This is a genomic window from Curtobacterium guangdongense (assembly GCF_049341845.1).
Taxonomy (GTDB): Bacteria; Actinomycetota; Actinomycetes; order Actinomycetales; family Microbacteriaceae; genus Curtobacterium; species Curtobacterium guangdongense.
In genome coordinates this window covers 1-55,799 of the sequence record NZ_JBMPIT010000014.1, presented here as the reverse complement: position 1 = coordinate 55,799, position 55,799 = coordinate 1, and the positions used below count along the sequence as shown (strand labels likewise).

Below are 55,799 nucleotides of genomic sequence, written 5' to 3'. Positions count from 1 at the left end.
GGTGGTGGTGCTCGGGGTGTGGATCGCGACGCGGTTGGGCACGATCGAGGCCGTCCTCGGCACCGTCTACCCCGGACGACGCATCGAGTTCGCCGGCGCGCTCGACTACAAGGGCATCGTCTCGGTGTTCGGCGCACCCTTCGCCGGTGCGCTGCAGAACGGCGTCGCCGATGGTCTCGGACCGAACCAGTCCGAGGCGGCCGCGCCGTTCATGACGATCGTGTTCCTCGTCCCGCTGCTCGTCTGGCTCCTCGTCCGCTCGGTCACGGCAGCCCGTGCCGCCGGGTCGCTCCGTCGCCTCGACTGGACCGTCCTCTCCGTGCTCGTGGTCCTGACGGTGCTCTGGTTCTTCCTGCTCATCCCCGGGTGGACCCCGATCGCGAACCTGCTCGGGCTGACCCGATCGACCGACGGGCGGCTCCGGCTGGCCTTCGACCTGCTCGCCGTCATCGGGATCGGCGTCGCGGTCTCGCGGATGGACCGCGACCGGATCCGCGCCAAGTGGTGGGTCGCCCTGTCCGGCGGGGCCGTCGCCGCCGCGTCGATCGTGTGCACCTGGTACGCGCTCCGGCACGCGCAGGCTCCGGTCCTCGCCTCCGCCGCGCACTGGAAGGTCGTGTCGGTGCTCGTCGTGGTCGCGGTCGTGCTCATCGCGTTCCGCCTGGTGCTCCCGGGCGTCACCCTGTTGCTGGTCGGCACGCTGTTGGTCGGCCTCGGCATCAACCCGCTCTACCGCGGCGTGTTCGAGCTGCCGGAGGACACGAAGGCCGGACGCGCGATCGAGGCCATCGAGGCGAAGCACCCCGACGCGAAGTGGGTCGGCGTCGGGACGACCATGCAGACGTCCATGCTCGTCGAGTCGGGCGTGCACGCGTTCAACGGCATGCAGACGTACCCGCCGAAGGAGATGTGGGACGAGATCGACCCGTCCGGCAAGTACCGGAACCAGGCGAACCGTCTCGGCAACGTGAACTGGACGGTCGGGACGGGCGAGCCGAAGGTGACGAACCCGGTCCGCGACCAGGTGCTCATCACGTTCGACGCGTGCAGTCGCTTCGCGCAGCGGAACGTCGACTACGTCCTGTCGGACTCGCCCATCGACTCGTCCTGCCTCGCGCAGACCGGCGACTACGACCAGGGCGCGCTCGACATGCACATCTACCGGGTGGTGCGCTGACCGCGCGTCGTCCGCACCGGACGGACGGGAGGCTCGTGGCGGCGTCGCCACGAGCCTCCCGTCCGTCCGTGGGTGCGTCCGTCGGTCGGTGCGGAGCGCACCGACCGGTCAGACGATCTCGGCGACCGCTTCCTCCGCGCCCTCGCGCTTGTCGGTGAAGACCCACTTGCCGTAGGCGAAGTAGCGGAACACGGTCGCGACGCCCTGGCCGATGAGCGTGCCGGAGACGTTGTCGGCCAGCGGCGAGTCGAGGTGCAGCACGTACCGTGAGAAGCCGAGGCACCCGAGCTGCAGCAGGATCGCGATGACGTTGAGGAGCGCGAACACCATGAAGCTCTTGAACGTCTGCGCGTTCGCACGGTCGCGGTAGGTCCACAGCCGGCTGCCGAAGTAGGTGACGACACTGGCGACGGCGATCGCGATGATCTTCCCGACCAGGGGGAGCGCGAACAGCGGCCCGTGACCGCCCCAGAACACCAGGGCATTGTAGACGACTGCGTCGACGACGAAGCCGATCCCGCCGACGACGAGGAACGAGCCTCCTCGCCGCAGGTGCCCGAGGAACCACTCCGATGCGTTCGCCACGTTGTCCTTTCCCGCCCCGGGGTGCGGCGCCAGCCGAATCTCCGGGGAACTGTTAGCCTCTCGCAGGGGTTTCGTGATCACGATCCCGCCGCTCGACATGATCCGTGACCACTGAAGGACCCTATCCCGTGACACCCGACGACCTCGTCATCGCAGCCATCGTGCCCTGCCACAACGAGGCACCGGCCATCCACAAGGTCGTCACCGACCTCAAGGCCGCGGTGCCGGGCATCCACGTGTACGTGTACGACAACAACAGCACCGACGGCACGGACGAGGTCGCGCGTCGCGCAGGTGCCGAGGTGCGGTACGAGCACACCAAGGGCAAGGGCAACGTGATCCGCCGTGCCTTCGGGGACATCGACGCCGACGTCTACCTGATGATCGACGGCGACGACACGTACGACGCGGCCGCTGCACCCGAGATGATCCGGACCCTGCTCGAGGGCCCGTACGACCACATCCTCGGCGTCCGGCAGGACGACCCGACGTCGACGGCGTACCGACCGGGACACGAAGCCGGCAACCGGATGTTCAACCGGGTCGTCGGTCGGATGTTCGGCACTCCGGTGTCCGACATGCTGAGCGGGTACCGCGTGATGTCGCGCCGGTTCGTGAAGTCGTTCCCGGCGCTGTCACGGGAGTTCGAGACCGAGACCGAGCTCACGGTGCACGTGATGAACCTCCGGGTGCCGCACGCCGAGGTCCCGATCGCGTTCAAGGACCGCGCCGAGGGCACCGAGTCCAAGCTCAACACCTACAGCGACGGGTTCAAGATCCTCTCGCTCATCGCGCACCTGGTCCGGTTCGAGCGTCCGGTGCTCTTCCACGGCCTGATCGGTGCGGTGTTCGCGATCATCGCGCTCGTCCTCGCGATCCCGCTCTTCATCGAGTTCGGTCGGACCGGGCTGGTGCCGCGGTTCCCGACGGCGTTCCTCGCGGCCTCCCTGATGGTCATCGCGTTCCTGACGTGGATCCTCGGGTTCATCCTCGAAGGCGTGACCCGGCTGCGCCGCGAGACCAGCCGGCTGAACTACCTGACGTACTCCGCGCCGGGGACGTCCGAACGCCGACTGCCGATCAGCCACTCCGCCCCGGAACAGCAGACGCCGTCGGAGATCGCCCGCAAGGCGATGCCCGGCTCGTCGGACCGCGGGGACAGCGCCGCCCGATGACGGAACCGACCGCGCTCGTCGTCATCCCGACGTACGACGAGGCCGAGAACGTCCGCGCGATCGTCGACGTCGTGCTGAGCGCCGTCCCGAGTGCCCACGTGCTCGTCGTCGACGACGGCAGCCCCGACGGCACCGGTGACATCGTGGCGTCGATCGCCGAGACCGACGACCGGGTGCACCTCGTGCGGCGCACCGGCAAGCTCGGGCTCGGCAGCGCCTACGTCGCCGGTTTCCGCTGGGGGCTCGAGCGCGGGTACGGCCTGCTCGTCGAGATGGACGCGGACGGCTCGCACCCCGCCGACCGGCTGCCGGCGCTCATCGACGCCGTCACGAGCACCGACGACGTGATGCTGTCGATCGGCTCGCGCTGGACGCCCGGCGGGTCCGTCGTGGACTGGCCGTGGCACCGGCAGGCCCTCAGCCGCGGCGGGAACGCCTACGCGCGCATCATGCTGGGCATCGACGTGCAGGACATCACGGCCGGCTTCCGGGTCTACCGCGCCGAGACGATCGCGGCGATGGACCTCGATTCGATCGACTCGAAGGGCTACTGCTTCCAGGTCGACATGACGCTGCGGGTGAACGACCTCGGCGGCCGGATCGTCGAGGTGCCCATCCAGTTCCGGGACCGACTCCTCGGGGTCTCCAAGATGAGCCAGGCGATCGTCGTCGAGGCGATGCTGCGGGTCACGCAGTGGGGTCTGCAGCGACGGTTCGGGCGGGCGCCGGCGACTCGACGCTGACCTCGGCCGGGCCCGTTGCCCCGGACTCGGCCCCGGGCTCGGTCGTGGTGCCGGTCGTGGTGTCGATGACGGTCTCCGCGGTGCGGCGCACCGCCGGGGTCCTGAGGAACACGACCACCAGGACGACGAGCAACGCGGCGCGCATCCACATCGCTGCCGTCATCATCTGCGACGCCCACGTGTCGCCGGTCACCCCGAGGGCCTGGTAGTACCCGCTCCGGAAGAAGCCAACGGTCAGGCAGACATCGGTGACGAGGTAGGCCGCGATCCACCACCCGCCGAGCCGCAGCACGACGAAGAACGGCAGCAGCCAGAGCACGTACTGCGGCGAGTCGACCTTGTTGCAGACCATGTAGACGCAGAGCATCGCGGCGGACGCCTGGATCCACGGCGTCCGACCGGTCCGCGCGCCCACGACGACGGTGACCACGAGCACCGCGAGGATGCCGAGCGCGGTGGACACGGTCGCGAGCATCGACATCGTGTCCTGGATCGGCGACGACAGGTCGGCTGACCGGGGGAGCAGCCCGTAGTACCAGACCGAGAGGGTCGACGCCCCGATGGGTCGCTGGGCCTGGAACTGGAACACCGAGAACCAGCCCTCGAAGTTGACGACCATGAACGGCACGTTCGCGGCGAGGACCACCCCGACGCCGGAGCCCAGTGCGGTGAGGGCCCGCCGGAACCGCCCGGACAGGTCGAGGTCCCGGTCGAGCAGCGCGGCGAGCACCAGCGCCGCGAGGAACATCAGCGGGTAGAGCTTGAACGCGCCGCCGACCCCGAAGGCGGCCCCGGCGAGTGCCCAGCGGAGCAGCGGCGGCCACGTCCGTGGTGCCGAGGTCGCGACGAGGAGCCCCGCGACCGTGCACAGCACCGGCAGCAGGTCCCAATTGTAGGCGGAGTACAGCGCGAGCGGGGGTGTCGCGGCGAACACCCACGCGCGACGACCGGCGATCCGCGCGAGCATCAGCGTCACGAGCACCGCGATCACCACGGCGACGGCGGCCGTCACGACGAGGAACTGCTTCGCCGAGTCCGCGGGCAGCGCGGTGATCCACACCCAGATCCCGGTGAGCGTCGGGTACTCGACGGTGCCGCCCCCGAGCCGGGGCGGATCGCCGCGCCACGTCCCGAACACGTACGGGAAGACGTGTGCGCCGAGCTCCCGCTGGTTCCAGAGCGACACGACGTCGGACCAGCACCCGTACTGGTTGACGTACGCGCTCCGCGAAACGTCGGCCGGGCGCGGGACGGTGCAGAGGAGCTTCTGGCCGAGGTTCAGGACGCAGAACAGCGCTGCGACGACGCACATCGCGATGCGTTCGGGGAGACGGGGGTGCACCCGCCAAACCTACCGAACGGTGTCGTCAGCCATGGTGCTCCACGCGCGGCAGCAACCGTCGCCACGACCGGCGCCGCGCCGCGACGACGAGCACCGTCGTGAACACCATCAGCCCCGCGCCGTGCAGCAGGTAGCTCTCGGCCGTGCTCGTGACCGCGAGGAGCACGAGGATCGCCGCCGGCCAGACGTAGGCGACACCGGGGAACGTCGTCGCCGTCACCCAGGCGCGTGCGAACGCGAGGCCCGCGGCCACGAGGAGGATGAGCATCCCGGCGAGGCCGATCTGCAGCCAGGCGTCGACGAATGCGTTGAGCCCCGAGGTGTACCGGACCCCTGCCGGGTCGACCAGGACGGCGAACGGGACGACCTCCTCCCGCGGCCAGGTCCCGACCCAGCCCCAGCCCTGGATCGGGTACTGCGCGATCAGCTGACGGATCTGCGACCAGAGCGCCAGACGGGTGGCGCTGCCCCCTGCTGCACCGATCTCGGCGAGCAGCCTGCCGCGGACGAGGAACGCGAGGACCGCCACGACGAGGACGAAGACCCCGAGGACGGTGTTGACGATCGGCCGGGTGGTGGGCCGTGCGTGTCGGAGGGACCAGAGCGCGAGTGCGGTCACCGAGAGGGCGATCATCGCGAGCCCGGTGATCGGCGACTGGACGAGCATGAGCGCGATCACCGCCATGGCGACGGACCCGATGGCCCGCCACCTGGTCACGGAACGGGTGAGGAACTCCACCACGAAGGTGACGAGCGCGGTCGCGGCGACGAACCCCATGAAGTTGCGGGTGCCGCCGATGCCCTGGATCGGACCGCCGTACGCGATGTCGCCGTGGATGCCGAAGGCGGGGAAGGGCACGTCGAGCACCAGTCCGGAGAGGACCTCGAGCCCGAGTGCGACGACGAGCAGGATGCGGAAGGCGTCGCCGGCCGCACGGATGACCTGCACGAGGTCGCGGCCGAGGGCCAGGTAGAGCCCGAGTCCGACGAAGCAGACCGTCGCGACGAAGCCACGGAGGGCGACCCACGAGTACTCGCTCCACAGCACGCTGAGCGCGCAGTACCCGACGAACGCCAGGAGCGACAGGGGGAGCACGCCGTGCCACTCGATCCGGTAGCGCTGTCCGAGGAGACTCAACCCGGCGAGGACCACGAGCGTCACGAGGACCGCCCACGTGCCGGCGGTGCCCACGAGCGCGGACACGGCCGACTGCCCGAAGGCGAAGAGCAGGACGACGGTCGCGAGCGCCTGGCTGAATCGACCGCCGGCGGAGAACCCGATCCAGGCGGAGAGGTACCGACGCGCGAGCGCTCGCCTGGTCACCCTGCCGTCCGTCACGTCCCCATCCTCTCGCACCCGGCGGGGTGCGGCGCCGTCCTCATCGCGGTGCGTCGATATCGCGCCACGCGATACTGCCGGTAGGTTTGCTGGTCGATGAGACCCGACCCCAGGCAGCGCACCATCGGACGTGCGGCCGCGCTGCTGCTCGGCGCGGTGCTCGTCGGGCTCGGCGCCGCCGCGCTCGCGTGGTACCGGCTCGGACCGATCGCCCGTGGGACCGCGTGGGCCGAGGACGGTGGGCTCTTCCTCCGCGAGCGACTGCAGTACGGCGTCGACGGCACGCTGCTGCGACCGTACGCCGGGTACCTGCACCTCCTCCCGCGCCTCGTCGTCGACCTCGCCGTGCACCGGCCGATCGAGCAGTATGCGCTCACGGTGTCCGCGTCCTCGTGCGCGATCGTCGGTGTGGTCGCGGGCGCGGTCTTCCTGCTCGCCAGGGACCTCGTGCCGGCCTGGCCCCTCCGGCTCGTGCTCGCCGCGGTCCCCGTCGTGTTCCCGCTCGCACCGTTCGAGATCAGCGGGACGGCGGCGAACCTGCACTGGTACATGCTCGTCCTCGTCCCCTGGCTGTTCGCGTACCGTGCCCGGACCTGGGCCGGGTCCGCCGTCGTGGCGGTGCTCGCACTGCTCGCGGTGCTCACCGAGCTGCAGACGGTCGTCTTCGTGCCCCTGCTGCTGCTCGCCTGGCTGCCGTTCCGCTCCGGGGATGCGCGGCTCCAGGGGCTCCGCGCGCTCCCCGTCACGGTGGTGGCGCTCGCAGCGGGGGCCGCGCAGGTCACCGTGTCGCTGACGACCCCGCGGGCGTCACGTCCCGGGGACCCGACGCTCGCCGACGTCACCCACGGCTACCTGCTGCAGCCGGTCGCCGCGATGGCCGACCGGGACATCGCTGCCGTCGGCCGCCTCGTGGCCGCGAACGGCTGGTGGGTGCTGCTCGTGCCGGCCGCCGCCGTCGCGGTCCTGCTCGTCGTCGCACTCGTGGTCGCCGCATGGCGGGCCCGCGTGCTCATCGTCGCGCTCGCCGGTGGGTCGGCGGTCGTGTGGACCGCTGCCCTCGTCGCCAACGCCTCGGCGAACGCCGGCTGGGGGACGCTCGACGCGGCCGGGCTCGGTGCGCTGGTGCCCACCCGGTACGCCGCAGCCTCCGGCATGCTGCTGCTGTCCGCCGTGGTGCTCGCCGCGGCCGTGCTGGCTGATCGACGGTCGTGGTCGCGGCCGGTGGACGCGCTCGCCGGCCGGACGGGAGGCGCGGTGCGCGTCACCGGGGCGATCGTCGGCTGGTGCGTGGTCGCCGTGGTCGTCGCGGCAGCCGTCGCGAACTTGGCCCCCGGTCCGTCGCAGCGTGCGGACGGCCCGCTGTGGGCACCGCAGGTCGCGTCGTCGGTCGCGGGGTGCCGGGCCGACCCGGACGCGTCCGTGTCGGTCAAGACGGCCCCGTGGGGCGCGCAGGTGCCGTGCACGCTGGTGCTGCTCGACCGCTGAGCACCCGGCGTCGTCCGGGCACCGGGCGGTTCAGCGCGTGGCGGCCCAGCGGAACTCGCGCCTCGCCGGCGGCGTGCGCGGGCCGTCGCCGACGGAGACGGGCTCTTCCCCCACCAGGACGATCCTCGACTTGATCGCGATGAGGGCGAAGAGGACCCAGTTGCCCTGGTAGAGCAGGCGCGACTCGGCGAAGGACTGCACCAGCAGCGCGACGACGACGAGCAGCGGGAAGAGCGACACCGGGTCGAAGGGACGGGGCAGCTGGTCGGCGCCGTACCCGATCCGCGTGGCGCAGGACCACGACCGGCTGAGCGTCGTGAGGACGTAGAGCGCGAAGAGGAGCAGCCCGATCAGCCCGGTCTGCATCCAGACGTCGAGGAACGCGTCGTGCGCCTGCAGGTAGGTCACGCCCTTCCGCGGTGCCAGGTCGGCGAGCTGGTGGATGCTCGGCCACCAGTACCCGATCCAGCCCCAGCCGACGACGGGGTGCTGGTCGATCATGCCGAGCACGGCCGACCAGATGTCGCTCCGACCGGTGAAGTCGGAGCTCTTGCCGAGGAACCCCGCGATCGTGCCCCGCGCCAGCACACCGACCACGACGACGACCACGGTGACGGCGGCGATCAGCAGGTACCGCGGTGTGCGGCGCTCGGTGGGGACCCGGCGGACGAGCACGGCGAGCGCGAACGCGACCGCAACCACCGCCGAGGCGACGATCACGGTCGACGAGCGCGTCAGGACGAACACCGCGGCGGCGACCACGAGCCAGCCGATCGCACGGTTCCGGCCCATCCGCCCCTCGGCGAACTGCACGGCGACGGCGACGGCGGCGAGGAGCGCCACCATCGCGAGCAGGTTGGCGTTGCCGGGGAAGCCCTGGATGCGCCCGCCCGTGAAGAGCTCCGCGCGGGAGAAGTAGAAGGCGTCCGGGATCTTCCGGTCGCCGTAGTGCGTCCAGATCGGCGCGATGGGGTGCCTGACGACCACGGCGACCACGGCCTCGAAGACCAGGGACAGGCCGAGGACCCAGCGGAGCGCCGCGCTGACGGCGTCGAGGATGCGTCGCCACGTCAGGGTGGAGGCGATCGCGAAGGCGACCAGCGCGCAGAGCAGCTGTGCGGCCATGCTCGCCAGGGTCGCAGCACGCCAGTGCGACCAGACCACCGACACCAGGCACCAGCCGAGGAACAGCCACAGCGGCGCAGGGGTCCGTGCCAGCGGGGGCTTCGCCCTGACCACGATCGTCACGCCCCATGCGGCCTCGAGGGCCCACACGACGGCAGCGCCGTACCAGGTCAGCATGTTCGGCACGGCGTCGCCGGCGAACATCGTGAACAGGACGGCGGTGGCGAAGGCGAAGGCCTCGCGCTCGGGAACGGTGCCGCGCGCCAGGGGCCAGGTGTTCGTCACTCGGACAGGGTAGCGCCGCTCACCGGTCGAGGGAGCGGAGCGCCTTCGCGATGTCCGCACCGAGGTAGGGCGCGAGCGTCGTCGCGAACGTGGCCGTCAGGTGCGTCGGGTCGCGGTGGACCAGCACGCCGCCGATCACCGCCGGGCACGACGTCGCGGTGCAGTAGAGGTCCGTCAGGTCGACGAACCGTGCCCGGTCGCCGATCGCCGCGACCGCCTGTTCCGAGCCGTCGAAGGACGCAAGCGCCTCCGCGCGCGGGACGTCGCACGCCGTGGTCGTCGGCCCGCTCATCTGACCCATGCACGTCATCACGTCGAGCCGGGCGACCGGATTGTCGCGGATCGCGATCACCGGGACGCCCTCGTCGGTCGCGGTCCGCCACGCGCCGACCATGCCGTCGACCGTCGCCTGCTCGGTCGACGTCCCTGCTGGTGCGAGCACGGTCGACTTCGTGGTGGCATGCGTCACCACGAGCGCGTCGAGGTCTCGGTGGTCGCGGATCCAGGCCAGCGCCGCCTGCTTCCAGCCGTTGCACGAGTCGGTGTACGCCTGCGACGGGGCGTCCTGCACAGCGGTCGTCAGGTAGCAGCCGATGTGCCCGGCGACGTCGATCCGCCAGTTCCGCTGCTTCGCGATCGCGGCGTACGCACTCAGCAGGGCGTTGTTGTGCGAGTCGCCGAGGGCCGCGATGTGCTTCGTGTACCCGGTCTTCGGACCGAGGGTGCACACGTTGAAGTCCGCCGTCACGTTCGACCAGCACGCCCCGCTGTTCACGTCGTCCTTCCCGGCCGCGGCGGGCGTGGGCACGCGGACGTCGGCGAGCTTCGGGTTCACGCACGGATGGGCGGAGCCGATCTCCGACGCCGCGCCGAAGCACGCGACGTCCCCGGTCTCGAGCGACTTCTGGAACGCCGCCGCCTGACTCTGCTGGACCTGGAGGGCGCCGAGCGTCGACGCGCCCAGTGCCACGACGAGCACCGTGCTGAGTGCGCCGTAGAGGGCGACCCGACGCGGGCGGAGGGCCCTGACCCACGACGAGAACCGCAGCGGCTCCTCGACGAGGAGCGTCGTCACGGACGCCACCACGAGCGTGGCGACGAGGATCGCGACCTTGTCGCGGGTGCCGAGCGGGTGGCCGGTCGCGATCGGCAGCAGGACGACGGCCGGCCAGTGCCAGAGGTACACGGCGTAGGAGATCCGGCCGACGAACGCGACGGGCGCGAAGCGACCGATCACCTGCAACCCGGACCGGGCGCCGAGCAGGACGACCAGCGTCGCGCCCGCGACGGGCAGCAGCGCCGCGATGCCGGGGAACGCGGTCGCCGGGGTGATCACGACGAGCGACGCGAGCAGGAGTGCGACACCCAGCCACGAGCCTCCCGTCCGGACCGCCCTGGCCACCTGCGTCCGGGGAGCCGCGAGCGTGACGGTGGACGCGAGCCCGCCGAGCGCGAACTCCCATGCCCGCGTCGCCGTGGAGAAGTACGCGATGCCGGGGGCCGTGCGGGTCTCCACGACGCACCACACGAGCGAGCCCACGACGACCACGCCGAGCAGCACCCGGGCGGTTCGCACGGGGGAGTGGCCCTTCGTCCGGCGCAGCACCAGCGCGAGCAGGACGAGCAGGATCGGCAGCGCGATGTAGAACTGCTCCTCGACCGACAGCGACCAGAAGTGCTGGAACGGCGACGGCTGGTTGTCCGACGCCAGGTAGTTCACCGAGTCGGACGCGAGCTGCCAGTTCTGCACGTAGATCGTCGACGCGATGAGCTCGCGACCGTACTGCCCCCAGAGGGTGCTCGGGACCAGCGCGAGGACGGCAGCGCCCGTCGCGAGCAGGGTCAGGAACGCCCCGGGGAGCAGACGCTTCGCCCGCCGCGACCAGAACCGGCCGAGCGCGATCCGCCCGGTCGCGGTCTGCTCGCGCAGCAGGTGTCCGGTGATGAGGAAGCCGGAGATGACGAAGAACACGTCGACGCCGACGAACCCGCCGGGGAGCCGGTTCGGCCAGAGGTGGTAGAGCACCACGGCGAGCACGGCGAAGGCGCGGAGCCCCTGGATGTCCCACCGTGTGGTGTCAGGCCGTCTGGTGTCGGGCCGTGTGGTGTCGGGACGGCGGCGAGTGGCGGCGGGCTGATCGGACATCGCGGAAAGTCTATGTATCGCGGATCGTGCCAGCGCGCAGGAGGCGGCCTGACGGTCGTGCCCGATACGCTTCGGGGCATGTTCCTCGGCATCACCAACACGGCGCGCGACTACGCGTGGGGATCGGTCACCGCGATCCCAGAACTCCTCGGCCGCACCGTCACCGGCGCCCCGCAGGCCGAACTCTGGCTCGGCGCGCACCCCGGCAGCCCGAGCGTCGTCGTGAACCCGGCGATGGTCGGTGGCGCGGACACCGTCCTCGACTGGATCGCCGCGGAACCGGAGAGCGCGCTCGGCGCCGGGCGCACCGGGCTGCCGTTCCTGCTGAAGCTCCTCGCCGCCGCCGCACCGCTGTCCCTGCAGGCGCACCCCACACCGGAGCAGGCACGAGCGGGGTACGAGCGCGAGAACGCGGCCGGCGTCCCGCTCGACGACCCCGCCAGGAACTACAAGGACCCGTTCCCGAAGCCCGAGCTCGTGGTCGCGCTGAGCGAGCGGTTCGAGGCCCTGAGCGGCTTCCGCCCGATCGAGTCGACGCTCGCCGACGTCGAGGTGCTCGACGCGGGCAGCGGGCGCCTCGGCCCGCTCGTCGCACACCTGCAGCAGGGGCTCGAGGACACCGTCCGCTGGCTCGAGACCGCCGACCCGTCCGCCCGGGCGATCGTCGACGCCGTGAGCCACCTCGCCACCGACGCGGTCGCAGCGGGGGACGTCAGCCCGAACCTGGCCACCGCCGCGTCGCTCGCCGAGCGCTACCCGGGCGACCCCGGTGTGGTGGTGTCGCTGCTCATGCACCGCGTGACGCTCGCCCACGGCGAGGCGATGTACCTGCCGGCCGGCAACATCCACGCGTACCTCGACGGCCTCGGCATCGAGCTCATGGCACCGTCCGACAACGTCCTGCGCGGGGGACTCACGCCGAAGCACGTCGACGTGCAGGAGCTCCTGCACGTGCTCGACTTCACCGCCTACCCGGCGCCGGTCCTCGTGCCGGAGTCGCTGGCCCCGGGCGTCGACCGGTTCGCGCCGGACGGCGTCGGCTACGCGCTCGTCCGGGTGACCGGCGACGGCAGGCCCGTCGGGCTCGGCACCGGCGGGGTCGCGCCGCTGTCCGGCCCGTCGATCGCGATCTGCACGGAGGGCGTCGTGACGCTCGTGGGCGCGCAGTCCGCGACGCTCCTGCGGCAGGGGGAGTCCTGCTTCATCACGCCGGACGAGGGCGACGTGACCGTCGAGGCCGACTCGACCAGCGGGCTCACGTCGACCGTCTTCATCGCGACGGGAACCAGCGACTAGCGGGGAGCGACGAGCGGGTTCGCGCACCGGGTGCGCGGGAGTCCGCGTCGCGCGGTCCGCTAGCGTGGCGGGCATGAGTTGGCTGGTCACCGGCGGCGCCGGGTACATCGGATCCCACGTCGTCCGCGCGTTGCGTGCTGACGGCATCGACACCGTCGCGTTGGACGACCTCTCGAGCGGCTTCCGCGCGTTCGTCCCGTCGGACGTGCCCTTCGTCGAGGGCACGATCCTCGACGCCGACCTGCTCGCGCGGACGATCCGGGAGCACGACGTCACGGGCGTCGTGCACGTCGCCGGCTTCAAGTACGCGGGCGTCTCGGTCGAGCGTCCGCTGCACACCTACGAGCAGAACGTCACCGGCATGGCGACGCTCCTGCGGGCGATGGCCGACGCGGACGTCGACAAGGTCGTGTTCTCGTCGAGCGCCGCGGTGTACGGCACGCCGGACGTCGAGACGGTCGTCGAGTCCACCGCGAAGAACCCGGAGTCGCCCTACGGCGAGTCGAAGCTCATCGGCGAGTGGCTGCTCCGGGACATGGAGGTCGCCCGCGGGTTCACCACCACGTCGCTCCGCTACTTCAACGTCGTCGGGTCGGGGGAGCCGGACCTCTACGACGCGAGCCCCCACAACCTCTTCCCGCTGGTGTTCGACGCACTGCTCGCCGGCCGGACCCCTCGCATCAACGGCGACGACTACGCCACGCCGGACGGCACCTGCGTCCGGGACTACGTGCACGTCGCCGACCTGGCACACTCGCACGCCGTCGCGGCACGGAAGCTCGAGGCCGGGGAGCCGCTCGAGCGGGCGTACAACCTCGGCAGCGGCGACGGCGTCAGCGTCCGGCAGATCATGGACGCCATGGCCAGGGGCACCGGCATCGCCTTCGAGCCGGAGGTCGCCCCGCGCCGGCCCGGCGACCCGGCACGCATCGTCGCGACCGGCGAGGCGGCATCCCGCGACCTCGAGTGGGCGATGCGCCACACCCTCGACGAGATGGTCACGAGCGCCTGGGAGGCCCGCCGCCGCGTGGCGTAGGGCCCCGGCCGCGCTTGGCCGCCTCGACGCAGTCCGCACAACCGAAAGCAACTCACGCCGCGTCCTCGCATGGCGGAAGCTGCTTTCGGTTGTGCGCCGTGCCGGCGCGTCGGGCCCGCCGCTGTCCCCCGAGAGGCCGACAGAACCGGCGCGACACGCCCGAATGGGGGACATGACACGCCGGAACGGTCAGTGCCTTCTATGATCCGCGACTTGACTCCTGCGAATCACACCGCTGTAATTACAGGCAACGACACGCTGCGGCAGGCGGCGACAGCGAGACGAACCAAGGGGTGATCAGGGTGAGCGGTTCCGACTTCCACGCCGGAGTTCCGGAAGACTGGCACGTCGACCCCGTGGCGCTCGGCGTCCCGGGTGTCCGCCGAGCCACTGGCGACGACGAGGAGAACCCGCTCGCCTGGCAGGTCGACTCCCTCTGCGCGCAGACCGACCCCGAGGCGTTCTTCCCCGAGAAGGGCGGCTCGACGCGGGAGGCGAAGAAGATCTGCACCTCGTGCGAGGTCCGGGCGCAGTGCCTCGAGTACGCCCTCGAGAACGACGAACGCTTCGGCATCTGGGGCGGCCTCTCCGAGCGCGAGCGTCGCAAACTCCGCAAGCGGGCGTAGCCGCGTAGCCACCCCGGAGGCTGGACGAACGTCCGCCCCGCACCATGCGTTGATCGTCCCCACAGGTTCACGGCGCGCCGTCCCGTCGGGCTGTGGCCGGGCCTCCAGACCGTAGAGTGACGCCCGTCATGCAGCCCAGTTCCGCTCAGCCCCGTGTCACCGCGATCCTCGTCTGCGCGAACGGTGCCGACCACCTCGACCGGACGCTGGCCGCCCTCGCGAACCAGACCCGCCACCCCGAGAACCTGGTCGTCGTCGACGTCGGGTCCACCGACGGGTCGACCGCCGAGCTGGAGTTCGGCGGCTCCGCCCAGCTCACCCGCATCCCCGCCGGACGCTCCTTCGGTGACGCGGTCGCCGCGGGCGAGAAGACTGCGCCGCGCCCCGAGTCCGACGAAGCGGTCGACGAGTGGCTCTGGCTGGTCGGGCACGACAACGCCCCGGCACCGACGGCCCTGGCCGAGATGCTCGCGGCCGTCGAGATCGCCCCCTCCGTGGCGGTCGCCGGCCCGAAGCTCGTGGACGACGAAGACCCCTCCCGCATCCGCGCGTTCGGCGAGAGCATGACCCGGTTCGGTCGCTCGCTGGTGCTCGTGCAGGACGAACTCGACCAGGGCCAGCACGACCGGAACACCGACGTCCTCGCGGTCGCCGCCGGCGGCATGCTCGTGCGCCGCTCCGTGTGGGTCGCGCTCGGCGGCTTCGACCCGGCGCTGCCCGACGTCGACGCCGCGCTCGACTTCTGCGTGCGCGTCCGCCTGGCGGGCCACCGCGTCGCGGTCGTCCCCGATGCGCGGATGACGAGCGCCGGTCCGATCGAGGAGTTCGGACGGAAGCGCGTCTCCGAGGGCCGTCGTGTGCGCCTGCACCGGCAGGCGCAACTGCACCGCCGCATGACGTACGCATCGGCCGGGGTGCTCTGGATCCACTGGCTCACGCTCGTGCCGTTCGCGCTCGGCCGTGCGATCGGGCACCTCGTCGCGAAGCACCCGGCAGCGGTCTCCGGCGAACTGGCCGCGGCGTTCGCGGTGGCCTTCGGCGGCGGGGCCGGTCGGTCCCGCACGGCGCTCGCGCGCACGAAGAAGCTCGGGTGGGCGGCCGTCGAGCCCTTGCGGGTCAGCTGGCGCCGCGTCCACGAACGGCGCACGACCTCCCGCGACGTCGAGCTCGCGCGGGTGGAGGACGCACCGATCGCCCGGGCGTCGTTCCTCGGCGACGGCGGCATCTGGGTCGTCCTCGCCGCTGCCGTCCTCAGCGTCGTCACGCTCTTCCCGCTGCTCGGCTCCCCGGCACTGACCGGTGGCGGGCTGCTGCCGCTCTCGACGACGGTCGGGCAGCTCTGGCAGAACGTCGGCTACGGCTGGCACACCCTCGGCACCGGGTTCACCGGACCGAGCGACCCCTTCGCCGCGGTGCTCGCCGTGCTCGGGTCGATCGTCTTCTGGTCGCCGTCCACAGCGGTCGTCGTCGTGATGCTGCTCGCCTTCCCGGTGTCGGCGCTCGGTGCGTGGTTCGTCGTCCGCAAGGTGACGACCCGCACGTGGGTGCCCGTGATCGGTGCGGCGCTGTACACGATCGCGCCGTCGCTCGTCGGAGCCGTCACGACCGGTCACCTCGGCGCCGTGATCGCCCACGTGCTCCTGCCGTGGCTCTTCCTCACCGTGCTCGAGGCGCACCGCTCGTGGGCGTCGGCGTCCGGCGCGGCCCTGCTCTTCGCCGGCGTCGCCGCGTCAGCGCCGTCGCTCCTGCCCGTGCTGCTCATCGGGTGGCTCGTGGCGCTCGGCATCGGCTGGCGCCACGCGCACCGCCGGGTCTTCATCGCGGTCCCCGCCGCGGTGCTCTTCCTGCCGCTCGTGCTGACCCAGCTCGCCCGCGGCAACGTGCTCGGGATCTTCGCCGACCCCGGCGTGCCGTCAGCGACCAGGGCGCCCTCCGCGCTGCAGCTCGCGATCGGGCAGCCGCTGCCGGACTGGAACGGGTGGCTGCCGGTCAGCGCGCCGCTGTCCCTGGTCCTCGCTGCGCTGCCGATCGCGCTGGCGATCCTGGCGCTGCCGATCGCGGTGACCGCACTCGGCTCGATGCTCGGGCACCGCTGGTCCGTGGCGGGCGCCGCGCTCATCGCAGCGCTCCTCGGCTTCGCCACCGCGTTCGCCGCCACCCACGTCACCGTGACGGGCGTCGGCTCGACGACCACCATCGTGTGGCCGGGCAGCGGGCTGACCGTGTACTGGCTGGCGATCGTCATCGCCGCCTGCATCGGCATCGACACCGTCCCGCGGCAGGCTCCGGTCATCGGGCTCGTCGCGACGGTGTTCGCCGGAGTCGCCGTGGCACCGGCGTTCGCAGCGTTCTACCTCGGCAACGCGGTGATCCAGCCGACCACCGGCCGGGTGCTGAGCGCCTACGTGAACGCCGAGGCACAGGCGAACCCCGACGTCGGCACGCTCGTCGTCGACCCGCAGACCGACGGCTCGCTCGCGGTCTCGCTCGAGCGCGGACAGGGTTCCACGCTCGACGACCAGTCCACGCTCGACGCCACGGCGCTGTCGCTGTCGCCGTCCGGGTCGCGCCTGGCCACCCTCGCGGGGAACCTCGCCAGCCGGAGCGGCTACGACCCGCGTCCCGCGCTCAAGGAGCTCGGCGTCAGCTTCGTGCTGCTCGACGACGCCCCGGCGGACGACCAGGCGAAGGCCGTGCACGACCGCGCCGCCGGTGCGATCGGGCAGAACGCACTCTTCACCAGCATCGGTGAGACCACGAGCGGTCAGCTGTTCCACTACGAGGGCGACGTCGACCGCACCGGGACCGGGTCGGCCGCCGCGAAGACCACCCACGTGCTGTACCTCGTGGTCCTCGGGGTGGTGTTCGGCGCGGCAGCACTCCTCGCCGTCCCGACCGCCCCGCGTCGGCGCCGTGCCACCTCGAACGTCATCGAGGCCGAGGAACCCGCCACCACCTTCGACGAGGAGCGCGACGAATGAGCACCACCCCCGCGCGCCGCTGGATCGTCCGCGGCACGGCGACCGCCATCGCGGTGGTCGTCGCCGTCGGCACGATCGGAGCCGCCCACGCGTTCGGGACCACCGAGGCCCCCGGCAGACCAGCCGGACGCACGGTGACCCCGGTGCCGGCCGACGCCGAGCGCGTGTGCGCGGGCAGCGCCCTCCGGCTCTCCGACGACGCCGGCAACGACGCGACGAAGGCGACGACGGTCGGGACGGCCACGGTGGCGACGGCGACGACGGGGAAGTCCGTCGAGCGATCCGACCTGGCGTCGAGCACGAACGGCAGCAGCGACCCGACCCTGCTCACCGCACCGGCTGGGGACACCACCCCGCAGGTCGCCGGTTCGAGCTACCAGAGCGTGTCCAACGGCGACCTCGTCGGCGTGGCAGCCGCGTCGTGCGACGACCCGTCGCAGTCGACGTGGCTCGTCGGCGGCTCGACCGAGACCGGCCGCACCAGCCTCATCACCCTGTCGAACCCGACCGACGTGAACGCCACCGTCGACCTGTCGATCTACGACGGTTCGGGGACGGTCAGCGCCCCCGGCACGACCGGGATCGTCGTCGCGCCGAACTCGCAGAAGGTCGTGCCGCTGTCCGGGTTCGTCTCGGACCAGGGCTCGACGGTCGTGCACGTGACCTCCTCCGGCGGGCAGATCGTCGCGCACATGCAGGAGACCGTCGTCCGCACGCTGACCCCCGGCGGGTTCGACATCGTCTCCGGCGGTGCGGCCCCGTCGCGCAGCCAGGTCATCCCGGGTGTCGTGCTCCGCGGCGCCCAGGAAGCGCAGCGCGGTGACGACACCGCCGATGCGGCCCCGATCGTCCGGCTGTTCGTCCCCGGGGACACGGCCGCGCGCGTCACGCTCGGGATCACCACGGCGGACGGTGGCGGCACCACGGTGAACACCACCGCCGAGCCGGGCGTGGTCACCGACGTCTCGCTCGACGACTTCCCCGATGGCCGCTACTCGTTCACGGTGAGCTCGACGCAGCCCGTCGTGGCCGGTGCCAGGACGACGACGCCGACCGACCGGGGCCGGACCGACCTCGGCTGGTTCGCCTCGGCCGAGCCCCTCGGCGCGACGGCGATCACGTCGGTCGCCCCTGGTGACGGCGCTCGCCTGAACATCGTCAACCCGACCACGCAGGACGCGACCGTCGTCGTCCGCTCCGGCGACGACCGGAAGTCCGTCCGCGTGCCGTCCGGTTCCACGCAGACGGTCGGCGTGGACACCGCCAAGCAGCTCACGATCACCGGGGCGGAGGGCCTCGTCGCCGGGGTCACCTACCAGGGTGACGACGGCGTGGCCGGCTTCCCGATCCGCCCGTCGACGGATGTCTCGACCCCGGTCCGCGTCTACCCCTGACCCGCGCGGGTCGCGCCCCGCGGCGCGCGCCGCGCCCCGCGCCCCGCGCCCCGCGCCCGCGCCCCGCGCCCCGCGCCCCATCGAGGGAACAGAAATCGTCGAGTCGGCCCGCGCCACTCGACGATTTCTGTTCCCTCGATCGCCGCGGCGGGTGCGCGGGCGCGGCGGGGCGCGGCTCGCTGCGCGCCCGCGGGGTCACCAGTGGCGGTAGCGATCCGGCGCCAGGTCCCACGGGTCCTTGTCGATGAGTTCGGCCACCGCACGGAACACCGCGGTCTCCACGATGATCCGTCGGTCGACGTCGTCCTTCTCCGGGGAGCGGGTCACGCGTTCGACGGGGATCCGGAAGACGGTCACCCGGCGCTCGGCGTGGTCCACCCGCCAGCGCGGCATGCTGTCGGGCAGCGACGCGTCCGTGGGCATGTCCGCCACCTGGAACACGACGCCGTGCAGCTCGTCCGGCCACAGCCCGAGCAGGTAGTGCGCGGTGTCGCCGACGATGCGGTCGAACGCCTCTGCCCTGGTGATGATCGGAGCGAGGTCCGGTCCGGTCACGCTCGACCGGTACCCCCGACCGTGGCGGGAGCGCCCTCGGCCACGGTCGACCGGGGTGACGAGACGGGGCTTGCGGCGCATCCCCACATCGTACGCGGCGGGCCGTCCACCGCCTGGTTCGGTATGGTCGTCGACGGTATGGACGTACGGATCTGCAGCAAGGTCGCCTGTGGCGCGAGCGCATCGTCGACCCTGACGTACGACTACGGCGACTCGATGGTCGTCGTCGGCCCGCTGTCCACCCGCGTCGAGCCGCACGGCTACGACCTCTGCGCGCGGCACGCCGCGCGCCTGCGGGTCCCGCAGGGCTGGCACGTCATCCGCCGCGAGCCGCTCCGCGAGGAGCGCGCCGCGGACTGACCCGGCCACCACCGGACAGGAGGCTCGGTGCGGCCCGCCACGAGCCTTCAGGCCACCGTGGGAGACTGGAGCACATGCCCACCGAAACCCAGGCCGCAGCTCCGTTCCGCGTCGCCGACCTCGGCCTCGCCGAGGCCGGTCGTCACCAGATCCGCCTCGCCGAGAACGAGATGCCGGGGCTCATGGCGCTCCGCGAGGAGTTCGGCGCGTCGCAGCCGCTCGCCGGCGCGCGCATCGCCGGGTCGCTGCACATGACCGTGCAGACCGCCGTCCTCATCGAGACCCTGACCGCGCTCGGCGCCCAGGTCCGCTGGGCGAGCTGCAACATCTTCTCCACCCAGGACGAAGCGGCCGCCGCGATCGCGGTCGGCCCCACCGGCACGCCGGACGCACCAGCCGGCGTCCCGGTGTTCGCGTGGAAGGGCGAGACGCTCGAGGAGTACTGGTGGTGCACCAACCGGATCTTCGACTGGAGCGCCGAGGCCGCTGCGGCCGGTGCCGACTGGGCTGGTCCGAACCTGATCCTCGACGACGGCGGTGACGCGACGATGCTCGTGCACACCGGCGCCGACGCCGAGGCCGCCGGTGTCGTGCCCGCGGCGGGTGACGACGCCAGCGCCGAGTACCGCATCGTGCTCGACACGGTCGCCGCCTCCCTCGCCGAGTCCTCGGACCGCTGGACCCGCATCGCCGCGGACATCCAGGGCGTGACCGAGGAGACCACCACGGGCGTCCACCGGCTGTACGAGCTGGCACGCACCGGCGAGCTGAAGTTCCCGGCGATCAACGTCAACGACTCGGTCACCAAGTCGAAGTTCGACAACAAGTACGGCATCCGGCACTCGCTGCCCGACGGCCTGAACCGTGCGACCGACGTGCTCATCGGCGGCAAGGTCGTGTTCGTCGTGGGCTACGGCGACGTCGGAAAGGGAGCGGCGGAAGCGCTCCGCGGCCAGGGCGCCCGCGTCATCGTGTCCGAGGTCGACCCGATCTGCGCGCTGCAGGCATCGATGGACGGCTACCAGGTGGCTCGCCTGTCGGACGTCATCGACCAGGTGGACATCGTCGTGACGTGCACCGGCAACCTCGGTGTCGTGGGCGTCGACGACATGCTCGGCCTGAAGCACCTGGCGATCGTGGCGAACGTCGGACACTTCGACAACGAGATCGACATGGCCGGCCTCGAGGCGCTGCCCGGTGCCGAGAAGATCGAGATCAAGCCGCAGGTGCACGAGTGGCGGCTGCCGACCGGACGCTCGATCCTGGTGCTCAGCGAGGGCCGTCTGATGAACCTCGGGAATGCCACCGGGCACCCGTCGTTCGTGATGAGCAACTCGTTCACGAACCAGGTCCTCGCCCAGATCGAGCTCCACACCCGGCGCTCGGAGTACCCGACCGGCGTGTACGTCCTGCCGAAGCACCTCGACGAGAAGGTCGCGCGCCTGCACCTCGACGCGCTCGGGGTCCAGCTGACGACGCTCCGCCCGGAGCAGGCGTCGTACATCGGCGTCCCGGTCGAGGGCCCCTACAAGCCGGACCACTACCGCTACTGACGCGGTCGGCGGCGGGCGCGCGGCGGCGCCGCCGAACCGCGAAACGGACACAGCACCGCGTGCATTCGCGGTGCTGTGTCCGTTTCGCAGTTCTTCGGCGGGCGAGTGCCTGCCGCGTCAGCGCGGGAAGCCCGGCGGGCGCGCCCCAGCGGTCGCCGCTGCCGCGTCGAGCGTCGCCGCGCGGGCCCCGAACGCCCGCAGGTCCCGCGCACGACGGAGCGCGACGACCCCGGCGAGGAACTCCTCTGCCGGGACCGGCGGCACGGGGTGCGCGTACGCGGCGACCTCGGCCGCCAACGCCGTCGCCGTCGCGAGCCGCAGGGGGGGCTGCACCGAAGCCGCACCCCGGAAGAACGCGCCGAGCCGGTTCTCGAGGCGCTGGGGGAGCGCCCGGACGTCGGCGACCGCGGCCCATGCCTGCAGCGACGGGGGCAGGAGCACGACCGGGTCGGCGGAGCGCGCGAGGCGCTCGTGCTGCACGACCGTGCCCGCAAGGAGGTCACCGAGACGCCGTGGCCGCGAGCCGAAGAGTGCGACGAGCAGCGCCAGGGACCCGAGCGTCCCCCAGAGTTCGAGCAGCCCGACGAGTGCCCTGGCGAACGCGTGCCGGAACGTCACGGCACCCCCGTCGAGCCGCACCACGCGGGTCCCGAGGGCGTAGCGGCCGACGCTCTTCCCGCGCGTGACCGTCTCGACCGCGGCGGTCACGAGCACGAGCACGACGACCAGGACGGCGATCTGCGCGGCGGCCAGCCACGCGTCGTCGACACCAGACGGCCACACCCTGGCGATCCCGATCAGCAGCATCACGTACAGCGCGACGAGGCAGAGCCCGTCGAGGAGCGCTGCCGCCAGCCGCGCGACGATGCCGGCCGGCACGACGTCCAGCGCAACGGCCTCGCCCACGACCAGCTCGTCGGTGGTCTCGTCGAGCGCCCGCACGAAGCGGCGGTCGGCGAGGTCCCTGGGCGTGGCGCGCGTCGGCATGGGAACATTCTGTCGGACACACCGGAGCGGCACGAGGGGGACACCGCATGGACCTGGACGCGTACGCCGACGTCCACCGGCAGCAGTGGCAGGAGCTCGACCGGCTGGCGCGCCGTCGGCCGTCGAGCGGCGAGGACATCGACCGTCTGGTGACCGGCTACCAGTCCGCTGCGACCGACCTCGCCCGGATCCGTGGTGTCGCGCCGCGCTCCGCCACCGGAGACCGACTCTCCCTGACGCTCTTCCGCGCACGGCTCCGCTTCACCGGCGCGCCGACCGACCCGCTGACGATGCTCACGTCGTTCTTCGTCCTGCAGCTCCCGGCGGCGCTGTACCGGATCCGGTGGGTGACGATCTGGGTGGCCGTCGCGACGGCGGTGATCGCGCTCGTCTCGGGCGTGTGGATCACGACGACGCCCGGCGCGGTCGCGACGTTCGGCACCCAGGAGTCCCTCCGGCAGTACGCCACGCAGGACTTCGTGGACTACTACTCCGACCACGGCCTCGGCGCGTTCACGGCGCAGGTGTGGACGAACAACGCGTACATCGCCGCGAGCATGGTGGCGTTCGGCATCACCGGGCTCTTCGTGCCCTACTCGATCGGCCAGAACGCGTTGAACCTCGGTGTCTCGGGCGCGATCATGCACTCGCAGGGACGTCTCGGCGACTTCTTCCTCTACATCGCCCCGCACGGGCAGCTCGAGCTCTACTCGATCTTCCTCGCGGGCGGCGCCGGCCTGATGATCTTCTGGTCCTGGGTGGCACCGGGACAGCGCACCCGTGCGCAGGCCCTTGCCGAGGACGGACGCGCCCTGATCGCCGTCGCGATCGGACTCGTGCTGACCCTGCTGCTGTCCGGGATCGTCGAGGGGACGGTGACGCGCCAGGACTGGCCGTGGCCCCTGAAGATCGGCATCGGGACCGTGGCGCTGGCGGTCGTCCTGTACTACCAGTGGGTGATCGGTCGGCGCGCGGCTCTCGCGGGGGAGCGGGGCGACGTCGAGGAGTTCGACCGAGGCGCCTCCGCCATCGTCGCCGGCTGACCGGTCCGCATCGGGGCGCTCGCGCACACGGGCGAGTGCGCAGACATGGTGAGCCGAGCCGACGCCGGGCCGCGACCCGGACGGCGGAGGTGCTCAGAGCCTCCCGGCCGCCTTCGCACGCAGGTAGGCGTCCGCGACCAGCGGCGGCACCTGTTCCGGCGTGCCTCGCACGACCTCGACGCCAGCACGCCGCGCGACGTCCGCCACGCCCTCGGCATCGAGCAACGAGCGTTCTGCCGCGGCACGCCGGTAGACGTCCCGACCGGCGGACGGGAGGCCCGGTGCTCGTCCGTCCCGCTCGTCGCCCCCTGGACCGCGAGCCATCAGGGCCACCGCCGGGTCGTCGACGGCCGTCACGACCACCGCGTGCCGTCGCGCCAGCGCCGGCAGCACCGTGAGCAGGTCCCCGGACGCACCGACCGAGTCGAGGCTGGTCGCGAGCACCACCAGCGACCGCTGCGTCGTGACCGAGTCGACCAGCGCCGGCACCGTTGCCCAGTCGGTCGCGGCGAGCCCCGGCTCCGCGAGCGCGAGCGTCTCCCCGAACCGCTGCACCACGTCGGTTCGCGTGGCGCCGTGCACGCGCCCCCGGACACCGTCGTCGACCACAGCGAGGTCCACCCGGTCGCCGGCCGCGGCAGCGAGGGCGCCGATGAGGAGCGCCGCCTCGATGAAGGTGTCCAGACGTGGTTCGTCGCCGACCCGTCCGGCCCCTGCCCGACCGGCGTCGACGACGACGATCACCCGCCGGTCCCGCTCGGGGCGCCAGGTCCGCACGACGAGGTCCTGCCGCCTGGCCGTCGCCCGCCAGTCGATCGATCGCACGTCGTCGCCGCGGACGTAGTCACGGAGCGAGTCGAACTCGGTGCCGTGCCCGCGGAGCTGCAGAGTGGTCTCGCCGTCGAGCTCCCGGAGCCGGGCGAGGCGCGACGGCAGGTGTCGGCGGGAGCGGAACGGCGGCGTCACGACGAGCTCTGCCGGTGCCACGAGGACACGCTGCCGTGCGGCGAGCCCGAGGGGCCCGAACGACCGCACCGCCACGCCGGAAGTCCGGCGACGGCCCCGACGGAACGGCGTGAACCGCATCCGCGCGGTCCGACGCTCACCGCCCGGCACCGTCATCGTGATGCGGCGGGGTGCCTGGCCGGCGGACGGCTCCCACATGTCGCGCACGACTGCTCGGAGCAACCTCGTGCCGTCGTTCGCGAGCACCAGGGTGCCGTCGGCGGTGGTGTCCCGGCGGGCGAGCCGCGGCATCCGCCGGTCGACGCGCACGGTGCGGAGGTCGGCGGCGAGCAGCAGGTCGAGCCCGGCCCCGAGCACGACGACGAGCACCCACGCCAGACCGCCCCACCCGCTGCCGAGCAGCACGGTGGGGACGATCGCGACGGCGAGGAGCGCGACGAACCGGCCGGAGATCGCCACTAGATCGGCACCCGAACCTGTTCAAGCACCTGCTGCAGGACCCCGTCGGCGCCGACGCCCTCGAGCTCGGCGTCGGCGGCGACCCGGAGCCGGTGCCGCCACACCGGTAGCAGCATCGCCTGCACGTGGTCGGGGGTGATCGCGTCGTAGCCGGTGATCCAGGCCCAGGCCTTCGCGGCGGCGAGGAGTGCCGTGGCGCCACGCGGGCTCACGCCGACCCGAACGGACGGTGCCTGCCGGGTCGCCCGGGCGAGGTCGACGATGTACGCCAGGACGTCGTCGCGGGCGCCGACACCGCGGACGGCACGCTGTGCGGCGGTGACCTCGGCAGCGCCCACCACGGGGACGATGCCGGCGGACCGGACGTCGCGCGGCACGAACCCGTCCGCGTGCCGGCGGAGCACCTGCCACTCGACGTCACGGGGCGGCACGTCGAGCGTGAGCTTCATGAGGAAGCGGTCGAGCTGGGCCTCCGGCAGCGTGTAGGTGCCCTCGAACTCGATCGGGTTCATCGTCGCGGCGACGAAGAAGGGGTCGGGGAGGGGCTTCGCCGTGCCGTCGACGCTGACCTGACGTTCCTCCATGGCCTCGAGGAGCGCCGACTGCGTCTTCGGCGGGGTGCGGTTGACCTCGTCGGCGAGGAGCACGTTCGTGAACACCGGGCCCTCACGGAACGGGAAGGTGCCCGTCGAGGCGTCGTAGACGAGCGAGCCGGTGACGTCACCGGGCATCAGGTCCGGGCTGAACTGGATCCGCTTCGTGTCGAGCGCCATCGCCGCGGCGAGGCTCCGCACGAGCAGGGTCTTCGCGACGCCGGGGACGCCCTCGAGCAGGACGTGCCCCTGGGCGAGCAGGCCGACGATCATGCCGGAGACCGCGCCCTCTTGTCCGACGACGGCCTTGCCGACCTCGGCGCGGACCCGGCCGAAGGCGTCGCGGAGCGGATCCGCCGTCACGGTGGGTGCGCTGGTCGCGCTGGTGGGGTGGTCGGTCACGGTCGTCCTCCTGGTCGGGGATCGGTGGCAGGTGCGGTTGCTGACGGGGCCGGGCCGGCCGGACGGGAGGCCCGTGGTGCGTCCCCGGAGACGGCTCGGCTCACGGCGCGCTCGAGCTGGTCGAGCGCATCGGCTCCGTCGACCAGCGCGCGGTCGTCGGTGGTCGGTCCGCCGACGAGCACCGCGCCGACGTGCTGCGCGGGCAGGCCCGTCGCGGTCGCCGCGCGGTGGACGACGTCGTCGACGTGCGCCGAGCGGGGGAGCCCGAGCCTCCGGCCGATGCGGCGGATCGCGGCGAGCCGGAGCGTGTCCAGGGTGTACGTGCGGTCGCGGGTCCTGCCGTACAGGCGTGCACGGCCCTCGGTGGTCTCGGAGGCGCGGACGACGACGGGGAGCTGCTCGACGACGAGCGGGCCGAGCCGACGCCCCCGCCAGATCGCGGCCGCCACCGCGACGAGCGCCAGGATCGCGATCGCACTCGGCAGCCACGGCGGTGCGAGTTCGCCGAGGGTCGGCGCTGCGTCGGCGCTCCCGGCGGTCGGCACGTACCAGGCGAGGTGGTCCTCCCCGCCGAGCAGCCCGAGCGCGAGCGCCGCGTTGCCGGCCGTGGTGATCGTGTCGTTGCGGAACGCGGCGGTCGTGCCGACGAGGGTGACGGTGCCCGAGGCGGTCTGCGACTCGACGAGGCCCCACGTGCGGTCGGCTCCGGTCCCGGTCGGCGCGCAGCGGACCCCGGCGGACGCGGGCACCGTGTAGCCGGTGCCCGTCGTGCTCACCCGGCCGGCGGTCCGGGCGGCGGCGATGTCGCACGACGTGGTCGACACCGTGTCGGTCGTGTCGATCGACGCGGCGGGTTCGGCGTCGAGCCCGAACGCCTCGAGCACGGCCGGGTCGCTCGTCACGAGGACCACGTCGGGGACGGTCCGGGCGATGCGTCGTGCGACGGCCGGTGCGAGGACCCCGGCGGAGTCGTCGACGAACACCGTTCCGCTGCCGAGCCGGTCGGCGTCGTGCACCACGTCCACGTCCGTGCCCTGCTGCTCGAGCACCCGCACGAGCGCCTTCGAGCCGCTCGCGGTCGCCGAGGACGGGTCGAGCGGGGCGTTCGACGGGCCGTTGTCGGTACCGATGATCGCGGTCAGTGCCGCGAGCAGCACCCCGACGAGGGCCACGAGGGTCCAGATCGCGAAGCGGACGCGCCGCCCCTCAGCGCGGACAGGGACGGCGTCGATGGTGGCGGCCGTCATGCCGGGACCGCCGGTGTGGCAGACCTGGCGGGACGAGCGGTCCTGATCTCGTGTTCGGTGTCCAGCACCTGCCGCGCGGCCCGCTCGTCGGCGTCGACGCCGAGGTACCTGGTCGCGTCGAACGTCGTCGCCGAGGTGTGCAGGGCCGACTCCGACGCCGGGAACACCGTCGCGGCCCGCACCGCGATCGCCCGAGCGGTCGCACCGGGGACGTCGGGGACGAGGTCGCGTTCGCCGAGTCCACGAGCCAGGGCGCGGTAGCCCTCGAGGACCGCGGTCGACCAGTCACCCGACCGCAGAGCGGCGCGAGCGGCCTCGGCGATCGTGGCCGCCGAGCGCAGGTCGTCGTCGTCGAGCACCCCGCCGATGCGTTCGGCGCGCAGCCGGGCCCGTCGCCGGGGGAGACCACGGGCGACCACCACGAGGACGACCACCGCGACGATGACGACGATCGCGACGACGAGCAGGGTCCTGCCGAACGCGGGCGAGCCGATGCCGTCGGGACGGAGTGTGCCGAGCCACTCGAAGAACCCCCGCGAGAACCGGTCCCACCACGTGACGTGCGCGCCGTCGTACTCGGAACGCTGGAGCTCGCGCTCGAGGAGCCGGCGGGCCTCGTCGGGGTCGACCGCCGCCATCACTGCCCACCGGGTCGCGGCGGACCCCACTGCTGCGGCGCCTGCGGCCAGCCGTACTGCTGCGGCTGCCGCGGGTCCTGCTGCCCCGGCCAACCCTGCTGCCACGGACCGGCTCCTGGCCACGGCGGCCGGGACACGGGCGCTGCCGGAGCGAACGGGTCGACGGGCTGCCCGGTCTCGAGGTGCGACGCGATCCGTTGGTCGAGTGCCTCGGTCCGGATCCGTCGGTCGATCGCCAGGAAGGTCGTCACCGAGGCGCTCAGCACGTCGGTGATGCACTGCACCGCGATCACCAGGAGGCTGCCGAGCACGAGCGCGACGACGGCACCCGGCGAGACACCGGAGCCCGCGTCGGTCTGCCCGAGGGGGTCGAACACGCCGGAGAACAGCGCGGCGCCGAGCGTCAGCGGCGTGCTCGCGATGCCGGCCGCGAACCAGAACACCACCGTCACGAGCAGCCGGATCCCGAACGTCCGCCAGAACGCCCCGCGGGTGAGCCGCCACGACTGCGCCGCCGCCGCGAACACGCCGCGGCCCTCCAGCGCGATCGTCGCGACGGTGAAGGCGAACCGCGTGTCGAGGAACGCGACGAGCACGATGAACCCGAGGACCATCCCGATGATCCCGAGCACGAAGCCGCCGACGCCGCTGTTGCTCGCGCTCAGGGCGCCGACGAACCCGACGACCACCACGCCGAAGAGCACCCCGACGACGAGCCCGGCGGCGAGCTGCAGGAGCATCCACCAGACGACCGAGAGCCGGCGCCCCGCGAGCAGGGACCAGAGCCCGCGGAAGGTCCCTCGACGCCCGAGCACGCGCTGCCCGGTGTCGACGGCGACCGGTGCGACGAGGAACCCGCGGGCGAGCCATGCGAGGAACGGCACCGCGACGGAGAGCACGAGGTACAGCAGCACGGACCCGGCGAGGATCGTGTCGGCGTCACCGGAGCCGGAGCCGTCCACCGCGGAGAACATCCTGGACTGCAACGACTGTCGGCCGAGCGTCGACACGAGCGTGGACACCAGCCCGAGCACGCCGGAGAGCAGCAGGCTCCAGAGCAGGAGCACGCGGGCGTTCCGCCGGAACACCGTGAACGCTCCGGCCAGGACGTCGCCGAGGCCGAGCGGCCGCAGCGGGATCACCGGACGCGACGCGGCCGGACGTGGCGGTGGGGGCAGTGGAGCCGACCCACCCGGGAACGGGGGTGGCGTCGGGACGTGCTCCGAGCCTCCCGGCTGTGCACCCGTCCCCGGAACGCGCCATTCGTCGCCGGCCATCGAACCGCCCCCTCACGTCGGCCGCGCGAGGCAACACGCGGTCGCTCCCATCCTGTCGGAAAACGCAGCCTGATGGGGCCTCGGCTATCGTGAACGGGAGGTGCCTGCCCGGGCACCCCCGCACCGCACCCGGAGTCCACATCACATGACACCGCGCATCCTCGTCGTCGACGACGACCAGGCCCTCGCCGAGATGATCGGCATCGTCCTCCGCTCGGAGGGCTACGAGCCCGAGTTCAGCGCCGACGGCAACGACGCCGTGGACGCCTTCCACTCGACGAAGCCCGACCTGGTCCTCCTCGACGTCATGCTCCCCGGTATCGACGGCATCGAGGTCTGCCGTCGCATCCGCGCCGAGAGCGGCACGCCGATCATCATGCTCACCGCGAAGGGCGACACCTCCGACGTCGTCGCCGGACTCGAGAACGGCGCGGACGACTACGTCGTGAAGCCGTTCAACCCGAAGGAGCTCGTCGCCCGCATCCGCACCCGGCTGCGCCCCACGGCGTCCGACGCCGCCGTGCTGCACGTGGGGGACCTCACCGTCGACGTGCCAGGGCACGAGGTCCGTCGCGGCGACGCCGTCATCGCGCTCACGCCGCTCGAGTTCGACCTGCTGCGCGCCCTCGCCGAGAAGCCGAACCAGGTCTTCACCCGCGAGATGCTGCTCGAGCAGGTCTGGGGCTACCACTACAAGGCGGACACCCGACTGGTGAACGTGCACGTCCAGCGCCTCCGCGCGAAGATCGAGCACGACCCGGACAACCCGCGCATCGTGTCCACCGTCCGTGGCGTCGGCTACCGCGCCGGGGGAGCCTGACCACCGTGCCGCCGTCCTCGGCCGGCCTGACGTCCCTCGGGCGCGCGCGCCGACGGATGCGGTCGTGGGCGAGGCGACTCTGGCGCGGCGTCGCGTTCCTGTGGCGCCGCTCCCTGATGGTCCGGTCCGTCGCGATCACCGTGGCGACCACCGGCCTCGCGGTCGCGATCATCGGCACCGCCGTGATGCTGAGCATCTCGACCAACGTCTACTCGCAGCGCCGCGACCAGATCGAGGCGGAGTCGGCCAGGGCGACGAACGTCGCGCAGGGCATCTTCGACGCGGCCACCGCGGCCGAGGACAACAACCAGTCCGAGCTGGAGACCCTGCAGAACGAGGCGCAACAGGCGATCCTGTCGAACACGACGAGCCCAGGCGGCACCAGGATCGCGATCGAGCGCTCGCCGAACCAGTCCACGTCGCAGACGCTGCAGAACCTCGCCAGCCCCGACTTCCCGGACGCCGTCATCACCGACGCGCTGCGGAAAGAGGTCGGGAAGAACACCGGCAACCTCAGCCTGCAGCCGGTCCGACTCGACGACGCCGGCCGGAGCGAACCCGGGCTCGCGGTCGGGTCGACGCTGCAGATCCCGAGCGCCGGGCAGTACGAGCTCTACCTGGTCTACGACCTCTCCGACGCGCAGCAGACCCTCGACTTCGTGTCGCAGACGCTGTCCATCGGCGGTGTCGCGCTCATCGTGCTCATCGCCCTCGTGACGTCGCTCGTCGTCCGGCTCGTCGTCGTCCCGATCCGCGGCGCGGCCGAGACCAGCCGGAAGATCGCCGCCGGCCGGCTCGACGAGCGCATCCCGGTGAAGGGCGAGGACGACGTCGCGGTCCTGGCGCGGAGCTTCAACGGCATGGCCGATGCCGTCAGCCGCCAGATCACCCAGCTCGCGGAACTCTCCCGCGTCCAGCAGCGCTTCGTGTCCGACGTCTCCCACGAGCTCCGCACCCCGCTCACCACGATCCGGCTCGCCGGCGACGTGCTGTACGACGCCCGCCACGCGTTCGAGCCGGCGGTCGGACGGTCGGCCGAGCTCCTCCACGACCAGATCGAGCGGTTCGAGCTCCTGCTCGCCGACCTCCTCGAGATATCCCGGTACGACGCGCAGGCCGTCGAGCTCGAGACGGAGCCCGTCGTGCCGGCGTCGCTCACGACCGACATCGTCGACGAGTTCCGTCCGCTCGCCGAGCGCGTCGGGGTGGACCTCCGGCTCGCCACCCCCGGTGGGCACACGACGATGCAGCTCGACGCCCGCCGCATCCGCCGCATCCTCCGCAACCTCGTCGGCAACGCGATCGAGCACGGCGACGGCAAGCCGGTGCACGTGGTCGTCGACAGCGACGCGAAGACCGTCGCGATCGCCGTCCGCGACCACGGTGTCGGCATGCCCGCAGAGGACACCGCCCGCGTGTTCGACCGCTTCTGGCGCGCGGACCCGAGCCGCAAGCGGACCATCGGCGGCACCGGGCTCGGACTCGCGATCAGCCTCGGCGACGCGAACCTGCACGGTGGCCGCATCGACGTGTGGAGTCGGCCGGGCGAGGGGTCCGCGTTCGTGCTCACGGTCCCGCGCAAGGGGCAGCAGGTCACGGCGACGTCCGCGATCCCGCTGCCGGAGCTCGACGAGTCCTACGACGGTCCCCGAGAAGGAGGCTCCCGATGACGCCGCGCCGCACGAGCACCGGGACGGGCCCGCACGCGGGCGGCCCTACCCGCGCCCGCGCCCGCGTCCGCCGCACCGTCGGCGTCGCGCTCGCCGCGGTCGCGCTCGTCGCCCTCACCGCGTGCGCCGCGATCCCCACCGGCGGCCCGGTCCGCGACGGCCAGAGCCTCAAGGGCGACTCCGTCTCCGGGGTGGACTTCCGGCCGAGCGGACCGCAGGACGGGCAGGACCAGGACACCGTCCTCGAGAAGTTCATCGACGCCGCGACCGGCGCCCAGGACAACTACGCGATCGCCCGGGAGTTCCTCAGCAGCTCGTTCGCGCAGAAGTGGAACCCGCGGCAGAGCGTCACGGTCCGGCAGGGCGACGGCGACGTCGAACGGGTCGGCACCCGCGAGCTCACCTACACGCTCACCGCCAGCGCGACCGTCGACGGCGACGGCGAGTACACCCCGGCGGTCCGCCCCACCTCGTCGACGCTCACCTTCCAGTTCGTGAAGGAAGGGGGCGAGTGGCGGATCAGCTACGCGCCCGATGGCATCATCCTGTCGCCGGTGAGCTTCGAGCAGGTGTTCCAGGCCCACGCGCTGTACTTCTACGACCCGACGTACCGGTACCTGATCCCCGACGAGCGCTGGTTCCTCGCCCGGTCGTCGACGAGCACGAGGATCGTGAGCGCGCTGCTCGCCGGACCGGCCGGGTGGATGAAGGGCGCCGTCGTGACGTCGTTCCCCGAGGGCACGCAGCTCTCGCTGAACGCGGTCACCGTCGACAGCGGCAACGCCCAGGTCGACCTGTCGCGCGACGCGCTGCGGGCGACGACGGTGGACAAGGTCCGCATGCGCGAGCAACTCGCCAGGTCACTGTCGTCCGTGGCGACCATCTCGTCCGTCGACCTGACGGCCGAGGGCGCGAGCTTCTCGGTGCCGGACTCCAGCGGCACCTCGGCGGTGCTCAACCCCGACGTCGACCCCCGGCCGCTCGTCGACGACGGCGACACGGTCGGGTACGCGGCGCCGGGCACCGGGGACGTCACGGCGCTCGGGGGCGGCATGGGGAGCACGATCGCGAAGCTCCGGCCGACCTCGATCTCGCTCAGCGCCGCCGGTTCGGAGGCCGCCGTGGGCAACGCTGACGGCGTCTTCGTGGTGCGCAGCGGGAAGCCGGAGCTCCGGATCGACACCAGGAGCTCCGCGATCGCGCCGTCCATCGACGACGCCGGCTTCGTCTGGGTCGGTGACCGGTCCGACACCAGGAGCATCACCGCGTACGGTCTCGGCGGCGACCCGCACCAGGTGTCGTCGACGCTGCCGGACGGGAAGCTCGTGTCGTTCCAGGTGTCCCGCGACTCGGCCAGGGCCCTCGCGCTCATCGACACCGACGACGGGCCGGGACTGTACGTGATGGCGATCATCCGTGACTCGGACCGGACCCCGACGGCGCTCGGTGCGCCGGTGCGGCTGCAGGCCGCGTCCGGGACCGCGCTCGGGGCCACCTGGGTCAGCGACCTGGACGTCGCGTCGCTCGGGCAGACCTCGACCGGGCAGACCGTGGTCCGCTCGACGATCGGCGGGCAGTCCACGACACTCCAGCGCCCGGAGGGCACGGCCACCGCGATCACCGGGGGCAGTGGGGGATCGTTGCTGCTGCGGACGATGGACGGGCAGGTACTGCAGTCCACCGGCGGCGGGTGGGACCGCACCGGGGTCACCGCGGACGTGCTGGGGACGCAGCGCTAGCGTCCTTCCTCCACAGGCGGTCGGACTGGAGGCTCGTCCACCGTCCGGCGGATCGGCGCCCGTCCGGCGCCGGGTGCGGTGAGGATCGTGGCATGGCTGCTCCTGCTCCGCGTCACCGTCCGGTCCCGGGGGCGTGGCGCGATGCGGTCCTCGCCGTCGTCGGGCTGTTCCTGCCCGTGTCGTGCCTCGGGTGCGGCGCCCCGGATCGTGCCGTGTGCCCGGCCTGTCGCGCCGACCTCGCACGTCGACCCCGGCGGGTCCGGCTGGTCGCCGGCGTCCGGCTCGACGCGGCGTTCGAGTACGAGGGACTCGTCCGCACGCTCCTCCTCGAACTGAAGCTCCGCGGCCGGGTCGACGTCGCAGCCTTGCTCGGACGTCCGACCGCGGACCTCGTCCGGCTCGCACTGGCCGCGTCGCCGCCGGGCACCGTCGTGGTCCGGGTGCCGCCGTCGCCACGGGGGAGACGTCGGCGCGGGTTCGACACCGTCGTGCTCCTGCTCGCGCGCGGTGGTGTCCGCGGGACACGGCCGCTCCGACGTGGGCGTGGCGGTGCTGACGGGCAGAAGGAACGCACCGCCGTCGAGCGCGTCGCCGCCACCGTCGGCACCCTGTCCGCGGTGCGGTTCGCCGGCCGCGACGTCGTGGTGGTCGACGACGTCGTGACCACCGGCGTCACCATGGCCGAGGCGGTCCGCGCCGTGCGGGCCGCCGGCGGACGGGTCACGCGATGCGTCGCGACCGCGAGCGTGGACAGCTGATGCGCGACGCCGGGATCGGTGAACACCCGATGTCCACTGGGTATCCGGTGGGTGTCCGGCACGACTCGCCAGCAACGGATGACGCGGGGGTCCCGGCGGGTCTAGCCTCCGGGACAAGGCGTTCGGGTTCGCCGGATGGAGGCGACGCGCCGAAGTACGGATGGGAGCCGCGCATGGACGTGACGATCACGGGCCGGAACGTCGGGATCACCGACCGATTCCGCACCTACGTCGAACAGAAGTCCGACAAGATCGACGTGCTCGCCGACCGCGCCCTCGCCTTCGAGGTGCGCATCAGCCGCCACCACGAGAAGAGCGGTGGCAGCCAGGGCGAGGACCGTGTCGAGCTGACGTTGATCGGCCCCGGTCCGCTCGTCCGGGCGGAGTCGGCGGCATCGGACAAGTACGCGGCGTTCGATCTGGCATTCGCGCGGATCATGGAGCGGTTGCGCCGAGCGCGCGACCGCAGGAAGGTGCACCGTGGGCGTCACCGCCCGACCTCCGTCGCCGAGGCCTCCGGGACTGCCTTCGACGGGATGGGCGTCACGCCGGCGGACGGCAAGCTCATCGACGACGTCGCGACGGGGGCGATCACGGTGGTCGACGAGGACCACCACGAGGAAGAAGACGACGTCTACTGCCCCGTGGTCATCCGCGAGAAGGTCTTCCAGGCCGCGCCGATGAGCGTCGACGACGCGCTCTACTACATGGAGCTCGTCGGGCACGACTTCTACCTCTTCGTGGACGCGGAGAGCGGTCGCCCGAGCGTGGTCTACCGCCGCAAGGGATGGGACTACGGCGTGATCGGCATCGACGGCGATGGTGCAGACGCCTCCGCTGAACGGACGCCGGCAGCGGCGATCGCCTGATCCCCACCGCCAGGTCGACGTGTGCGCGGTCCGTTCGCGGGCCGCGCACACGCGTGCCGCTCCCAGCGGGGGGATCGAGCGGGTTGCTAGCATGACTGGCTGAATCGGACGCGCCGACCGGGTGCGTCCACTCGTAAGGAGTTCACGTGGCAAACGTGCTGGAGAAGGTCCTCCGCGTCGGTGAAGGGCGCACCCTCCGCCGGCTGAAGGCGTACGCCTCGGCCATCAACGACCTCGAGGACGACTTCGCGAGCCTCACCGACGAGGAACTCCAGGACGAGACGAAGGAGCTCCGCGAGCGGTACGCCAACGGTGAGACCCTCGACGACCTCCTGCCGGAGGCCTTCGCCGCCGTGCGCGAAGCCTCGAAGCGGACCCTCGGCATGCGGCACTTCGACGTCCAGCTCATGGGCGGTGCGGCGCTCCACCTCGGCAACATCGCCGAGATGAAGACCGGTGAGGGCAAGACCCTCGTCGCCACGACGGCCGCGTACCTCAACGCGATCCCGTCCCGCGGCGTGCACGTCATCACGGTCAACGACTTCCTCGCGTCGTACCAGTCCGAGCTCATGGGCCGCGTGTTCCGCGCCCTCGGGATGTCCACGGGCTGCATCGTCGCGAACCAGTCCCCGGCAGAGCGTCGCGAGCAGTACGCCGCCGACATCACCTACGGCACGAACAACGAGTTCGGCTTCGACTACCTCCGCGACAACATGGCGTGGCAGGCGTCGGACATGGTCCAGCGCGGCCACTTCTTCGCGATCGTCGACGAGGTCGACTCGATCCTCATCGACGAAGCCCGCACGCCGCTCATCATCTCCGGTCCGTCCTCCGGCGAAGCGAACCGCTGGTTCACCGAGTTCGCGTCCATCGCCACGCGCCTCGTCCCCGGCGAGGACTACGAGGTCGACGAGAAGAAGCGCACGGTCGGTGTCCTCGAGCCCGGCATCGAGAAGGTCGAGGACTACCTCGGCATCGACAACCTCTACGAGTCGGCGAACACCCCGCTGATCTCGTTCCTCAACAACGCCATCAAGGCGGACGCGCTGTTCAAGCGCGACAAGGACTACGTCGTGATGAACGGCGAGGTCCTCATCGTCGACGAGCACACCGGCCGCATCCTGATGGGCCGTCGCTACAACGAGGGCATCCACCAGGCCATCGAGGCGAAGGAGGGCGTCGAGGTCAAGGCCGAGAACCAGACCCTCGCCACGGTGACGCTGCAGAACTACTTCCGTCTGTACCAGAAGCTCTCGGGCATGACCGGTACCGCGGAGACCGAAGCGGCCGAGTTCATGTCGACGTACAAGCTCGGCGTGGTCCCGATCCCGACGAACCGCCCGATGCAGCGCATCGACCAGACCGACCTCGTCTACAAGAACGAGAAGGCGAAGTTCGAGCAGGTCGCGGAGGACATCGCGGAGCGCCACGAGAAGGGCCAGCCCGTCCTCGTCGGCACCACCAGCGTCGAGAAGTCGGAGTACCTCTCGAAGCTCCTCGCGAAGAAGGGCGTCAAGCACGAGGTCCTCAACGCGAAGAACCACGCGCGTGAAGCCGCGATCGTCGCCCAGGCCGGTCGCCTCGGCGCCGTGACCGTCGCGACGAACATGGCCGGCCGAGGGACCGACATCATGCTCGGCGGCAACGCGGAGTTCCTCGCCGTGCAGGAGATGCACGCCAAGGGCCTCTCGCCGACGGAGACCCCGGACGAGTACGAGGCCGCCTGGGACGAGGTCTTCGACCGCGTCAAGGCCGAGATCAAGGAAGAGGCCGACAAGGTCCGCGAATCCGGCGGCCTGTACGTCCTCGGCACCGAGCGCCACGAGTCCCGCCGCATCGACAACCAGCTCCGTGGTCGTTCCGGCCGTCAGGGGGACCCCGGTGAGAGCCGGTTCTACCTGTCGCTGACCGACGACCTGATGCGCCTGTTCAACTCCGGCGCTGCCGAGAGCCTGATGGGCCGCTCGAACGTCCCCGACGACCTCGCGATCGAGAACAAGCTCGTCGGGCGTGCGATCCGCTCGGCGCAGTCGCAGGTCGAGGGCCGCAACGCCGAGATCCGCAAGAACGTCCTGAAGTACGACGACGTCCTGAACCGCCAGCGCGAGGCGATCTACGGCGACCGCCGGCAGATCCTCGAGGGCGACGACCTCCACGAGCGCACGCAGACGTTCCTCAAGGACGTCATCGACGACGTGATCGACACCCACACCGGGGAAGGCAGCCCGGACGACTGGGACCTCGACGCGATGTGGACCGAGCTCGGCACGCTGTACCCGATCTCGATCACCATCGACGAGGTCATCACCGAGGCCGGCTCGAAGGGCAAGGCGACGAGGGAGTTCCTCGGTCGCGAGATCCTCTCCGACGCCAAGCTCGCCTACGCCAACCGCGAGGAGACCCTCGGCGACGAGGCGATGCGCGAACTCGAGCGTCGCGTGGTGCTCTCGGTCGTCGACCGCCGCTGGCGTGACCACCTCTACGAGATGGACTACCTCAAGGACGGCATCGGCCTCCGTGCGATGGCCCAGCGCGACCCGCTGGTCGAGTACCAGCGCGAGGGCTACGCGCTCTTCCAGAGCATGATGGGGCAGATCCGCGAAGAGTCCGTCGGCTTCCTGTTCAACCTCGAGGTGCAGGTCCAGTCCGACGGCGAGAACGCGGTCATCGAGGCGAAGGGCCTCAGCGAGGACGAGGTCTCCGGCCTCGAGTACTCCGCACCGTCGATCGACGGCGAGGTCGAGGTCCGCGACGAGCGTGGTCGCCTCGAGCAGGCCGCCACGGCCCTCGCGCAGCGTGCCCAGGCGGAGGAAGAAGCCGCAGCCGGCCCGGAGAAGGGTTCCGCGTTCGGGTCGGCGGCTACGGCCTCCGGCCAGGCGTCGACCAACCGGGCCGAGCGTCGTCAGGCCGCCAAGAAGGGCTGACGCGCCACACGGACGGACGGGAGGCCCGGTGCCAGCTGGCACCGGGCCTCCCGTCCGTCCGTGCGCTCAGAGCATGCCGACGGCGGTCGCCCGCCACCTTCCGGCCCGCTCCTCGAGCCGGATCGCGACGGCGCGCGCGTGGCTCCGTGTGTGGACCACGACGCTCGCCTCGGCCACCCCGTCCCGCGGTCGGCTCACGACGACGCTGCCGGCGCGGATCGTCGCGCGTGCGTGGGCCCGGCGGGTCGCCGAGCGTGCGCGGGCGGCGTAGGCGGCCCGCTGCTGCAGGTGCCGGTGCACGTCGTCGGTGATCCACCGCGCGATGCTGTCGACCTCCCGCGCTCCGGTCAGGATCTCCGCGACGCACAATGCCAGCGCCCGAGCCGTTTCGGCCGGGTCGGCGAGGGCGGTGTCGTCGGCCTCGGGATCCGGCGGGGCGACCGGGACGACCGCCTGTGCCTCGACCTTGTGCGCATCGTCGTCGATCCGCTGTGCTTCGCGCGCCACCCCGGCCCCTTTCGTTGGTGGGGCGAGCGTATGGTGCATGTGAGATGAGGAATTCATCAGCGTCCGACCTGTGGACGGTGACGAACTGTCCACAGGCCGCCGCACCTAGACTGGGCCGGTGTCGACCCTCAGTGATCTCGTCCTCGCACAAGGCCGATCCTCCGAAGCGGACGTGGAGTGGCTCCACCTGCTCGTCGGGGACTGGCAGCTGCTCTCCGACCTGTCCTTCGCGGACATGGTGCTGTGGGTCCCGACCGCCGAGGACGGCTCCTTCGTGGCCGTCGCGCACGCCCGTCCGTCGTCCGCCGCCACGCTCTTCTACCGCGACATCGTCGGCCAGGAGATCCGTGAGGAGTGGCGTGAGCAGGTCACCGAGAGCTTCGCGAGCGCGAGGGTCGTCGACTCCGCCGAGCCCGACTGGTACGAGGACACCCCGACCCGCGTCCGTGCGATCCCGGTCCTGCGGCGCCTGAGCCCGAAGAGCAAGCAGACGACCGAGCGTCCCATCGCGGTCGTCACGCGTCACTCGAACCAGGACGAGATGCGCACGCCGAGCCGGCAGGAGCTCAACTTCACCGCGAGCGCGAACGACCTGTTCGGCATGATCGCCACCGGCGACTTCCCGGACCTCGGCGCCCCGGCCGGACCCCGTCGTGGTGCTCCTCGTGCCAGCGACGGGCTGCTCCGCCTCGACACGAACGGCATCGTGACGTTCGCGAGCCCCAACGGCCTCAGCGCGTTCAACCGCATGGGCTTCGAGGGGGAGCTCGAGCGGAAGTCCCTCGCCGAGGTCACGACCGAGCTCCTCGGGCAGCAGCTCGACGTCGACGAGTCCCTGCCGCTCGTGGTCACCGGCCGTGCCCCGTGGCGCGCGGACATCGAGTCGAAGGGCGTCACGGTGTCCCTGCGCTCGATCCCGCTCCGCGACCACGGTGAGCGGATCGGCGCGGTGGTCCTCTGCCGCGACGTCACCGAGATGCGGCACCAGGAACGGGAGCTCATCACCAAGGACGCCACCATCCGGGAGATCCACCACCGGGTGAAGAACAACCTGCAGACCGTGGCGTCGCTGCTGCGCATCCAGGCGCGCCGGACCCACTCGGACGAGGCCAGGACCTCACTGCAGAACGCGATGCGGCGGGTCGCGGCGATCGCCGTCGTGCACGACACCCTGTCGACCGGCCTGAGCCAGAACGTCGACTTCGACGAGGTCTTCGACTCCGTGCTGAAGCTCGTGACCGAGGTCGCGGCGTCGCACAACACAACGGTCCACCCGAAGAAGACGGGCGAGTTCGGGGTCCTGCCGTCCGAGGCGGCCACCCCGCTGGCGCTCGGCCTCACCGAGCTCGTGACGAACGCCGTGGAGCACGGGCTGGACGGCCGCGACGGCGAGGTCGAGATCGTGGCGAACCGCAGCGACGACCACCTGTCGATCCAGGTGCGCGACAACGGCGTCGGCCTCCCGGAGGGCAAGGTCGGCTCGGGGCTCGGCACGCAGATCGTCCGCACGCTCATCCAGGGCGAGCTCGGCGGCACGATCGACTGGCACACGCTGACCGGCAGCGGCACCGAGGTCACCATCTCGATCCCCTTCCGCTGGGAGACCGCGGCCGCGTAGCGCGGCGGCGCTCCCGCCACCTGCACAACCGAAAGCAGTCCGCACCACGTCACCACGTGGTGCGGACTGCTTCCGGTTGTGCAGTCGCGCCCGGCTGCGAGCGTCGCACCCCGTCGCGCGGGGGCGCGCTGTCCCCAACGGGGCGCGACGCGGCCGCCGGGAGGCCCGGGCCGTGTCCGTCGGACGGGCACCGGTCCTCCAGGTGGCCGGGGCGGCCCGGGCGGTCAGGCGACCGGAACGGGCACGGCGCCCACGACGCACCAGCGGGCACGACGACGCCCGCCGCACCCCGAGGGGTGCGGCGGGCGTCGGGTCAGCGCGTCAGGAAGCGCGACGGGCGCGGGCGGCGCGGCGCTTGAGCGCGCGACGCTCGTCCTCGCTGAGGCCGCCCCAGACGCCCGAGTCCTGGTTGTTCTCGAGTGCGTACTGCAGGCACATCTCGGTCACGGTGCAACGGGCGCACACCGACTTGGCCTTCTCGATCTGGTCCACGGCCGGCCCGGTGTTCCCGACGGGGAAGAAGAGCTCGGGGTCCGCAGTGAGGCAGGCAGCCTTGTCACGCCAATCCATGTGGTGGTGCTCCTTGAAAATCGATGCTCGAACGGCAGGCCGGGGCCGTGGTTCGGGGCTGGAGAACTCTGCACATGGTCATGTGACGTGCGGGGGGAACCTGTGGGGAGGCGATTCCGCGCGGGGAGAGTCTGACGCCCGCAGAACGCTCCGAAGAAGAGCGTCGAACCACGGGAGACGCACACCACATCGTGCCGTCCAAACGACCTCGAACATCGTTCCATACTGGTATGGCCAAATCAAGGGTTGCATTGCTGGAGGAACACTGTGTCTGACACCACCCCGACCACCCCGGACGTCCACGAGCCGAGGTCCAGGGCGATGATCGTGCTCCTCGTCGTGCTCGCGCTCGAGTTCGCCGCACTCGTCGTCGTGACCGTCGTGCTGCTCGTCGAGGTGCTCGTCTCGCCGGCCACGAGCCTCGCCTCCGGCATCGCCCTGACCGTCCTCACCGCGATCGCCGCGCTCTGGCTCGGGTCGATGCTCGTCGGCCTCTGGCACCGCCGCGCCTGGGTCCGCAGCGGGATCATCGTCTGGCAGGTCATGCAGGGCGCGCTCGCGATCGGTGCGTTCCAGGGTGTCTTCCGGGTGCCGGCCGTCGGGTGGGCGCTGCTCATCCCGGCGCTCCTGGCGATCACGCTGGTGCTGTCGAAGTCGGTGACGTCCGCGCTCGCGCGTCGCGCCGAGTAGACGTCCACTGCAGAACGGACGGGAGGCGCGGTGCCAGCTGGCACCGCGCCTCCCGTCCGTCCTGGTGTCAGACCAGGCCGAGCTTCTTCCGGAGGCTCGCCACGTGGCCGGTCGCCTTCACGTTGTAGAGCGGGAGCTGCACGGTGCCGTCCTCGTCGACGACGATCGTCGAACGGATCGTCCCGGTGACGACCTTGCCGTAGTTGTTCTTCTCGCCCCATGCTCCGTACGCCTTGTGCACGGCGAGGTCGGGGTCGCTGAGGAGCGGGAACGTGAGCGCCTGCTCGTGCTGGAACTTCTTGAGCGCGGGGAGTTCGTCCTTCGACACGCCGAGGACCTCGTACCCGGCCGCCTGGAGCGACGACATGTTGTCGCGGAAGTCGCAGGCCTCGGTCGTGCACCCGGGGGTCGACGCAGCGGGGTAGAAGTACACGATGACCTTGCGTCCACGCAGGGATCCGAGGGTGTGCTCGGTGCCGTCCTGGTCCTGCAGGGTGAAGTCGGGGGCGGTGTCGCCGGCGGCGAGACGGTCGGTCATGGTGCTCCTGTTCGGTCGGCACCCGGAGGTGGTCACGGGCGCGCAAAACCCATGCTATTGTTGATTCCCGTTGCGGCACACAAGCTGCAGCAGAGTCCAGAGCGATCTGGGCATGCACCTCTAGCTCAATTGGCAGAGCAACTGACTCTTAATCAGTGGGTTCTCGGTTCAAGTCCGAGGGGGTGCACACGACTGGGACCCTCGCTTCGGCGGGGGTTTCCGTGTATCCGAGGGGGTCGGGAACGATGATCACCAGGGAGCCGAAGGGCGGGGCCCTCGACGCCGCCGAGCTTGCTCGCCGTCTGAACCTCCTGCTCGACTTCGAGGAGTCGCAGCGCGGTGCTCCGGTGCCGTTCTCCGCGATCGAGGACTACGTCGACGCCCGCGGGGGATCGCTCTCCCGTGCGAAGTGGACGTACATGATCTCGGGCGACGGCCGTCGCAACCGGGACACCGAGTTGCTGCAGCTCCTCGCCGGATTCTTCGAGGTCGACGAGCGCTTCCTGCTCGAGGACAGCGAGGTCCCCGAGCGGATCGGCGCCCAGCTCGCCCTCGTCCGATCGCTCCGCTCGGCGCGCGTCAGCGGCTTCGCGGCACGCACGTTCCCCGGTGAGCTCTCGCCGGAAGCACTCCGACGGATCGCTGCGGTGATCGAAGAGGAGTCGCAGCGCGGGATCGAGCCGTGACCGCATCCCGCATCGACGCGTTCTGGGCGCGCGGGCACGACGAGGGCTGGTCCGGCGTCGACCAGGCCGTCGCCGCCGCGTCCGAGCTCGTCGGCAAGCCGGTCGTCGTGCGCGAAGAGGCGTTCCTCGCGACCGAGCCGGTCTGCGGGTTCGTCGCGACGCTCGAGCACGAGCACCTCATCATGATCTCGCCGACGCCGTCGCAGACCTTCCGTTCGTTCGTGATCGGACACGAGCTCGGGCACGTGCTGCACGCGCACCACGAGGTCTCCGCGCAGTCGGCCTACATCCGCGACGTCATCCCGGACCTGCCGGAGTACAAGGTCGAGCGTGCGATGGCCCGCGGCTTGTTCGAGAACGAGTTCGAGCGCGAGGCCGAGCTCTTCGCGGACCGGCTCGCGCAGCTGATCCGGGACCACCGGAGTCGCCCGAGCGCCTTCCGCGGGGTCTTCGGGTGATCCTGTCGGTCGTCCAGGCCGTCCTGCTCGTCGCCGGGGCCGTCGCGCTCTTTGTGCTGCAGCGCGGCCAGGACCGCACGCTCGCGGTCACGTTCCTGCTCTTCTGCGCGACCATCGTCACGAACGTCGACCCGCTGTACCTCTGGCTGGACCCGTTGTTCGGCGGGGTCAACGTCGTCACGGTCGTGAGCGACTGCCTGATGATCGCCGGCACCAGCACGCTGCTGTGGGGCGTCGCGAAGGCCGTCGGCGCCGCGGGGCCGTGGCTCCGGAACGCGATCGTCGTGTCGTGCATCGTCGTCGGCGTCGTGATCGTAACCGCGTTCGTCGTGCTCGACAAGCCGGCGACCACGACGACGTTCATGCTCGTCGCGGGGATCCACCCCGCCGCGGCCGTGTACTCGATCGCCCAGACGCTCTACCTTGGGGTGGCACTCGGGGCGACCGGCATCATCTGCGTGCTGCACGTGCGCGAAGCCCGGACGCGCACCGACCTCCTCGGGCTGTGGGTACTCGTCGTCGGCGGTGTGTTCGGCGTGGTCCGGATGGTCGTCGTCGTGGTGATGGACCTGGCGCACGTCTTCGGTGACGTCGCCCTGACCCGCACGCTGTCGCCGCCGTACGACGTCACGACGCCCGGCGCGGTGATCTGCGTCGCGTCCGGCATGCTGCTCCTGGTGATCGGACACCGTGTCGCCCAGGCACGTCGGTCCCGTGCGGTGACGACGGCGATCCGTGCGCTGGAGTCACTGCACGCCCGGGTCGGCACGGACAACGAGTACCCGGTCTCCGCCGATCCCGCCACGCGACTCAGCCGGCTGATCGTCGAGATCAACGACGGCGTCCGGAGCTCCCGTGCAGCCCTGACCGACCGGGAGCGTGCAGTGCTCGCGCGTGCGGAGGCCGCGCTCGATGTGGCCTAGGGCGGTCACGCGCGGGGCGGTCGCGGTCGGCGCGCTCGGTGGCCTCGCCGTCGCGGCAGCGTCCTTCGTGGGCAGGCGCGCGGCCGCGCTGTACGACACCCCCGACGTCGTCCCGGATCCGACGCTGACGAGCGTGTCGATCGACGACCTGCCCGGGTGGATCGCGCCCGGACCCGACGGCAGTGGGCGGTGGGCGCTGTTCCTGCCCGGGCTCGGGTCGCACCCGCTCCGGCACCAGGAAGTGGCACCGGCGTTCCAGGAGCTCGGGTACGCCTGTCTGTTCGCGTCGCACTCCGCCCGGCGACCGGCACGGCGGCACGCGTTCGGTGCTCGAGAGGCGGCAGAGGCCCTCGCGTGGATCCGGTTCGCGGCGGATCGCGGTGCCACGGAGGTCACCCTGCTCGGCTGGTCGTTCGGCGCGTCCCTGTGGCTCAGGGCGCTGGCAGAGCCGCTCCCCGTGACGGTCCGAGCCGTCGTGCTCACCGGACCGCTCGTCGACTGGTCCGAGACGATCGCACACGGTGCTCGAGGGGGCGTGCTCGGGAGGATCCTCGCCACAGCGGTGCGGGCCGTCCTCGCCACGCCCGTGATCTGTCGGTTCGCGGGGCAGCCAGCACCCGTGTCGCTCCGACCGGCGCGACGCCCGCTGGTCGCCCCACCACTCGTCGTCGTCCACAGCGACGCCGACACCACCGTGCCGCTCGTGACGAGCGAACGACTCGTCGCCGCGTGGCCCGCGCCAGCACGCCTGCACGTCGTCCGTGGTGCCCGGCACGGCGCCGAGCGGGACGTCGATCCCACGGGATGGCTCGACGTGGTCATCCCCACCGTGTAAGGTCTGTAGCAATTGCTACACAATGTGTGGCGATCGTCCGGTGGGACTCGGCCGCGTTGGGGGCGGCCGAGCACCACCGATCTCCGACACCCGCTGCGTAGACTCGTCGGGTGCTCGTCTTCGCCGCAGTCGTCCTGTTCGTCGGTGCCCTGTTCAACCTGATCGCCTGGCCGCGCTTCTTCCAGCGCGTGGCGAAGGACACCAGGGCGCGCGACGCGTCGGGGCGCCCGACGACGTTCTACACGGTCCACCTCGTGCTCCTGCTGGTCGCGCTGGCGATCACCGCCGCGTCAATCGTCGCGGGCATCCTGCTGCTGGTCTGACGGCGCCGGCCGCGCCGGCGCCGTGTCCGGACGGGAGGCTCGGGGCGGGGCCGCACCGTGCCTCCCGTCCGGCCCTGGTCGGGACCACCGCTTCAGGTGCGCTTCAGCGCCGGCCGCCAGAATGCAGGACATGCGTGTGCTGGTGGTCGACGACGAGGTGCGACTCGCCGACGGCGTCCGCCGAGGGCTCGAGGCCGAAGGGTGGGCGGTCGACGTCGCCCACGACGGTGTCGACGGCCTGTGGCACGCGCGGGAGTTCGGCTACGACGCGATCGTGCTCGACCTGATGATGCCTGGGATGAGCGGGTGGGCGGTCTGCGGCCAGCTCCGTGCCGAGGAGAACTGGACCCCGGTGCTCATGCTCACCGCGAAGGACGGCGAGTGGGACCAGGTCGAGGCCCTCGACGCCGGCGCCGACGACTACGTCACGAAGCCGTTCTCGCACCCCGTCCTCGTCGCGCGGATCCGCGCCCTCGTCCGCCGGGGAGCGCGTGAGCGACCGAGTGTGCTCACGGTGGGGGACCTGGTGGTCGACCCGGCGGCCAGGACGGTCGCACGAGGCGCGCAGCGACTCGACCTGACGAGCCGCGAGTTCGCGGTGCTCGAGTTCCTCGCCCGCCGTGCCGGCCAGGTCTGCTCGAAGCGGGACGTCATCGAGAACGTCTGGGACGTCGACTTCGACGGCGACCCGAACATCGTCGAGGTGTACGTCGGACACCTGCGGCGGAAGGTCGACCGGCCCTTCGGGCGGAACTCGATCGAGACGGTGCGTGGCGCTGGCTACCGACTGGCGGCCGACGGTGCCTGAACGGCGCCGGCGGCTCCGCAGTCTCCGCGCGCGGACGACGTTCGGTGCGGTCGCGTTGGTCCTCGCGGCCCTCGTGGTCGGCTCCGCCGCGTTCGTGGTGGTGCTCCGGCTGGTGCTCGTCGAGGGGGTCAGGACGAGCGCGGAGAGCGGGCTCGAACAGGCGTCCGCACGGGTCGAGGCCGACGGCGCCGACGCGGTGGACGGCTACGACGACGTCCTCGTGCAGGTCGTCGGCGACGGCGGGCGGGTCCTGGCGCACGGGGACGACGCCGACCCGCCGGCGCTCTCGACCGACGACGAGAGCCGTTGGACGCACGACGGTGAGCGGTGGCTGCTCGTGTCCGACGACGTGGACCTGCCGGACGGCACCGAGGCGACGATCGTGTTCGGCTCGTCGCTGGATTCCGCGGACACGGCGACGACGGCCGTGACCACCCTGCTCGCGGTCGGCGTGCCCGTCCTCGTCGCGCTGATGGGCGTCGGGACCTGGATCGTCGTCGGGCGCTCGCTCCGCCCCGTCGACCGGATCCGGCGCGAGGTCGACGCCGTCCGGGGTGACGCTCGCGGCGCCAGGATCGCCGTGCCGGACACCGGGGACGAGGTCGCCCGTCTCGCGGACACCATGAACGCGATGCTCGAGCGGCTCGACCGGTCGGCATCGGCGCAACGGCAGTTCGTGGCGGATGCATCGCACGAGCTGCGGTCGCCGATCGCGTCCGTCCGACAGCACGCGTCGGTGGCGGCTGCGCATCCGGACCGGATCGGGGTCGGTGAGCTGGCGGAGGTCGTCACGGCCGAGAACGACCGCCTCGCGCGCTTGGTCGACGGACTCCTCGTGCTCTCGAAGCTCGACGAACGCGGGGTCGCCGACGGGCGCGCGGTCGACCTGGACGACCTGGTGCTCGCCGAGGTCTCCCGGGTGCGCTCCGCTGGGCTCGTGACGGTCGACGGAACGGGCGTCGGGCCGGCCAGGGTGCTCGGCGACGCGGGCGTGCTGTCGCGCGTCGTGCGGAACCTCGTCGACAACGCCGTGCGGCACGCGTCGGGACGGATCGCGCTGGGCGTGCGTGCGGAGGAGGCGTGGGCGGTCCTCACCGTGGACGACGACGGTGTCGGGGTGCCGGGACCGGAGCGCGACCGCGTGTTCGAGCGGTTCGTGCGCCTCGACGAGGCCCGCAGCCGCGACGACGGGGGATCGGGGATCGGACTCGCGATCGTGCGGGACGCGGTGCGCGCGCACGGTGGTTCGGTGGTGATCGAGGACGCGCCGCTCGGCGGTGCCCGCTTCGTCGTTCGCATCGCACTCGGTGGATGACCAGCGGGCTTCAGGACTGCTTCAGCACCCTCTCGCCAGGCTTGCCGCATGAACGTCACCGACATGCCCCGTACCCGTCGCCTCGCCCTGTCCGCCACCGTCCTGGTGGCCGGCGCCCTCGCCGTGACCGGCTGCGCGAGCGGCTCGGGCGGTTCCTCCGGTTCCGACTCGTCCGGGTCGGGCTCGGCCAGCGCGTCCGTGTCCGGAGCAGCCACCACCGCCGCGTCGAACGCCGCCCTGCTCGCCGCGGTCGCGACCGCTCGCGACGCCGTGGGCTCCGGGACCGTCATCTCGGTCGAGCGGGAGCAGAACGGCTCCGCGTGGGAGGTCCTCGTCGTGACGTCCGACCAGGCCGAGCACGAGGTCCACACGAACGCCGACGGCACCGCGACCACGGGCGACCCGGTGACCGACGACTCCGACGCCGACGACCGCGCCGAGCACCAGCGCTTCGTCGACGCCGCGACGATCGACGTGCGGGATGCCGCGGCGCGTCTGACGGACGAGGTGTCCGGCGCGGTCACGGAGCTCGGTCTCGACGACCACGCCGGGAAGGTCGTCTGGGAGGGTGACGTCCGCGACGACTCCGGGACCAAGCACAGCATCCGCATCGACGCAGGCTCCGGCGACGTCGTCACGAACGTCGTCGACACGGACGACTGACCCGGCGCAGCGGCCGACGGCGCGTGCTGCCGTCGGTTGCCCGGTGGAGACCTGGGCGCATCCGGCGACGCTGCCGACGACCACTCGGAGGGCACGATGACCGATGCGACACCTCGTACGTACCCGCAGGGCGTGCCGAGCTGGATCGAGGGACGGTTCCCGGACGCCGACGCCGCCGCCGACTTCTACGGGGCACTATTCGGTTGGGACCTCGAGGAACGACTCCCACCGTCCGCGCCCGGCTCCTACCGGATCGCGACGATCGACGGCCGTGACGTCGGTGCACTCGCGTCGAGCGAGGACCCGGCCGCGTGGATCACGTACATCGCGGTGGACGACGCCGACGCCGCCGCCGCTCGGGTCGTCGAACTCGGCGGGACGGCCGCTCCGCCGGCGGACGCGGGCCCAGGTGGCAGCGCCGGTCGCAGCGTCGACTGCATCGACCCGCGCGGCGCCGCGTTCGCGCTCTGGCAGGCGCGCGGCCGACTCGGGTCGCAGCACATCAACGCCCCGGGTAAGTGGGTGTTCAGCGACCTCCGCTCGACCGACCCGCGGCAGGCGATCTCCTTCTACGAGTCGCTCTTCGGCTGGCAGGTGTCCGACGTCGCCGAGGGGGAGAGCGTCATGGTCCGGCTCCCCGGGTACGGCGACCACCTCGCCGCGACCTCGGATCCGGACATCCGCGAGCGGCAGGTCGGTGCTCCCGAGGGCTTCGCGGACGTCGTCGGTGCGTTGGCGCCGCTCGACTCCGGCGGGGACGACTGGCACGTCTCGTTCAGCGTCGCCGACCGTGATGCTGCCGCTGCCCGCGTCGAGGAGCTCGGAGGCCGTGTGCTCGGGTCGTGGGCGGGCCACTGGACCCGCGCGGCCGAGCTCCAGGACCCGCAGGGCGCGACGTTCCGCGTGACGCAGTTCTCGCCGGAGAACGCCTAGCGATCGAGCCGGCGGAGTCCTTCCACCACGATGTCGAGCAGGCGACCGGTCTGCGCCGGGTCGGTGGTGTCCCGCGTCGACAGCAGCACGCCGATCAGGGCCGCGGTGACGTCGTCGGCCACGACGTCCGTGCGGAGGGTGCGGTCAGCCGCTCCGGCGTCCAGGAACCGCTGCACGGCGGCGTTCACGCGCTCACGGGTGTGCACGGTCTCGGCTGCTCCGCGGATCGCCCCCACCCGCACGGTCTCCGCCATGCCGCGCTTGGTCTGGACGAACCCGGCGTACCGGTCGGCGAAGGCGCGGAGTGCGCGGTCGGCGGGGAGCTCTGCGAGGAAGCCGTCGACGGTGCCGAGGACCGCATCGAGCTCGACTGCGTAGACGGCGGCGACGAGGTCCTCGCGCGTCGGGAAGTTCCGGTAGAGCGTGCCGATCCCGACCCCGGCGGAGCGGGCGACCGCTTCGAGGGACGCGTCCTCGCCGGCGGTCGTGAACGCCGCTCGTGCCGCATCGACGAGCTTCTCGCGGTTGCGCGCGGCGTCGGCGCGGGGGCGACGGGACACGGGGGCGTCGGGGCTGGACAAAGTGGAGGTGCCTCCGTTTAGGATGGGAACGCAAGCGGAGGGACCTCCGCTTGCTGGACAGACTACCGGAGGCTCCCCATGTCAGCACCCTTGGACACCGGCTCGCTCGGCGGCCGCAGCGTCGCACGCATCGGCTACGGCGCGATGGCACTCGAGCGGTTCGCGGACGACCGCGCGGCCGGCGTCGCGCTGCTCCACCGCGCCGCGGAACTCGGCGTCGACCACGTCGACACGGCGGACTTCTACGGGAACAGCGTCGCCAACGACGTGATCCGGCGGGCGTTCGGCGACTCCGACGCGATCACGGTCGTCAGCAAGGTCGGAGCCGTGCGCGTCGACGCACCGGTGCCGCTCGCCCTCGCCCAGCGTCCGGTGGAGCTACGCGCGCAGGTGGAGGCGAACCTCCGCACGCTCGGGCGCGAACGCATCGACGTCGTCAACCTGCGTCGGGCGGACACCGGCCCCGGGCTCCGCGCCGAGGGGGAGCAGCTCGTCGACCTCGACGACCAGCTCGCGGAGATGGTGGCGATGCGCGACGAGGGGCTCATCGGCGGCATCGGGCTCAGTGCGGTGACGACCGACGTCGTCCGGCGGGCGCTGCCGGCCGGTGTCGTCTGCGTGCAGAACGCCTACTCGCTCGTCGCCCGCGAGTTCGAGGACCTCCTGGAGCTCTGCGTCGCCGAGGACATCGCGTGGGTGCCGTTCTTCCCGCTCGGGGGTGCCTTCCCGGGGCTGCCGAAGGTGGCGGAGGAGCCCGCCGTGGTGCGGGTCGGTGCCGAGGTCGGAGCAACACCGGCGCAGGTCGGACTTGCCTGGCTGCTCGGGCACGAGTCGAACGTGCTGCTCATCCCCGGGACGTCGAGCGTCCAGCACCTCGAGGAGAACGTCGCCGTCGGCGGTGTGCTGCTCGACGCGGGTCAGACAGCCGCTCTCGACGCCGTCTGGGGCGATCGGGTGGCCGCGGGCACCGACGCGCCGGACTGGCCGTGACGCGGCGCCGCCACCGGGGTCAGTTCGCTGCCGGTGCCGGCGTGCCGAGGGTCCGGCGGAGTGCCAGGGCCGCGACGCCCTCGTCCGAGGTGTCGAGCAGCACGCGGTAGGTGTCGTCGGGCGTGAGGAACTCGACGCACACCGCGTCGAAGTCGCACGGCTCGATGCGCCACCCCTGCACGGCGTCCATCGGGACCGTCGTCAGCGCGTCGCGTTCGTAGCTCGTCTCTGCGTGCACGCGGTCGCGGAACACACGGACGCGTCCGAAGGCGCCCCGCCACGTGAGCTGCAGGTCGAGTTCGGGGGAAGCAGAGAGGTCCGGCACCCGCTGATCGTACCGATGGGTGCCGGACCTCTCGGCGTCACCGGGACGCCGCGTTGCGCGATGCGGACACGATCAGGCCTGATCGTCCCCGTCACGGTCGTCGCCGCGGCGCACCTGGTTCGCCGGGTCGCGGCCGGTGATCGGGTACGGGCCGGTGACGCCTTCGCGGAGGGACGCGATGCGCAGGATCCGGTCGCGCTGCAGGAACCACCCGACGATGAGCAGCGGGATGACGATCACGAGCGACGCGATCGTGTAGGTGCCGACGGGGTAGTCGATCGCCATCAGCACGATGACGGACGCCAGGAACGCGAGCGTCAACCACGAGGTCACGGGCGCACCGGGGAGCTTGAACGACGGTTCCTTCGCGAGTCCCTGCTTCGCCCAGGACCGCAGGCGCATCTGGCAGAGGATGATCGTGCCCCACGCGGTGATGATGCCGAGGCTCGCGATGTTCAGTGCGATCTCGAACGCCTGGCTCGGGATGAAGTAGTTGAGCACGACACCGGCGACGGTGAACGCAGCGGTGAGCAGGATGCCGGCGTACGGTACGCCGCCGCGGGTCATCTTCGTGGTCCACTTCGGCGCCGACCCGTTCATGCCCATCGAGTGCAGCGCACGGCCGGTCGAGTAGAGGCCGGCGTTCAGCGACGAGAGCGCGGCGGTGAGCACGACGAAGTTCATGATCGAGCCGACGACCGCGCCCACCTGCGGGTTGCCGATCGACGAGAAGAAGGTGACGAAGGGGCTCTCGCCCTCCTTGTACGCCGTGTACGGCAGCAGGAGCGACAGCAGCACGACCGACCCGACGTAGAAGACCGCGATGCGGAAGACGACGGAGTTGATCGCGCGGGGGATGACCTTCTCGGTGTTCTGCGTCTCGCCGGACGCGGTGCCGACGAGCTCGATGGCCGCGTACGCGAAGACGACGCCCTGCACGACGAGCACGGTCGGGAGGAGTCCGTTCGGCAGGAGTCCGCCGTTGTCCGACCAGATCGAGAACCCGGTCTGCACCTGCTGGCCGCCGGCCTCGACGGGGAACGCCCAGATGAGCCAGATGAGCGCGATCACGAGGAAGGCGACGAGCGCTGCGACCTTGATGATGGCGAACCAGAACTCGAGTTCGCCGAAGACCTTCACCGCGACCATGTTCGCGGCGAGGACGACGAGCAGCGCGATGAGGGCGAGGAGCCACTGCGGAGCGGCGGTGAACGCCGACCAGTACTTCAGGTAGACGGCGACGGCCGTCGTGTCGACGATCGACGTCATCGCCCAGTTGAGGAAGTACATCCAGCCGGCGGCGTAGGCGAACTTCTCGCCGTAGAACTCGCGGGCGTAGGAGATGAAGGACCCGGAGGACGGGCGGTGGAGCACGAGCTCGCCGAGCGCACGCAGGATGAAGAACGCGAACACGCCCGCGATCAGGTACACGACCGCCAGAGCCGGTCCAGCCGTGTGGAGTCGCCCGCCGGCACCGAGGAAGAGGCCGGTCCCGATCGCACCGCCGATCGCGATCATCTGCAGCTGGCGGGGCTTCAGACCGTGCTGGTAGCCCTCCTGCTCGTGCGAGAAGTCGTTCGCGGGCGCGCGGTCCACCCCGGTGTCGTTCTGCGCTGTCATGCGCGCCACGCTACATGCGCGGTGCAACAGGGGCGGCACACAAACCTCCGAGGCGCCTGAACTGTAACGAGACGGTTACGATCGCGACCCGCATGGGTTCGGGCGACACGCCGTGTCCGGGGTACACGGGTGCCGGTTTTCCGGCGGACGTCGATTCGCGACGGGGGACAACGGTCGATAGCGTTGAACGTCCCCTCAGGGGACACCGACGATCAGGACGCGTCCTCCGTGCAGCACAGCGGGGGCCGTACGGTCGCCCGGACCGGGGTCGTCCCGAGTACGACCCCCGCGTGCGTGATCGCTCGCCTTGCGCCCTTCGCGCACGGCTTGCAGCGGTCGCGACGAACAGGGTGCCGGACGACCCGTTCGCAACCACAACACGTCCGTCGTGCGCCACGCGCCACGGTCGTGCGAGGAGCACCGTTGACCATCGCCCCACCCGAGAGCCGGCCCGCATCCGCGCCGGACACCCCTGCGACGGCACCCGCTGTCCGGGTCCGTGACATCACCAAGGTCTTCGGGCGACGCCCGGCCGAGGCCGTTCGTCGTCTCGCTGCCGGCGCCTCCCGCGACGACGTCCGCGAGTTCGGCTCCGCGGCCGTCATCGACGCGTCGTTCGACGTCCATCCGGGCGAGATCTTCGTCGTCATGGGCCTGTCCGGCTCCGGCAAGTCGACCCTCATCCGGATGCTGAACGGTCTGCTCGAGCCGACCGCCGGCTCCGTGGAGATCGGCGGCCGCACCGTCACCAAGGCCTCGCCGAAGGAGATCCGCGACATCCGCCGGTCGAGCGTGTCGATGGTCTTCCAGCACTTCGCCTTGCTGCCGCACCGCACGGTGATCGAGAACGTCGCGTACGGCCTCGAGGTCAACGGCGTCGAGAAGTCCGAGCGGCTCCGCAAGGCCCGCGAGGTCATCGACCTCGTCGGGCTCGACGTGTGGGCCGACGCCAAGCCGGACGAGCTCTCCGGCGGCATGCAGCAGCGCGTCGGCATCGCCCGTGCGCTCGCCGCCGAGACCGACGTCCTGCTGATGGACGAGGCGTTCAGCGCACTCGACCCGCTCATCCGTCGCGAGATGCAGGAGCAGCTCGTCGACCTGCAGCAGCGTCTCGGCAAGACGATCGTGTTCATCACGCACGACCTCAACGAGGCGATGTTCCTCGGCGACCGGATCGCCGTGATGCGCGACGGACGCATCGTGCAGATCGGGTCCCCGGAGGACATCCTCACGGACCCGGCGAACGACTACGTCGCGCAGTTCGTGCAGGACGTCGACCGCGCCCGCGTGCTCACCGCCTCGAGCGTGATGGAGCCCGCCCGCGCCGTCGTCCCGCTCACGGCAGGCCCGCGCGGTGCGCTCCGAGTCATGCGCGACCTGCAGACCGCCGCCGTGTTCGTCACCGGCCGCGGCCGGAAGCTCGAGGGCTGGGTCCGCGACCGGCACGTGATGCGTCAGGTCAAGGCCGGCGACACGAACCTCGACGCGATCGTGAACACCGAGTTCGCCCAGGTGGCACCGGACACGGCGCTCACCGACCTGTTCGAACTCGCCGTCGAGTCGCCGCTGCCCATCGCGGTCGTCGACGACGAGCAGCGGCTGCTCGGTGTCGTGCCGCGCGTGACGCTCCTCGCCGCCCTCGGCAACGTCCCGACGACGACGAACCCGATCCAGACGCTCGAGCCCGTCACCCGGATCTCGAACGACGACCTCGACGAGACCCTCGCCGCGACCACGGAAGGAGATCACGCGTGATCACCCCCGGCATGAACTCCTTCGGCGACTTCCATCTGCCCCTCGGCAGCTGGGTCTCCGCCGTCGTCACCTGGATCACCACCTACCTCTCCGGGTTCTTCGACGTGGTCCGCTACGTCTTCACCTGGATGGACGCGTGGATGGAGTACTTCCTCTCCACCCCGCCGTTCTGGGTCGTCACCCTGGTCCTCGTCGCGCTCGCCTTCGTCCTGAAGGGCTGGAAGCTCGCCCTCGGTTCCGCGATCGGCCTGCTGTTCATCGTCAGCGTCGGGCAGTGGACGAACGCCATGGACACCCTGGCGCTCGTCATCGTCGCCGCCGGACTCGCGGTCGTCTTCAGCATCCCGCTCGGGGTCTGGGCCGCTCGCTCCGACGCCGCCAGCCGGGTGATCCGGCCCGTGCTCGACTTCATGCAGACGACCCCCGCGTTCGTCTACCTGATCCCGGCGCTGCTGCTCTTCCGCGTCGGCGTCGTCCCCGGGATCGTCGCGACGATCGTCTTCGCGATGGCTCCAGGGGTCCGGCTCACCGAGCTCGGCATCCGCGGCGTCCCGAGCGAGGTCGTCGAGGCCGGCGCCGCGTTCGGGTCCAGCCCGTGGCGCATCCTCCGCCAGATCCAGCTGCCCCTCGCGAAGGCCAGCATCATGGCCGGCGTCAACCAGGTCATCATGCTGTCGCTCTCGATGGTCGTCATCGCCGGCATGGTCGGCGCCGGCGGCCTCGGCGAGCAGATCGTCGCCTCGCTGAACCGCATCGACGTGGGTCTCGGGGCGGAGGCCGGTCTGTCGGTCGTGGTCCTGGCGATCCTGCTGGACCGCCTGACCGCAGCGCTCGGCGGCGACGCTGGGGGAGCCTCCCGGCCGTGGCGGCGCAAGCAGAAGCCGGCGTCGAACGCCGCGCCGGTGCCGGACGCCGCCACGGCGGCGCCAGCCACCGCGAGCACCACCCCCGACCGCCAGCCCGTCGGTGCCTGAGGAAGGACCACACCATGATGCAGCGGACCAAGCGCACCATCGCAGCAGCGGCCCTCGCCGCGGCCACCGCCGTCGGCCTGAGCGCCTGCATGCCCCCCGGGTACTACGGCGCGACCGGCAACGTCGCGAACGGCGACCAGAAGTCCATGTCGATCGTCGTCTTCAACGGCTGGGACGAGGACACCGCCGCCAGCCAGCTCTGGAAGTACGTCCTCGAGGAGAAGGGCTACGACGTCCAGCTCACGAACGCCGACGTCGCACCCGCCTACCAGGGGCTGTCGTCCGGTGACTACGACGTCGTGCTCGACACCTGGCTGCCGAACACCCACAAGCAGTACATGGAGCAGTACGGCGACCAGCTCACCGACCTCGGCGCCTGGAACGAGCAGGCGTCGCTCGAGCTCGCCGTGCCGGAGTACTCGAAGATCGACTCCATCGAGGACCTCAAGGCGAACGCCTCGGACTTCGGGAACAAGATCATCGGCATCGAGCCGGCCGCCGGCGAGACCGCCGTGGTGCAGGACGAGGTCATCCCGCAGTACGGCCTCGGCTCGATGGACTTCATCACGAGCTCCACGCCGGCGATGCTCGCCGACCTCAAGGCATCGATCGCGAAGAAGCAGGACGTCGTCGTGACCCTGTGGCGTCCGCACTGGGCGTACGACGCGTTCCCGATCAAGGACCTGAAGGACCCGAAAGGCGCGCTCGGCAAGAACGAGGAGATCCACACCATCGCCAAGAAGGACTTCGCCAGCGACTTCCCGCAGGCGGCGAAGTGGATGCAGGACTTCACGATGGACTCCGACACGCTGTACTCGCTCGAGAACGCGCTGGTCAACAGCGGTGCGAAGGCGAGCGAGTACCCGGCGATCACCGAGAAGTGGGCGTCGGAACACCAGGACTACGTGGACTCGCTCACGTCGTCGAAGTAGCAGCACGACCCTGACAGGAGGCGGGGGGGGGGCGGGGGCCCCCCCCCCCCCCCGGGGGGGGGGGGGGCCCGGCCCCCCCCCCCCGCGCCGAGCCTCCAGGCGGGCTGCCGGGGGACGCTGGCAAGGTGGGACGCATGTCCACCGCAACCGACACCCCGAA

General features: G+C 71.6%; 51 protein-coding genes and 1 tRNA gene. 34 read left to right on the top strand and 18 right to left on the bottom strand.

Annotated features, from left to right (window positions below; all coding sequences use genetic code 11):
• A partial coding sequence (locus tag ACO0E1_RS17585; protein WP_422875344.1) for a DUF7654 domain-containing protein occupies nt 1-1,177 on the top strand: 1,177 nt, incomplete at its 5' end.
• A gap of 108 nt (nt 1,178-1,285) precedes the next feature.
• On the opposite strand, the gene ACO0E1_RS17580 is transcribed toward ACO0E1_RS17585, so the two are convergent.
• Entirely contained in the window at nt 1,286-1,762 is a 477-nt protein-coding gene (locus ACO0E1_RS17580; protein WP_422875343.1) for a GtrA family protein, read from the bottom strand.
• A 128-nt stretch (nt 1,763-1,890) separates the two neighbouring features.
• On the opposite strand from ACO0E1_RS17580, the gene ACO0E1_RS17575 reads away from it, so the two are divergent.
• Together ACO0E1_RS17575 and ACO0E1_RS17570 are read left to right on the top strand one after the other, a co-directional pair.
• Nucleotides 1,891-2,937, top strand: a complete 1,047-nt coding sequence (locus ACO0E1_RS17575; RefSeq protein ID WP_422875342.1) for a glycosyltransferase family 2 protein — start codon at nt 1,891-1,893, stop codon at nt 2,935-2,937.
• Nucleotides 2,934-3,680, top strand: a complete 747-nt coding sequence (locus tag ACO0E1_RS17570) for a polyprenol monophosphomannose synthase (protein WP_422875341.1) — start codon at nt 2,934-2,936, stop codon at nt 3,678-3,680. The genes ACO0E1_RS17575 and ACO0E1_RS17570 overlap by 4 nt, the downstream gene beginning before the upstream one ends.
• Here the strand turns inward: ACO0E1_RS17570 and ACO0E1_RS17565 are convergent.
• Nucleotides 3,625-5,022, bottom strand: a complete 1,398-nt coding sequence (locus tag ACO0E1_RS17565; RefSeq protein ID WP_422875340.1) for a hypothetical protein — start codon at nt 5,020-5,022, stop codon at nt 3,625-3,627. The two genes, ACO0E1_RS17570 and ACO0E1_RS17565, sit on opposite strands and share 56 nt — an antisense overlap.
• Before the next feature lie 25 nt (nt 5,023-5,047).
• Nucleotides 5,048-6,361 carry an O-antigen ligase family protein gene (locus ACO0E1_RS17560; protein ID WP_422875339.1) on the bottom strand — a complete coding sequence of 438 codons (1,314 nt, stop codon included), beginning with the start codon at nt 6,359-6,361 and terminating at the stop codon, nt 5,048-5,050.
• Between the two features lie 96 nt (nt 6,362-6,457).
• Between ACO0E1_RS17560 and ACO0E1_RS17555 the strand changes: the two genes are divergently transcribed.
• Entirely contained in the window at nt 6,458-7,846 is a 1,389-nt protein-coding gene (locus ACO0E1_RS17555; RefSeq protein WP_422875338.1) for a hypothetical protein, read from the top strand.
• Nucleotides 7,847-7,876: 30 nt separating this feature from the next.
• Here the strand turns inward: ACO0E1_RS17555 and ACO0E1_RS17550 are convergent, their stop codons facing one another.
• Nucleotides 7,877-9,256, bottom strand: coding sequence for an O-antigen ligase family protein (locus ACO0E1_RS17550; RefSeq protein ID WP_422875337.1), 1,380 nt, complete (start codon nt 9,254-9,256; stop codon nt 7,877-7,879).
• A 19-nt stretch (nt 9,257-9,275) separates the two neighbouring features.
• Entirely contained in the window at nt 9,276-11,402 is a 2,127-nt protein-coding gene (locus tag ACO0E1_RS17545; protein ID WP_422875336.1) for an acyltransferase family protein, read from the bottom strand.
• A gap of 78 nt (nt 11,403-11,480) precedes the next feature.
• Here ACO0E1_RS17545 and manA point away from each other — a divergent pair, with 78 nt between their 5' ends.
• From manA to ACO0E1_RS17520, 5 genes are all read left to right on the top strand, one after another.
• Nucleotides 11,481-12,698 (top strand): mannose-6-phosphate isomerase, class I, encoded by a 1,218-nt coding sequence (gene manA / locus ACO0E1_RS17540; RefSeq protein ID WP_422875335.1) that lies wholly within the window; start codon nt 11,481-11,483, stop codon nt 12,696-12,698.
• A 73-nt stretch (nt 12,699-12,771) separates the two neighbouring features.
• Nucleotides 12,772-13,734, top strand: coding sequence for a UDP-glucose 4-epimerase GalE (gene galE / locus ACO0E1_RS17535; protein WP_422875334.1), 963 nt, complete (start codon nt 12,772-12,774; stop codon nt 13,732-13,734).
• 293 nt (nt 13,735-14,027) lie between these two features.
• A complete protein-coding gene (locus ACO0E1_RS17530) occupies nt 14,028-14,360 on the top strand; it encodes a WhiB family transcriptional regulator (RefSeq protein ID WP_413601606.1) in 333 nt (110 codons plus the stop codon).
• Nucleotides 14,361-14,488: 128 nt separating this feature from the next.
• Nucleotides 14,489-17,341 (top strand): glycosyltransferase, encoded by a 2,853-nt coding sequence (locus ACO0E1_RS17525; protein WP_422875333.1) that lies wholly within the window; start codon nt 14,489-14,491, stop codon nt 17,339-17,341.
• Nucleotides 17,338-18,735 carry a DUF5719 family protein gene (locus tag ACO0E1_RS17520; RefSeq protein ID WP_422875332.1) on the top strand — a complete coding sequence of 466 codons (1,398 nt, stop codon included), beginning with the start codon at nt 17,338-17,340 and terminating at the stop codon, nt 18,733-18,735. The genes ACO0E1_RS17525 and ACO0E1_RS17520 overlap by 4 nt, the downstream gene beginning before the upstream one ends.
• 195 nt (nt 18,736-18,930) lie before the next feature.
• Here the strand turns inward: ACO0E1_RS17520 and ACO0E1_RS17515 are convergent, their stop codons facing one another.
• The gene (locus tag ACO0E1_RS17515; protein ID WP_422875331.1) at nt 18,931-19,371 is read right to left on the bottom strand and encodes a metallopeptidase family protein; all 441 of its coding nucleotides are present in this window, start codon (nt 19,369-19,371) and stop codon (nt 18,931-18,933) included.
• 57 nt (nt 19,372-19,428) lie between these two features.
• Here ACO0E1_RS17515 and ACO0E1_RS17510 point away from each other — a divergent pair, with 57 nt between their 5' ends.
• Nucleotides 19,429-19,650 (top strand): DUF3499 family protein, encoded by a 222-nt coding sequence (locus ACO0E1_RS17510; protein ID WP_281264968.1) that lies wholly within the window; start codon nt 19,429-19,431, stop codon nt 19,648-19,650.
• A 74-nt stretch (nt 19,651-19,724) separates the two neighbouring features.
• On the top strand, nt 19,725-21,203 hold the full coding sequence (gene ahcY / locus ACO0E1_RS17505) for an adenosylhomocysteinase (protein ID WP_422875330.1): 1,479 nt from the start codon (nt 19,725-19,727) through the stop codon (nt 21,201-21,203).
• A gap of 117 nt (nt 21,204-21,320) precedes the next feature.
• Here the strand turns inward: ahcY and ACO0E1_RS17500 are convergent, their stop codons facing one another.
• Nucleotides 21,321-22,190 (bottom strand): RDD family protein, encoded by an 870-nt coding sequence (locus ACO0E1_RS17500; RefSeq protein ID WP_422875329.1) that lies wholly within the window; start codon nt 22,188-22,190, stop codon nt 21,321-21,323.
• A 47-nt stretch (nt 22,191-22,237) separates the two neighbouring features.
• Here ACO0E1_RS17500 and ACO0E1_RS17495 point away from each other — a divergent pair, with 47 nt between their 5' ends.
• Entirely contained in the window at nt 22,238-23,233 is a 996-nt protein-coding gene (locus ACO0E1_RS17495; protein ID WP_422875328.1) for a stage II sporulation protein M, read from the top strand.
• A 93-nt stretch (nt 23,234-23,326) separates the two neighbouring features.
• Here the strand turns inward: ACO0E1_RS17495 and ACO0E1_RS17490 are convergent, their stop codons facing one another.
• The 5 genes from ACO0E1_RS17490 to ACO0E1_RS17470 are packed head-to-tail and all read right to left on the bottom strand — an operon-like array spanning nt 23,327 to nt 28,680.
• Nucleotides 23,327-24,658, bottom strand: coding sequence for a DUF58 domain-containing protein (locus ACO0E1_RS17490; protein ID WP_422875327.1), 1,332 nt, complete (start codon nt 24,656-24,658; stop codon nt 23,327-23,329).
• The gene (locus tag ACO0E1_RS17485) at nt 24,658-25,653 is read right to left on the bottom strand and encodes an AAA family ATPase (protein ID WP_422875326.1); all 996 of its coding nucleotides are present in this window, start codon (nt 25,651-25,653) and stop codon (nt 24,658-24,660) included. Before ACO0E1_RS17485 ends, ACO0E1_RS17490 begins: the two co-directional genes overlap by 1 nt.
• Nucleotides 25,650-26,900 (bottom strand): DUF4350 domain-containing protein, encoded by a 1,251-nt coding sequence (locus tag ACO0E1_RS17480; protein ID WP_422875325.1) that lies wholly within the window; start codon nt 26,898-26,900, stop codon nt 25,650-25,652. The genes ACO0E1_RS17485 and ACO0E1_RS17480 overlap by 4 nt, the downstream gene beginning before the upstream one ends.
• Entirely contained in the window at nt 26,897-27,538 is a 642-nt protein-coding gene (locus tag ACO0E1_RS17475) for a DUF4129 domain-containing protein (protein WP_422875324.1), read from the bottom strand. The genes ACO0E1_RS17480 and ACO0E1_RS17475 overlap by 4 nt, the downstream gene beginning before the upstream one ends.
• A complete protein-coding gene (locus ACO0E1_RS17470) occupies nt 27,538-28,680 on the bottom strand; it encodes a DUF7847 domain-containing protein (protein WP_422875323.1) in 1,143 nt (380 codons plus the stop codon). Before ACO0E1_RS17470 ends, ACO0E1_RS17475 begins: the two co-directional genes overlap by 1 nt.
• Before the next feature lie 280 nt (nt 28,681-28,960).
• Between ACO0E1_RS17470 and mtrA the strand changes: the two genes are divergently transcribed.
• The 6 genes from mtrA (at nt 28,961) to secA (ending at nt 37,595) form a co-directional block, all read left to right on the top strand.
• The gene (gene mtrA / locus ACO0E1_RS17465) at nt 28,961-29,635 is read left to right on the top strand and encodes an MtrAB system response regulator MtrA (protein ID WP_281264960.1); all 675 of its coding nucleotides are present in this window, start codon (nt 28,961-28,963) and stop codon (nt 29,633-29,635) included.
• A 5-nt stretch (nt 29,636-29,640) separates the two neighbouring features.
• A complete protein-coding gene (gene mtrB / locus ACO0E1_RS17460) occupies nt 29,641-31,305 on the top strand; it encodes an MtrAB system histidine kinase MtrB (RefSeq protein ID WP_422875322.1) in 1,665 nt (554 codons plus the stop codon).
• The gene (locus ACO0E1_RS17455; RefSeq protein WP_422875321.1) at nt 31,302-33,044 is read left to right on the top strand and encodes an LpqB family beta-propeller domain-containing protein; all 1,743 of its coding nucleotides are present in this window, start codon (nt 31,302-31,304) and stop codon (nt 33,042-33,044) included. Before mtrB ends, ACO0E1_RS17455 begins: the two co-directional genes overlap by 4 nt.
• Before the next feature lie 92 nt (nt 33,045-33,136).
• The gene (locus ACO0E1_RS17450; RefSeq protein WP_422875320.1) at nt 33,137-33,802 is read left to right on the top strand and encodes a ComF family protein; all 666 of its coding nucleotides are present in this window, start codon (nt 33,137-33,139) and stop codon (nt 33,800-33,802) included.
• 173 nt (nt 33,803-33,975) lie between these two features.
• On the top strand, nt 33,976-34,671 hold the full coding sequence (gene hpf, locus ACO0E1_RS17445; RefSeq protein WP_422875319.1) for a ribosome hibernation-promoting factor, HPF/YfiA family: 696 nt from the start codon (nt 33,976-33,978) through the stop codon (nt 34,669-34,671).
• A gap of 146 nt (nt 34,672-34,817) precedes the next feature.
• Nucleotides 34,818-37,595: a preprotein translocase subunit SecA gene (gene secA, locus ACO0E1_RS17440; protein ID WP_422875318.1), complete on the top strand. Its 2,778-nt coding sequence runs from the start codon at nt 34,818-34,820 to the stop codon at nt 37,593-37,595.
• 66 nt (nt 37,596-37,661) lie between these two features.
• On the opposite strand, the gene ACO0E1_RS17435 is transcribed toward secA, so the two are convergent.
• Entirely contained in the window at nt 37,662-38,102 is a 441-nt protein-coding gene (locus tag ACO0E1_RS17435; RefSeq protein ID WP_422875317.1) for an Rv3235 family protein, read from the bottom strand.
• A 118-nt stretch (nt 38,103-38,220) separates the two neighbouring features.
• Between ACO0E1_RS17435 and ACO0E1_RS17430 the strand changes: the two genes are divergently transcribed.
• Nucleotides 38,221-39,720, top strand: coding sequence for a sensor histidine kinase (locus ACO0E1_RS17430; RefSeq protein ID WP_422875316.1), 1,500 nt, complete (start codon nt 38,221-38,223; stop codon nt 39,718-39,720).
• Nucleotides 39,721-40,041: 321 nt separating this feature from the next.
• Here the strand turns inward: ACO0E1_RS17430 and ACO0E1_RS17425 are convergent, their stop codons facing one another.
• Nucleotides 40,042-40,290, bottom strand: a complete 249-nt coding sequence (locus ACO0E1_RS17425) for a WhiB family transcriptional regulator (protein ID WP_017888820.1) — start codon at nt 40,288-40,290, stop codon at nt 40,042-40,044.
• 267 nt (nt 40,291-40,557) lie between these two features.
• Between ACO0E1_RS17425 and ACO0E1_RS17420 the strand changes: the two genes are divergently transcribed.
• Nucleotides 40,558-40,980, top strand: a complete 423-nt coding sequence (locus tag ACO0E1_RS17420) for a hypothetical protein (protein WP_422875315.1) — start codon at nt 40,558-40,560, stop codon at nt 40,978-40,980.
• 67 nt (nt 40,981-41,047) lie between these two features.
• Here the strand turns inward: ACO0E1_RS17420 and bcp are convergent, their stop codons facing one another.
• Nucleotides 41,048-41,518: a thioredoxin-dependent thiol peroxidase gene (bcp, locus tag ACO0E1_RS17415; RefSeq protein WP_281264951.1), complete on the bottom strand. Its 471-nt coding sequence runs from the start codon at nt 41,516-41,518 to the stop codon at nt 41,048-41,050.
• A gap of 114 nt (nt 41,519-41,632) precedes the next feature.
• On the opposite strand from bcp, the gene ACO0E1_RS17410 reads away from it, so the two are divergent.
• From ACO0E1_RS17410 to ACO0E1_RS17365, 10 genes are all read left to right on the top strand, one after another.
• Nucleotides 41,633-41,705 (top strand) — tRNA-Lys (locus ACO0E1_RS17410).
• Nucleotides 41,706-41,763: 58 nt separating this feature from the next.
• Nucleotides 41,764-42,204 (top strand): hypothetical protein, encoded by a 441-nt coding sequence (locus ACO0E1_RS17405; RefSeq protein ID WP_281264950.1) that lies wholly within the window; start codon nt 41,764-41,766, stop codon nt 42,202-42,204.
• Nucleotides 42,201-42,662: a M48 family metalloprotease gene (locus ACO0E1_RS17400; RefSeq protein ID WP_422875314.1), complete on the top strand. Its 462-nt coding sequence runs from the start codon at nt 42,201-42,203 to the stop codon at nt 42,660-42,662. The genes ACO0E1_RS17405 and ACO0E1_RS17400 overlap by 4 nt, the downstream gene beginning before the upstream one ends.
• Nucleotides 42,659-43,585: a hypothetical protein gene (locus tag ACO0E1_RS17395; RefSeq protein WP_422875313.1), complete on the top strand. Its 927-nt coding sequence runs from the start codon at nt 42,659-42,661 to the stop codon at nt 43,583-43,585. Before ACO0E1_RS17400 ends, ACO0E1_RS17395 begins: the two co-directional genes overlap by 4 nt.
• The gene (locus tag ACO0E1_RS17390; protein ID WP_422875312.1) at nt 43,575-44,420 is read left to right on the top strand and encodes an alpha/beta hydrolase; all 846 of its coding nucleotides are present in this window, start codon (nt 43,575-43,577) and stop codon (nt 44,418-44,420) included. The genes ACO0E1_RS17395 and ACO0E1_RS17390 overlap by 11 nt, the downstream gene beginning before the upstream one ends.
• A 110-nt stretch (nt 44,421-44,530) precedes the next feature.
• The gene (locus ACO0E1_RS17385; protein ID WP_281264946.1) at nt 44,531-44,743 is read left to right on the top strand and encodes an SCO4848 family membrane protein; all 213 of its coding nucleotides are present in this window, start codon (nt 44,531-44,533) and stop codon (nt 44,741-44,743) included.
• A gap of 130 nt (nt 44,744-44,873) precedes the next feature.
• Nucleotides 44,874-45,551 (top strand): response regulator transcription factor, encoded by a 678-nt coding sequence (locus tag ACO0E1_RS17380; protein WP_422875311.1) that lies wholly within the window; start codon nt 44,874-44,876, stop codon nt 45,549-45,551.
• Nucleotides 45,514-46,866 carry a sensor histidine kinase gene (locus ACO0E1_RS17375; protein WP_422875310.1) on the top strand — a complete coding sequence of 451 codons (1,353 nt, stop codon included), beginning with the start codon at nt 45,514-45,516 and terminating at the stop codon, nt 46,864-46,866. Before ACO0E1_RS17380 ends, ACO0E1_RS17375 begins: the two co-directional genes overlap by 38 nt.
• Nucleotides 46,867-46,914: 48 nt before the next feature.
• Nucleotides 46,915-47,529 (top strand): PepSY domain-containing protein, encoded by a 615-nt coding sequence (locus tag ACO0E1_RS17370; RefSeq protein WP_422875309.1) that lies wholly within the window; start codon nt 46,915-46,917, stop codon nt 47,527-47,529.
• A gap of 96 nt (nt 47,530-47,625) precedes the next feature.
• Nucleotides 47,626-48,462 carry a VOC family protein gene (locus ACO0E1_RS17365; protein WP_422875308.1) on the top strand — a complete coding sequence of 279 codons (837 nt, stop codon included), beginning with the start codon at nt 47,626-47,628 and terminating at the stop codon, nt 48,460-48,462.
• Here the strand turns inward: ACO0E1_RS17365 and ACO0E1_RS17360 are convergent.
• The gene (locus ACO0E1_RS17360; RefSeq protein WP_422875307.1) at nt 48,459-49,043 is read right to left on the bottom strand and encodes a TetR/AcrR family transcriptional regulator; all 585 of its coding nucleotides are present in this window, start codon (nt 49,041-49,043) and stop codon (nt 48,459-48,461) included. The genes ACO0E1_RS17365 and ACO0E1_RS17360 overlap by 4 nt on opposite strands.
• Nucleotides 49,044-49,121: 78 nt before the next feature.
• Here ACO0E1_RS17360 and ACO0E1_RS17355 point away from each other — a divergent pair, with 78 nt between their 5' ends.
• Entirely contained in the window at nt 49,122-50,033 is a 912-nt protein-coding gene (locus ACO0E1_RS17355; RefSeq protein ID WP_422875306.1) for an aldo/keto reductase, read from the top strand.
• Between the two features lie 19 nt (nt 50,034-50,052).
• Here ACO0E1_RS17355 and ACO0E1_RS17350 read toward each other — a convergent pair whose 3' ends face one another.
• Nucleotides 50,053-50,358 (bottom strand): hypothetical protein, encoded by a 306-nt coding sequence (locus tag ACO0E1_RS17350; RefSeq protein WP_422875305.1) that lies wholly within the window; start codon nt 50,356-50,358, stop codon nt 50,053-50,055.
• Between the two features lie 72 nt (nt 50,359-50,430).
• Nucleotides 50,431-51,978 (bottom strand): amino acid permease, encoded by a 1,548-nt coding sequence (locus ACO0E1_RS17345; RefSeq protein WP_422875304.1) that lies wholly within the window; start codon nt 51,976-51,978, stop codon nt 50,431-50,433.
• Nucleotides 51,979-52,407: 429 nt separating this feature from the next.
• On the opposite strand from ACO0E1_RS17345, the gene ACO0E1_RS17340 reads away from it, so the two are divergent.
• Genes ACO0E1_RS17340 through ACO0E1_RS17330 form a run of 3 tightly spaced genes read left to right on the top strand, consistent with a single transcriptional unit; the run spans nt 52,408 to nt 55,639 of the window.
• Nucleotides 52,408-53,733 carry a quaternary amine ABC transporter ATP-binding protein gene (locus tag ACO0E1_RS17340; protein ID WP_422875346.1) on the top strand — a complete coding sequence of 442 codons (1,326 nt, stop codon included), beginning with the start codon at nt 52,408-52,410 and terminating at the stop codon, nt 53,731-53,733.
• Nucleotides 53,734-53,744: 11 nt separating this feature from the next.
• Nucleotides 53,745-54,707: an ABC transporter permease gene (locus ACO0E1_RS17335; RefSeq protein ID WP_422875345.1), complete on the top strand. Its 963-nt coding sequence runs from the start codon at nt 53,745-53,747 to the stop codon at nt 54,705-54,707.
• Nucleotides 54,708-54,721: 14 nt separating this feature from the next.
• The gene (locus ACO0E1_RS17330; RefSeq protein WP_422875303.1) at nt 54,722-55,639 is read left to right on the top strand and encodes a glycine betaine ABC transporter substrate-binding protein; all 918 of its coding nucleotides are present in this window, start codon (nt 54,722-54,724) and stop codon (nt 55,637-55,639) included.
• The last annotated feature ends 160 nt before the right edge of the window (nt 55,640-55,799 follow it).

Excerpts from the sequence above, each read along its gene's own strand:
- ACO0E1_RS17570 (WP_422875341.1), top strand. The coding sequence starts at position 2,934 with ATGACGGAACCGACCGCGCTCGTCGTCATCCCGACGTACGACGAGGCC.
- ACO0E1_RS17555 (WP_422875338.1), top strand. The coding sequence starts at position 6,458 with ATGAGACCCGACCCCAGGCAGCGCACCATCGGACGTGCGGCCGCGCTG.
- ACO0E1_RS17545 (WP_422875336.1), bottom strand. The coding sequence starts at position 11,402 with ATGTCCGATCAGCCCGCCGCCACTCGCCGCCGTCCCGACACCACACGG.
- manA (WP_422875335.1), top strand. The coding sequence starts at position 11,481 with ATGTTCCTCGGCATCACCAACACGGCGCGCGACTACGCGTGGGGATCG.
- galE (WP_422875334.1), top strand. The coding sequence starts at position 12,772 with ATGAGTTGGCTGGTCACCGGCGGCGCCGGGTACATCGGATCCCACGTC.
- ACO0E1_RS17525 (WP_422875333.1), top strand. The coding sequence starts at position 14,489 with ATGCAGCCCAGTTCCGCTCAGCCCCGTGTCACCGCGATCCTCGTCTGC.
- ACO0E1_RS17520 (WP_422875332.1), top strand. The coding sequence starts at position 17,338 with ATGAGCACCACCCCCGCGCGCCGCTGGATCGTCCGCGGCACGGCGACC.
- ACO0E1_RS17515 (WP_422875331.1), bottom strand. The coding sequence starts at position 19,371 with ATGCGCCGCAAGCCCCGTCTCGTCACCCCGGTCGACCGTGGCCGAGGG.
- ACO0E1_RS17510 (WP_281264968.1), top strand. The coding sequence starts at position 19,429 with ATGGACGTACGGATCTGCAGCAAGGTCGCCTGTGGCGCGAGCGCATCG.
- ahcY (WP_422875330.1), top strand. The coding sequence starts at position 19,725 with ATGCCCACCGAAACCCAGGCCGCAGCTCCGTTCCGCGTCGCCGACCTC.
- ACO0E1_RS17500 (WP_422875329.1), bottom strand. The coding sequence starts at position 22,190 with ATGCCGACGCGCGCCACGCCCAGGGACCTCGCCGACCGCCGCTTCGTG.
- ACO0E1_RS17495 (WP_422875328.1), top strand. The coding sequence starts at position 22,238 with ATGGACCTGGACGCGTACGCCGACGTCCACCGGCAGCAGTGGCAGGAG.
- ACO0E1_RS17480 (WP_422875325.1), bottom strand. The coding sequence starts at position 26,900 with ATGACGGCCGCCACCATCGACGCCGTCCCTGTCCGCGCTGAGGGGCGG.
- ACO0E1_RS17475 (WP_422875324.1), bottom strand. The coding sequence starts at position 27,538 with ATGGCGGCGGTCGACCCCGACGAGGCCCGCCGGCTCCTCGAGCGCGAG.
- mtrA (WP_281264960.1), top strand. The coding sequence starts at position 28,961 with ATGACACCGCGCATCCTCGTCGTCGACGACGACCAGGCCCTCGCCGAG.
- ACO0E1_RS17455 (WP_422875321.1), top strand. The coding sequence starts at position 31,302 with ATGACGCCGCGCCGCACGAGCACCGGGACGGGCCCGCACGCGGGCGGC.
- ACO0E1_RS17450 (WP_422875320.1), top strand. The coding sequence starts at position 33,137 with ATGGCTGCTCCTGCTCCGCGTCACCGTCCGGTCCCGGGGGCGTGGCGC.
- hpf (WP_422875319.1), top strand. The coding sequence starts at position 33,976 with ATGGACGTGACGATCACGGGCCGGAACGTCGGGATCACCGACCGATTC.
- ACO0E1_RS17425 (WP_017888820.1), bottom strand. The coding sequence starts at position 40,290 with ATGGATTGGCGTGACAAGGCTGCCTGCCTCACTGCGGACCCCGAGCTC.
- bcp (WP_281264951.1), bottom strand. The coding sequence starts at position 41,518 with ATGACCGACCGTCTCGCCGCCGGCGACACCGCCCCCGACTTCACCCTG.
- ACO0E1_RS17405 (WP_281264950.1), top strand. The coding sequence starts at position 41,764 with ATGATCACCAGGGAGCCGAAGGGCGGGGCCCTCGACGCCGCCGAGCTT.
- ACO0E1_RS17390 (WP_422875312.1), top strand. The coding sequence starts at position 43,575 with ATGTGGCCTAGGGCGGTCACGCGCGGGGCGGTCGCGGTCGGCGCGCTC.
- ACO0E1_RS17380 (WP_422875311.1), top strand. The coding sequence starts at position 44,874 with ATGCGTGTGCTGGTGGTCGACGACGAGGTGCGACTCGCCGACGGCGTC.
- ACO0E1_RS17370 (WP_422875309.1), top strand. The coding sequence starts at position 46,915 with ATGAACGTCACCGACATGCCCCGTACCCGTCGCCTCGCCCTGTCCGCC.
- ACO0E1_RS17365 (WP_422875308.1), top strand. The coding sequence starts at position 47,626 with ATGACCGATGCGACACCTCGTACGTACCCGCAGGGCGTGCCGAGCTGG.
- ACO0E1_RS17355 (WP_422875306.1), top strand. The coding sequence starts at position 49,122 with ATGTCAGCACCCTTGGACACCGGCTCGCTCGGCGGCCGCAGCGTCGCA.
- ACO0E1_RS17345 (WP_422875304.1), bottom strand. The coding sequence starts at position 51,978 with ATGACAGCGCAGAACGACACCGGGGTGGACCGCGCGCCCGCGAACGAC.
- ACO0E1_RS17335 (WP_422875345.1), top strand. The coding sequence starts at position 53,745 with ATGAACTCCTTCGGCGACTTCCATCTGCCCCTCGGCAGCTGGGTCTCC.
- ACO0E1_RS17330 (WP_422875303.1), top strand. The coding sequence starts at position 54,722 with ATGATGCAGCGGACCAAGCGCACCATCGCAGCAGCGGCCCTCGCCGCG.